Origin of the sequence: Psychrobacter sp. KCTC 72983, assembly GCF_014280455.1 — a bacterium.
In the GTDB taxonomy this organism is placed as follows: Bacteria; Pseudomonadota; Gammaproteobacteria; order Pseudomonadales; family Moraxellaceae; genus Psychrobacter; species Psychrobacter pacificensis.
Genome location: NZ_CP060390.1, coordinates 173,015 through 230,685, shown reverse-complemented (window position 1 = coordinate 230,685; position 57,671 = coordinate 173,015). Strand labels below are relative to the sequence as shown.

At 43.6% G+C, this 57,671-nt stretch carries 47 protein-coding genes and 3 tRNA genes (2 of these 50 running past the window's edge); 19 read left to right on the top strand and 31 right to left on the bottom strand.

The window, feature by feature from the left end; genetic code table 11:
• The 12 genes from PSBA01_RS00925 to PSBA01_RS00875 form a co-directional block, all read right to left on the bottom strand.
• Positions 1-395: the 5' portion of an alpha,alpha-trehalose-phosphate synthase (UDP-forming) gene (locus tag PSBA01_RS00925; protein WP_186474782.1), read on the bottom strand. It extends 1,168 nt beyond the left edge of the window; only the first 395 of its 1,563 coding nucleotides appear in the window; it begins with the start codon at positions 393-395; its stop codon lies off the left edge, out of view.
• A complete protein-coding gene (otsB, locus tag PSBA01_RS00920; protein ID WP_186474781.1) occupies positions 392-1,390 on the bottom strand; it encodes a trehalose-phosphatase in 999 nt (332 codons plus the stop codon). The genes PSBA01_RS00925 and otsB overlap by 4 nt, the downstream gene beginning before the upstream one ends.
• Positions 1,391-1,572: 182 nt before the next feature.
• Positions 1,573-1,659, bottom strand: a tRNA-Leu gene (locus tag PSBA01_RS00915).
• Positions 1,660-1,783: 124 nt separating this feature from the next.
• Positions 1,784-1,857 (bottom strand) — tRNA-Cys (locus PSBA01_RS00910).
• 177 nt (positions 1,858-2,034) lie between these two features.
• The gene (locus PSBA01_RS13195) at positions 2,035-2,169 is read right to left on the bottom strand and encodes a putative transporter small subunit (RefSeq protein ID WP_208855952.1); all 135 of its coding nucleotides are present in this window, start codon (positions 2,167-2,169) and stop codon (positions 2,035-2,037) included.
• A 94-nt stretch (positions 2,170-2,263) separates the two neighbouring features.
• Positions 2,264-3,931 (bottom strand): sodium:solute symporter family protein, encoded by a 1,668-nt coding sequence (locus tag PSBA01_RS00905; RefSeq protein WP_228724605.1) that lies wholly within the window; start codon positions 3,929-3,931, stop codon positions 2,264-2,266.
• A gap of 911 nt (positions 3,932-4,842) precedes the next feature.
• The gene (locus tag PSBA01_RS00900) at positions 4,843-5,805 is read right to left on the bottom strand and encodes a formate dehydrogenase accessory sulfurtransferase FdhD (protein WP_071003567.1); all 963 of its coding nucleotides are present in this window, start codon (positions 5,803-5,805) and stop codon (positions 4,843-4,845) included.
• A gap of 90 nt (positions 5,806-5,895) precedes the next feature.
• Complete coding sequence (locus PSBA01_RS00895) at positions 5,896-8,226, bottom strand: FdhF/YdeP family oxidoreductase (protein ID WP_186474780.1); 2,331 nt, start codon at positions 8,224-8,226, stop codon at positions 5,896-5,898.
• A 190-nt stretch (positions 8,227-8,416) separates the two neighbouring features.
• Complete coding sequence (locus PSBA01_RS00890) at positions 8,417-9,211, bottom strand: ABC transporter ATP-binding protein (protein WP_071001262.1); 795 nt, start codon at positions 9,209-9,211, stop codon at positions 8,417-8,419.
• 64 nt (positions 9,212-9,275) lie between these two features.
• Positions 9,276-10,175, bottom strand: coding sequence for an ABC transporter permease (locus PSBA01_RS00885; RefSeq protein ID WP_071001263.1), 900 nt, complete (start codon positions 10,173-10,175; stop codon positions 9,276-9,278).
• 442 nt (positions 10,176-10,617) lie between these two features.
• Positions 10,618-11,649 (bottom strand): ABC transporter substrate-binding protein, encoded by a 1,032-nt coding sequence (locus PSBA01_RS00880; protein ID WP_186474779.1) that lies wholly within the window; start codon positions 11,647-11,649, stop codon positions 10,618-10,620.
• Positions 11,650-11,782: 133 nt separating this feature from the next.
• Positions 11,783-12,847 (bottom strand): ABC transporter substrate-binding protein, encoded by a 1,065-nt coding sequence (locus tag PSBA01_RS00875; protein ID WP_186474778.1) that lies wholly within the window; start codon positions 12,845-12,847, stop codon positions 11,783-11,785.
• A 737-nt stretch (positions 12,848-13,584) separates the two neighbouring features.
• On the opposite strand from PSBA01_RS00875, the gene PSBA01_RS00870 reads away from it, so the two are divergent.
• Entirely contained in the window at positions 13,585-13,995 is a 411-nt protein-coding gene (locus tag PSBA01_RS00870) for a hypothetical protein (protein ID WP_071001267.1), read from the top strand.
• Positions 13,996-14,102: 107 nt separating this feature from the next.
• Here the strand turns inward: PSBA01_RS00870 and metG are convergent, their stop codons facing one another.
• Positions 14,103-16,202, bottom strand: a complete 2,100-nt coding sequence (metG, locus tag PSBA01_RS00865; RefSeq protein ID WP_167669380.1) for a methionine--tRNA ligase — start codon at positions 16,200-16,202, stop codon at positions 14,103-14,105.
• Positions 16,203-16,565: 363 nt separating this feature from the next.
• Positions 16,566-17,981 carry a GntP family permease gene (locus tag PSBA01_RS00860; RefSeq protein WP_186474777.1) on the bottom strand — a complete coding sequence of 472 codons (1,416 nt, stop codon included), beginning with the start codon at positions 17,979-17,981 and terminating at the stop codon, positions 16,566-16,568.
• 356 nt (positions 17,982-18,337) lie between these two features.
• Here PSBA01_RS00860 and PSBA01_RS00855 point away from each other — a divergent pair, with 356 nt between their 5' ends.
• From PSBA01_RS00855 to dcd, 7 genes are all read left to right on the top strand, one after another.
• Positions 18,338-19,051 carry a CoA transferase subunit A gene (locus PSBA01_RS00855; RefSeq protein ID WP_186474776.1) on the top strand — a complete coding sequence of 238 codons (714 nt, stop codon included), beginning with the start codon at positions 18,338-18,340 and terminating at the stop codon, positions 19,049-19,051.
• A 141-nt stretch (positions 19,052-19,192) separates the two neighbouring features.
• Positions 19,193-19,822: a 3-oxoacid CoA-transferase subunit B gene (locus PSBA01_RS00850; RefSeq protein ID WP_058024143.1), complete on the top strand. Its 630-nt coding sequence runs from the start codon at positions 19,193-19,195 to the stop codon at positions 19,820-19,822.
• A 42-nt stretch (positions 19,823-19,864) separates the two neighbouring features.
• A complete protein-coding gene (locus PSBA01_RS00845) occupies positions 19,865-20,665 on the top strand; it encodes a 3-hydroxybutyrate dehydrogenase (RefSeq protein ID WP_186474775.1) in 801 nt (266 codons plus the stop codon).
• Between the two features lie 209 nt (positions 20,666-20,874).
• On the top strand, positions 20,875-22,107 hold the full coding sequence (apbC, locus tag PSBA01_RS00840; RefSeq protein WP_186474774.1) for an iron-sulfur cluster carrier protein ApbC: 1,233 nt from the start codon (positions 20,875-20,877) through the stop codon (positions 22,105-22,107).
• A 93-nt stretch (positions 22,108-22,200) separates the two neighbouring features.
• Positions 22,201-22,626 carry a hypothetical protein gene (locus PSBA01_RS00835; RefSeq protein ID WP_058024140.1) on the top strand — a complete coding sequence of 142 codons (426 nt, stop codon included), beginning with the start codon at positions 22,201-22,203 and terminating at the stop codon, positions 22,624-22,626.
• 27 nt (positions 22,627-22,653) lie between these two features.
• Positions 22,654-23,775: a DUF2804 domain-containing protein gene (locus PSBA01_RS00830; protein ID WP_186474773.1), complete on the top strand. Its 1,122-nt coding sequence runs from the start codon at positions 22,654-22,656 to the stop codon at positions 23,773-23,775.
• Positions 23,776-23,887: 112 nt separating this feature from the next.
• On the top strand, positions 23,888-24,463 hold the full coding sequence (gene dcd / locus PSBA01_RS00825) for a dCTP deaminase (RefSeq protein ID WP_186474772.1): 576 nt from the start codon (positions 23,888-23,890) through the stop codon (positions 24,461-24,463).
• Between the two features lie 104 nt (positions 24,464-24,567).
• Here dcd and PSBA01_RS00820 read toward each other — a convergent pair whose 3' ends face one another.
• From PSBA01_RS00820 to PSBA01_RS00795, 6 genes are all read right to left on the bottom strand, one after another.
• The gene (locus PSBA01_RS00820) at positions 24,568-25,002 is read right to left on the bottom strand and encodes a ClpXP protease specificity-enhancing factor (protein WP_186474771.1); all 435 of its coding nucleotides are present in this window, start codon (positions 25,000-25,002) and stop codon (positions 24,568-24,570) included.
• A gap of 132 nt (positions 25,003-25,134) precedes the next feature.
• Entirely contained in the window at positions 25,135-25,749 is a 615-nt protein-coding gene (locus PSBA01_RS00815) for a glutathione S-transferase N-terminal domain-containing protein (protein ID WP_058024136.1), read from the bottom strand.
• Positions 25,750-25,946: 197 nt separating this feature from the next.
• Positions 25,947-26,663, bottom strand: a complete 717-nt coding sequence (locus PSBA01_RS00810; RefSeq protein WP_186474770.1) for a cytochrome c1 — start codon at positions 26,661-26,663, stop codon at positions 25,947-25,949.
• On the bottom strand, positions 26,663-27,883 hold the full coding sequence (locus tag PSBA01_RS00805; RefSeq protein WP_416383524.1) for a cytochrome b: 1,221 nt from the start codon (positions 27,881-27,883) through the stop codon (positions 26,663-26,665). The genes PSBA01_RS00810 and PSBA01_RS00805 overlap by 1 nt, the downstream gene beginning before the upstream one ends.
• Before the next feature lie 7 nt (positions 27,884-27,890).
• On the bottom strand, positions 27,891-28,475 hold the full coding sequence (gene petA / locus PSBA01_RS00800; protein WP_186474769.1) for a ubiquinol-cytochrome c reductase iron-sulfur subunit: 585 nt from the start codon (positions 28,473-28,475) through the stop codon (positions 27,891-27,893).
• Positions 28,476-29,000: 525 nt separating this feature from the next.
• On the bottom strand, positions 29,001-30,944 hold the full coding sequence (locus PSBA01_RS00795) for an ATP-binding cassette domain-containing protein (protein ID WP_186474768.1): 1,944 nt from the start codon (positions 30,942-30,944) through the stop codon (positions 29,001-29,003).
• Between the two features lie 239 nt (positions 30,945-31,183).
• Here PSBA01_RS00795 and PSBA01_RS00790 point away from each other — a divergent pair, with 239 nt between their 5' ends.
• The 3 genes from PSBA01_RS00790 (at position 31,184) to PSBA01_RS00780 (ending at position 34,599) form a co-directional block, all read left to right on the top strand.
• Positions 31,184-31,441 (top strand): SlyX family protein, encoded by a 258-nt coding sequence (locus PSBA01_RS00790; protein ID WP_186474767.1) that lies wholly within the window; start codon positions 31,184-31,186, stop codon positions 31,439-31,441.
• Positions 31,442-31,660: 219 nt separating this feature from the next.
• Entirely contained in the window at positions 31,661-32,872 is a 1,212-nt protein-coding gene (locus PSBA01_RS00785) for an OmpP1/FadL family transporter (protein WP_071001280.1), read from the top strand.
• A 371-nt stretch (positions 32,873-33,243) separates the two neighbouring features.
• A complete protein-coding gene (locus PSBA01_RS00780) occupies positions 33,244-34,599 on the top strand; it encodes an outer membrane protein transport protein (RefSeq protein ID WP_186474766.1) in 1,356 nt (451 codons plus the stop codon).
• Positions 34,600-35,063: 464 nt separating this feature from the next.
• On the opposite strand, the gene putP is transcribed toward PSBA01_RS00780, so the two are convergent.
• Together putP and PSBA01_RS00770 are read right to left on the bottom strand one after the other, a co-directional pair.
• A complete protein-coding gene (gene putP / locus PSBA01_RS00775) occupies positions 35,064-36,563 on the bottom strand; it encodes a sodium/proline symporter PutP (protein WP_186474765.1) in 1,500 nt (499 codons plus the stop codon).
• 475 nt (positions 36,564-37,038) lie between these two features.
• The gene (locus PSBA01_RS00770; protein ID WP_071001286.1) at positions 37,039-37,911 is read right to left on the bottom strand and encodes a LysR family transcriptional regulator; all 873 of its coding nucleotides are present in this window, start codon (positions 37,909-37,911) and stop codon (positions 37,039-37,041) included.
• A 472-nt stretch (positions 37,912-38,383) separates the two neighbouring features.
• On the opposite strand from PSBA01_RS00770, the gene leuC reads away from it, so the two are divergent.
• From leuC to PSBA01_RS00745, 5 genes are all read left to right on the top strand, one after another.
• A complete protein-coding gene (leuC, locus tag PSBA01_RS00765) occupies positions 38,384-39,802 on the top strand; it encodes a 3-isopropylmalate dehydratase large subunit (protein ID WP_186474764.1) in 1,419 nt (472 codons plus the stop codon).
• Positions 39,803-39,943: 141 nt separating this feature from the next.
• Positions 39,944-40,594 (top strand): 3-isopropylmalate dehydratase small subunit, encoded by a 651-nt coding sequence (leuD, locus tag PSBA01_RS00760; protein ID WP_186474763.1) that lies wholly within the window; start codon positions 39,944-39,946, stop codon positions 40,592-40,594.
• Positions 40,595-40,749: 155 nt separating this feature from the next.
• On the top strand, positions 40,750-41,469 hold the full coding sequence (locus PSBA01_RS00755) for a hypothetical protein (RefSeq protein WP_186474762.1): 720 nt from the start codon (positions 40,750-40,752) through the stop codon (positions 41,467-41,469).
• Between the two features lie 39 nt (positions 41,470-41,508).
• Positions 41,509-42,612 (top strand): 3-isopropylmalate dehydrogenase, encoded by a 1,104-nt coding sequence (gene leuB / locus PSBA01_RS00750; RefSeq protein ID WP_186474761.1) that lies wholly within the window; start codon positions 41,509-41,511, stop codon positions 42,610-42,612.
• 294 nt (positions 42,613-42,906) lie between these two features.
• A complete protein-coding gene (locus PSBA01_RS00745) occupies positions 42,907-44,172 on the top strand; it encodes a L,D-transpeptidase family protein (RefSeq protein WP_186474760.1) in 1,266 nt (421 codons plus the stop codon).
• 258 nt (positions 44,173-44,430) lie between these two features.
• Here the strand turns inward: PSBA01_RS00745 and infA are convergent, their stop codons facing one another.
• The 7 genes from infA to dinB all read right to left on the bottom strand — a co-directional run bounded on the left by infA (position 44,431) and on the right by dinB (position 53,106).
• Positions 44,431-44,652 carry a translation initiation factor IF-1 gene (gene infA, locus PSBA01_RS00740; protein WP_021814850.1) on the bottom strand — a complete coding sequence of 74 codons (222 nt, stop codon included), beginning with the start codon at positions 44,650-44,652 and terminating at the stop codon, positions 44,431-44,433.
• A gap of 121 nt (positions 44,653-44,773) precedes the next feature.
• On the bottom strand, positions 44,774-45,613 hold the full coding sequence (gene truA, locus PSBA01_RS00735; RefSeq protein WP_186474759.1) for a tRNA pseudouridine(38-40) synthase TruA: 840 nt from the start codon (positions 45,611-45,613) through the stop codon (positions 44,774-44,776).
• 43 nt (positions 45,614-45,656) lie between these two features.
• Positions 45,657-46,730, bottom strand: a complete 1,074-nt coding sequence (locus tag PSBA01_RS00730; protein ID WP_228724604.1) for an asparaginase — start codon at positions 46,728-46,730, stop codon at positions 45,657-45,659.
• 290 nt (positions 46,731-47,020) lie between these two features.
• Positions 47,021-48,688: a FimV/HubP family polar landmark protein gene (locus PSBA01_RS00725; RefSeq protein ID WP_186474757.1), complete on the bottom strand. Its 1,668-nt coding sequence runs from the start codon at positions 48,686-48,688 to the stop codon at positions 47,021-47,023.
• Between the two features lie 51 nt (positions 48,689-48,739).
• Entirely contained in the window at positions 48,740-50,527 is a 1,788-nt protein-coding gene (locus PSBA01_RS00720; RefSeq protein ID WP_186474756.1) for a FimV family protein, read from the bottom strand.
• A 113-nt stretch (positions 50,528-50,640) separates the two neighbouring features.
• Positions 50,641-51,843, bottom strand: a complete 1,203-nt coding sequence (queA, locus tag PSBA01_RS00715) for a tRNA preQ1(34) S-adenosylmethionine ribosyltransferase-isomerase QueA (RefSeq protein WP_186474755.1) — start codon at positions 51,841-51,843, stop codon at positions 50,641-50,643.
• 177 nt (positions 51,844-52,020) lie between these two features.
• On the bottom strand, positions 52,021-53,106 hold the full coding sequence (gene dinB / locus PSBA01_RS00710; protein ID WP_186474754.1) for a DNA polymerase IV: 1,086 nt from the start codon (positions 53,104-53,106) through the stop codon (positions 52,021-52,023).
• A 508-nt stretch (positions 53,107-53,614) separates the two neighbouring features.
• On the opposite strand from dinB, the gene PSBA01_RS00705 reads away from it, so the two are divergent.
• Entirely contained in the window at positions 53,615-53,860 is a 246-nt protein-coding gene (locus tag PSBA01_RS00705) for a hypothetical protein (protein WP_058023809.1), read from the top strand.
• 76 nt (positions 53,861-53,936) lie between these two features.
• Here PSBA01_RS00705 and PSBA01_RS00700 read toward each other — a convergent pair.
• A tRNA-Leu gene (locus PSBA01_RS00700) sits at positions 53,937-54,023 on the bottom strand.
• 138 nt (positions 54,024-54,161) lie between these two features.
• Positions 54,162-54,935 carry a ferredoxin--NADP reductase gene (locus PSBA01_RS00695; protein ID WP_186474753.1) on the bottom strand — a complete coding sequence of 258 codons (774 nt, stop codon included), beginning with the start codon at positions 54,933-54,935 and terminating at the stop codon, positions 54,162-54,164.
• 427 nt (positions 54,936-55,362) lie between these two features.
• Between PSBA01_RS00695 and tsaA the strand changes: the two genes are divergently transcribed.
• The gene (gene tsaA / locus PSBA01_RS00690) at positions 55,363-56,220 is read left to right on the top strand and encodes a tRNA (N6-threonylcarbamoyladenosine(37)-N6)-methyltransferase TrmO (protein ID WP_186474752.1); all 858 of its coding nucleotides are present in this window, start codon (positions 55,363-55,365) and stop codon (positions 56,218-56,220) included.
• 58 nt (positions 56,221-56,278) lie between these two features.
• A protein-coding gene (locus PSBA01_RS00685) for a GspE/PulE family protein (RefSeq protein ID WP_186474751.1) crosses the window boundary here: on the top strand, positions 56,279-57,671 show its 5' portion. 395 nt of this gene lie beyond the right edge of the window; the window shows 1,393 of its 1,788 coding nt (coding positions 1-1,393); its start codon is at positions 56,279-56,281; the stop codon falls past the right edge of the window.

The window sequence follows — 57,671 nt, the reverse complement described above, 5'->3', positions numbered from 1 at the left end:
ATCGCTTGTAACTGTTGAGCAAAAAGGCGGTTGACCGTTTGATAGTTGGCGTAGTCCTCTGGCGCTTGATGGATTAAATTTGGCTGTTCATGTAAGAGCAGCCATAGCACACTATTGGCAAACCCGCAGTAGTAATGTTGGTATTGCTTAGGCGTTAAGGCAGTGGTGACATAGGTGATTTGGCTACTGACTTTTTGTCCTTCGCTGTCAGTGCTCGTGACAGTCTGCTCTTGCTGATGGAAGGTATTAGGCGCGTCTTCGACTTCACCATTCCAGCCCATCCATACAACGGAGTGTCCCTTTAGCACTTCATGTAAAGCGACCGCCAGCCCACCTGCCATCGGGCCATTATCAGGCAGCTTTACGCGGTTGGATAAGGCGATTAAACGGCTCATGACATGCGTCTCACGGATTTTTGTATCGCAGTACGCTCTTTTATCAGAGCAGATCGACCAGCACGGCGCTGTTGGCAAAACACCAAAAAGCTGTTTAAAACAGCGACGACTTCTTCAATAGTATTGACGTAGTAATGGGCGCACGTAGACGCGCTACCGACTTTGATACCTATGCCTGTTATTGATGGAGAAGGGCGATCTATTAGGTGGTTTTTGATGGATGGGCTAGGGGTGACGCTGCCTTTTAGAGACGGTTGAGACCTAAAGCCTCCTTGTACCGCAGCGAATCCCACTTCATCGGTGATATCATCTCCGATAAATATCGAAAAAATCGGCTTGTCGGTTTGGAAGTGCTGTAACAGCGTGAGGATGGCCGAGCCTTTATCTGCCCCTCTTGGCATGACCTCCCACACATATTTGCCCTGTCTCAATGTCCAATTTGGATATGGCGCTGCTATCGTTGACATAATGTGATAAGCAGTCTGAGCCAAAGTAGGGTTTTGCCGATAATGCAGAGCAGCAGAGTGTGATTTATCTTCTAGTATAAAATCAGGGTATGACCGACATGCTCGACGAATGGCGTGTTTTATCTCAATCAGCGCAGCGTTATCTACTGGTACCGCACTAATCACGTCATTAGCGCCACTTTGGTGAGTATTATTAAGGCTGCTCATTGCTATTTGTAAGCCGTGTGAAGCAGCAATCGGCAGATCTAGGGGCGCTAGCATTTGTTTTGCTTGTGAAAGGCTGCGTCCGGTCACGGCCGCCACTTTGATACCGTGGTTATTCAGGCTTTGTAAAATCTCAAGAGTGGCCGAGGTGATAAAGCTGTCGGTAGGATTGAGGGTAAAAGGAGCCAGCGTGCCATCTATATCCACAAACAAACAATAGTCAATGGCATCAGGGTTTGACCGATGAGCTAAATAGTTAACAAAGCGCTCTGGCTGAATATAGGCAGCTGATTGGTTTAAGCTATGATTTCTTCCTGAAGTCACGACGCTTTCCTTTTAAAAGTGTGCTTTGCTCAATAAATACCAGCAGTCAGTGTGCCATAAACTGAAGTTTGCTCCGATAGTAAGTCTGCTCGATTTGTTATCAATTCTGTAACTTATGTATTTGACATAAACGCAAAAAAAAACGCAAATCGTTATGATTTGCGGTTTTCGTACTACTATAATGGTACCCGGAGCCGGACTTGAACCGGCACGCTATTGCTAGCGAGGGATTTTAAATCCCTTGTGTCTACCAATTTCACCACCCGGGCAAAACTTGTGTTATCTAACATGTAAACTAGCTGATAGACTGTCTAGTTACTAGATAAGTGGTCGCTATTATAATCAGTTGAGATAATAATGCAAGCCAAAATTAACGTAAAGTTAATAAATAATTGGAGGCTGGAGTCGGAATCGAACCGGCGTTAACGGAGTTGCAGTCCGCTGCATGACCACTCTGCCATCCAGCCAATCAAGGTGGACTATATTAGCAAAAATATGCCAAATTACAAGTCATTTTTTGGCTAAAAATAGCTTATTTTCTCACTTGTGCTGATTTTAGTGCTTTTTTATGAGTTTTTTGCGTATTCAGGCTCATCAGCGAGCCGGACTCACTGATGAGAGTAATGATCATTGAGTGTGTACTTTTATAATATCTCTTCGTTATTACGTTTGGCTCGTTTGATATCGCGATAAGTCGCGGTACAAATCAATACCAGCACGCCGAGCGTAATGGCTGGCCAAATTAAAATATATAAGCCGTAGATAAAGACGTTGTCCATGATATCTCCTTATAGTATTTATGAAGGGTTGCCTGTGCAGCGGGTCACATATTGACCAACTGCTAAACCCGCAAGCGGTGCTCGCTACCTGTGTTTATGAAAGCTCAGAGGTCGATGCCTTGGCTTTTTTATCATAATCGCCGACACGTTGATTGATTAAAGCAAAATCAAAGTGTTCATCACCCATGAGGCTAACGATGATACAAACAATGGTGCTGGCACCATAGGCTGTTAGTGAGGCCAGTAGTACCATGTACTGACGTAAGAAGCCTGTGGCAAAAATGAGCATCAGTACCAGCGTTATCGCTGCCGCTACCATGCCGATTTTACGACCCAAAAAGCCAAAGACCATCAGCCCAATCACGACTGCGGCGCCCACACTGGCCAGTATTTCAAAGAAAAGCGCAGTAAAGCCTGTCATCGGTAGCAGCTCAAAGCGTACCACACAGAATAGCAGTAGGCCGATGATGACCGCCGAGGTAAAGGCGGCATTGGTCACGCGGTTCCAAAACACACTGGCGATGACCGGAAAAACAATCGCGCCCCATAATGCACCGACGAATACGAGCATCACCAAGATATCTAGCTTAAAGCTGGCAAAGATCAGTCCGGCAGCGGTGGCGATAATCATCGTGCTACGACCAACGAGCATCATGGTTTTAGGTTTGACGCGGCCTTTGGCAATGTTTTTGCCATACACATCCGCCATCATAATGGTCGATAAGGCCGACAAATCTGAGTCGGCTGTCGATGACAATGAGCCAATGACCAAGATAAAGAATAAGGCGATAAATACAGGGTGCAAGTAAGTGCTGACCATCTGTGGTATGAGGTTGTTCATATTGCCATCTAGTGGCTCGATACCGATGGTCAAAGCCATCAATCCGATCATACCAAGACCGATGACGATACCAGCATAGCCGACCGTGGCGGTAATAAAGGTCTGTTTAATCTTAGTCTTATCGATCGCAAACAAGCGCTGCGTGATGGTTTGGTTACCAATCGCATAAGCAAGTACAGCGACAAAATAGGGCGCTCCTTGCTGAAAAAACGCTTCGGATGAAAAGAAATCCTGCTGTTCAAGCGTGAGGTTAGCGAGGCCATCGACCATGACTTGTGGCCCACCCATCGCAAACAGTACCGCTGGAATAATGACAATACCGATGGCCATCAAAGCGACCAATTGCGCAAAGTCTGTAAAGACGGAAGCACGAAACCCTGAGGTTAGGGTGTAGCTTAGCACCCCGATACCTGCAATCATGACCCCCGTCTGAAACGATAATGGCGATAATACCGATACCAACGCCCCAGCTGCAGTAAAGTTGACCATCAAGCTAATTAAGCTGCCCATAAGGTTGGATATGGCTAAAATTAATTGGCTTGATGAGCCATGGCGGGCGTGGATAAGCTCACCTAAGGTATGACCATCGGGTGCAAGCTCACGAAAGCGCATACCAAAAGGATAAATGAATAAGATCATCAGCGCGCCCCAAAAGCCGTAATGTATCGGTCCTGATACGCCATACTTGTAGCCAGAGGTCGCCGCCGCATAAAACGATGCCGCCCAAATCCAAGTAGCGGTCATACTAGCAGCACCCATGCCAAAGCCGACGCCATGGCCTGCCACCATAAATCCTGAAGTGGTTTCTTTGTCTTTTTTGATCAGCAATGACAACAAATACGTGCCGCCATAAAACGCTAACAACAATAAAATAATGGTTAACGATGAAAATTGGAACAGTGACTCAGTTTTCAAATTCATACCTCGCGATTATTTTACATAAATAAAAGTTTAATAGTATAACTTTATCCAAAACTGTTAAGAATACAATAAAGCCCATAAAAGTTTTATGTAGAGGCATCACACAGTGCTAACAGTTAGCCGTCATAAAAAGCAGTCAGCGCCGACCCAAATGCCGCGCGCTGGCGCACTTGGTGTTTTAAGGGTAGATCCTGCAACCTGTAAATGACAACTGCCCATTGACATCATGCCGGTTACTCACTGTTGTACGTCATTTGAAAAAATCACATGCAACAGTGAGCCACATTTCACAAAAATCGCAGGGAGTCATCAGCATGCGTCTGTTGATGGATAGTCCATCACGCTGTCAAGTGGTCATACTTGATAATAGCTGGCTGCTATAGAGCGCTGACAAGGCAGGTATCTACAGCAAAATTATGAATAAGCACTCAGCCATCTGCTGATGACGGTGCTAAGTGTAGACAGCTTTATCGGCTAATATTATGTATAGCCGGCTGAAATACACCCAAGCATGAGCGAATTTTTGCCCATGATTAGGTAATTGACGCATTACCTGTAGTTAAGTATCAAACACGCTACAGCCCTGATGCGTTGCACCATAGGCTAAGTATTTATAAATAAAACTACAGCTATGTTAACTATGTGTAACATACTCGTGCGCTAAGAGTACCCTATTCTGCCGTGAAGCTCAAATCTATCGGTCAGTTATCTGTCATAAATGACCAAAAGTCAGAGGCAGACCTCAAGAAAAATAGCATTGACAAATGGGGTTTATGGAAAGGTGTTTGTGAGGGTATCAATAAGGCTAACATATTGAATGGTGGCAGTATTAAATGATCAATGTGAGGGTATCAAAGTAAACGAATCGATGATAACGACAGGATTTAGAAAATGTGGTTAGGCAATACTCATCAAATGCCAGTGTAGTAGGTGACTCTATTGTCACGCAAAAACCCAGCCAGTCCCAAACCATAGCGCTGGGCGACCCGTACGGCCGTACTGGTGGGCGCAGACATGCCAACGAGCCAAGGGATACGCCCCCGAATCGATTTTTGTACCAACTCAATCGATAATCGTGAGGTCATGAGTACGCAATCAACCTCTACTTTTTGTCGCAGTTGCCAACCGATTAATTTGTCGAGTGCATTGTGACGGCCTACGTCCTCAAACAAGTACAACTGCTGATTGTATATCGTCGCTGCTGCATGCACAGCTCCTGTCAGTTGGTGTGTATGCTGTGTGGCATCTACTTGCTGACGTAGTACTAATAGATACTCAAGGCTTGGCACGGTTGCCTTAGAACCATGTATGTTTGCTTGTGAGTAGTGGCTCAAGTCGGGCAATGCCTGTGTCAGCCCCGTGATGCCGCACATACCGCAGCCTGTACGCCCTGCCAGTTGGCGCTTTTGGGCTTGGATGCGCTGATGGCAGCGTTGGTTTAGCACCAGCTCTACGATATAGATATCATAATCTTGAAATTGCTCTAAGCGTTGCTCAATGGAGGCGAATTCAAGATCCCCATCGTTTAAGGATTGAGCAAACTTTTGGTAGCTGGCAATATCTGTAAGATGTGTCACTTCCCAATCAAGTAACTCATGACTGTGCTGAATCAAGCCCTCGCTAAATAAGAACCCAACAGCCAAATACTCTAGTTGGTAAGGGCTGGCCATCAGTACCGCATAATGAATCCCATTAATAACGATTGATACCGCTGCCTCTACTGCCAAACTGGTGGTTTGAGACTCAATACAGCTTTGAGGTATATCGGCTCCATGAGCCTTGTCCGATGGATAATGATGCTTCTGCGCTAAATGTTTGCGAGCGAGCATTGTCTCGGCTGCGCTATTATCATTATCCTCAGATATCTCAGTCATAATCACTCTAGTTTCAGTTGTCTCTGCCATCATAGCCATTTTGCTAGAGGACTCACTTTGCTCAAAATTACTTTCAGTGATCATTACCACTTATACAGGTTCGGCTGTCTGAACACTTGTATTCACACGCTCTAAGATCACGGTCGTCGATTTGTATGCTGGGATATGAGAGTCTGGCGCATGGGTATCCAAATCAAACAGGTCGTTACATTCAGGATAATAGGCGGCGACGGCATTGGCGGCGATATCCATCTCAGTCAATATGAGAGGCCCTAGTACGCGCGGCTTGTTTTTATGCGCTGTGTGGCTTGAGCTGCTGGCGTGCCGCGATACCATCACCTGATCTCCTTTTTGCCAGCCTAGGCGGCTGATTTCATCTGGATGCATGAATAGCACATCTCGGCGGTTGGTCTGGCGATAGCGGTCTTTGAATCCAAATATCATCGTATTGAACTGGTCATGACTACGAACGCTGGTCAGTTGCCAAACCTTTTGCGTTGTGTCCTCATGATCAATGTCATGTGTGTCCGCCATTTGGGCTGCAACGTACGTAATGGGGTAATGCGGTACTTCAAACTGAGCTTTGCCACTCTCGGTATTCCATACACGATGGCGCGCTGCATGATACAAATGAAACCCGCGCTCATTGGTACGAATGCGCTGATTGAAGTTTTCAAAACCGTTAATAGCTTGGGCGATATAGTCTCGAATGAGATCAAAATCTTCGCTCATTGCAAGCCAAGGAATAGAGGAGTCAGCACCAAGTACATGTGTCGCAAGCTCCGCTATAATCTTTGCCTCAGACTTTAAGTTATCACTCACAGGTTTAAGCTTACCTTGGGTTGGAACTATCTGACACATTGAATCTTCAATCGTTGCAAACTGCTCACCTTTTGTTGTCAGGATACGCTCAGTACGACCCAGACAAGGCAGAATGACGTTGTTTGCTCCTGGGTATAGCATGGTTTCATTGAGCTTGGTACCGACAAATACATTGAGCTGAGTGGTGGTTAATGCTTGTTGAATAGCGCTCGTATCAGGGGCTGCCACAGCATAATTACCGCCCATACCCATAAACACTTTTAAGTCACCTTCGATAAGCGCTTTGGCGCCTGTGACGACATCATAGCCATGCTCTTTTGGCATAGGACGCTCAAAGACGCGCTCTAGACTGTCCAGTAAGGTTTTACTCGGGCGTTCATGGATACCCATGGTACGATCGCCCTGAACATTGGAGTGACCACGAACAGGGGAGGCGCCCGCACCATCAATACCAATCATACCCATCAATAATAATAGATTGGTAATCATCGCAACATTGTCATCGCCTTGCACATGCTGGGTGATACCCATGCCCCAAGTACAAATGGTCGCTGAACTATCAGCAACTAGCTTAGCGAGATTGACAATATCTATTTGAGGAATACCGCAGCCAAGCGTGATGTCTTCCCAAGTTTGCGCTGTTAGCCATTGTTTTAGCGGTTCAAAACCTGCGGTATGAGTAGTGATAAAGTCATGGTTGATTCTATCATTTTCAATCAGCCATTTAGCAATGCCCGTCAATAGCGCGGTATCACCGCCGATTTGAATTTGAATGACATCATCGACCATATCATCACTTTGACCTGCGGCCATATGCATTGGTTTTTGCGGATTTCTAAATCTACTCAAGCCTTGCTCGCGCATCGGATTAATCGAGATGATTCGGCATCCTTGCTCATGTGCATGGGCAAGCATCTCCAGCATTCGTGGATGGTTAGTCGCTGGGTTTTGCCCAAACATCAATATCAGTTTGGCTTGCTCAAAATCCTCTAGCATGACTGTCGCTTTGCCGACGCCTAGCTGTTTACCGAGCATCACTGAGGTCGGCTCATGGCACATGTTCGAGCAGTCAGGCAGGTTGTTGGTGCCAAAGCTGCGAACAAACAGCTGATACATAAAGGCCGGCTCGTTGGTCACGCGCCCTGAAGTATAAAATAGTGCTTCATTGGGTGAATCAAGCTTTCCAAGCTGCTCAGTGATTAAGCCATAAGCCGCTTCCCAAGGAATAGGGACGTAGCGATCTTGCGCGGCATCATAGTACATCGGTTCTGACAAACGCCCGCTATGCTCAAGTTCGTAGCCAGACCATCTTTGTAACTCGGTCACGGTATGCCTTGCAAAAAATTGTGCATCTGCCTTTTTCGTCATGGTTTCGCTGGCGATGACTTTGATGCCGTTTTCGCAGACGTCGATGCGCTTATGTGACTTATGGTCTGGCCACGCGCAGCCTGGGCAGTCAAATCCGCCTTGAGGTTGATTGCTTTTTAGGACGCTGACACTACCGCGTAAAAAGGTTTGATAATCCATCAGTTTGCGTGTCGAGGAGATCAGCGCAGGCCAACCTGCAGCAGGGTGGGAGTAAACAGGAATTTTGCGCATGACAGACCTCATCGATAAATGGCGGCATAATGGTGGTATCTCATCACTATATAATGCCCGCTGTACCGTGTGTAGCAGTAGTAACCATAGATAACAAAAAACCTTCAAGAAACATCAATTTTCTTGAAGGTTTTAGAAGCAATTAGAAACAGTAATGTCTGCTTTTTGAGAGTCAATAAGTTGAGACAGTCTAGCTCAAAATTAAGCTATCGTCTTCAACCTTTTCGCCGCGTGTTTGCTCGAACATATCTAACAAATCGTGTACGGTCATGCCGCGACGAATGTCTCCAGACACGTCCAAGACCACTTGCCCTTGGTGTAGCATCACGGTGCGCGTACCATGTGCCAATGCTTGTTGCATAGAGTGGGTCACCATCATGGTGGTGAGCTTATTGTCTGTGACAATTTTATCTGTCAATTCTAAAACAAAGGCGGCAGTTTTTGGATCAAGGGCAGCAGTATGCTCATCGAGCAATAAAATCTTAGAGGGCTGTAGCGATGCCATCAGCAGGCTCACCGCTTGACGTTGACCACCAGAGAGTAGACCCATACGGTCTGTCAGGCGATTTTCTAGTCCCAGTTTTAACACAGACAGTTTTTCACGGAACAAGTCACGGTTGTTTTGATTTAGTGCAAACTTCAAACCGCGCTTGCCGCCACGTTTATAGGCCAAGGCCATGTTTTCTTCAATGGTCAGCGCTTCACAAGTACCTGCCATCGGATCCTGAAAAACACGCGCGACCCAGTGTGCACGTTGATGGGCGGATTTTTTGGTGACATCAATGCCATTTAGCAGGATTGAACCACTATCGACGCGCGTGGTACCGCTGACTGCGTTCAAAAAAGTCGATTTACCTGCACCATTGGTACCAATAACAGTGACGAACTCACCATCAGCGATATTCAAACTAATACCACGTAGGGCAGGGTTTTCGATAGGTGTGCCTGGATTAAAGGTCAACTGTAAATCGGTGGCTTGCATCATAATCGTTATTCCTTATTATCTCTTCGGGCAAAGCAAGTGCTGTTGGTACTTGCTTAAACTGTCATTAGGCGCGAACTTTGCGTGATAAAAACTTCGTTTTCGCTTTTGGTAAGACCAACGCCAATACCACGAGTAATGCTGTGATTAAGTTCAAATCTTGCGGGCCAAAGCCGATACTACGCAGCGTATCGCTCGATAGTGCGACCTGAATAAACAGCTTGTACAATACTGCACCGACCACAACCGCAAAGGTAATTAACCAAATACGCTTGGCAGGAATGATGGTCTCACCAATGATGACTGCTGCTAGACCGATGACGATGGTGCCGATACCAATAGAAATATCAGCGCCGCCTTGGGTCTGGACAAATAGCGCACCTGCCAAGGCAATCAAGCCGTTAGAGATCGCCATACCGATGATGGTCATCCATGAGGTATTAATACCTTGCGCTTGTGCCATTCTCAAGTTTGAGCCAGTAGCACGCATTGATAAACCAGTTTCGGTACTATAAAACCAGTTTAAAAATAACATGGCAATCGCCACGACCACACCGATAATCAGACAGCGCATCCAATAACCATTGCCATTAGTCACTAAGGTACTAAATACCGTCGTTTCACCAAGTAGCGGTAGGTTTGGGGCGCCCATGATGCGTAGGTTGACAGAATATAGGGCAACCATCACTAAGATACTGGCAAGCAATTGTAGGATGCCAAGTTTGACATGCAGCCATGCAGTAACGATACCAGCGATTGAGCCTGCTAGCATACCAAAAGCACAGGCGAGCCACGGATTGACACCCGCAACGATAGAGATGCCAGCGACCGCGCCGCCCAGCGGAAAGCTACCGTCAGCCGTCAAGTCAGGAAAGTCAAGCGTACGAAATGAGATCAGCACACCAAGTGCGACGAGGCCATAGATCAGACCACTTTCAAGCGCACCAAAAAAAGCAATTAAAGACATAAGAGATCAGTAAGTCATAACTCAGTGTCTAGCGTATGGAACCAAGATAAGTGAGTGGCAAGCGCCAAAACCCTCTAAATGCTAAACAGCTAAGCGGTGAATTTAACAGATTAAGCAATCTGCGGTTAGGGTAAACCAAAACAGGTCACGATTAACAACGTTCATAAGTTACCTTGGTTTAAAGCGCTGATTCAAGCAACGGCAATATCCAATACAGCAAAAATGTATTTTACTTAACAAGTATCAGATAAGCCATAAGCTAACTACAGCAATATATGAAACAAGCTATTTAAACAGGTTCTGCTGAAACAAGAAGCCCAGCCTACTGACTCATAGCTGGGTTTCTTGTCAAACATTTAGCATGACAGCACAAAAGCGCAATCACTGATTCATATTATGATTTTGCTCATGGCTGCTATGGTAAGCCAAATACAAAGGTGCGTTATTCTACCACTTCTTTTGCTTTATCGATAACTGCTTGTGACAAAGTAATACCTTCTTCTTCAGCATGTTTTGGGCTGACATACAGGTTAAGCGCTTGTGGGGTATAAACAGGAATAGCGCCTGCTTTTTCACCGTTCAAGATACGAACAACGATCTTACCCGTTTCACGGCCAAGCTCATAATAATCTACGCCTAATGCTGCAACCGCACCGCGCTCAACTGAGCTGGTATCTGAGGCGATCAGTGGAATCTTGCTTTCTTTGGCGATTTGATAGAGTGACTCGTAAGCGGATACCACGTTATTGTCTGTTGAGGTGTAGATCATATCGACCTTACCTTCTAGGCTGCGTGCTGCCATTGCGATGTCATTACTGCGCTGTGCTGGTGCTTCAAGCACGTTAATGCCTTGAGGGGTCAGTTTTTCTTTGAGGTTTTGTAAGATAATCGTTGAGTTGACTTCACCTGGACTATAGACATAACCGACATTTTTTAGTTCAGGAATGACTTGGCGCATCAATTCAATTTGCGGCTCATATGGTAGGGCATCTGATGCGCCTGTCACGTTGGTGCCAGAACCATCTAGCTTAGGTACCAGTTTGGCTGCTACTGGATCGGTAACCGCAGAGAATACCAGTGGAATGCTACTCGTTGAGGCGGCCACAGACTGTGCAGATGGGGTAGCAATCGCTACGATCACATCTGGATCATCAGCGACGAACTGTTTGGCAATCTGTCCGGCTGTCGCAGTGTTACCTTGTGCGCTTTGGAAGTTGACGGTTAGGTTTTCACCGTCTTTGAATCCTGCTTCGTTTAACTCATCGATCACGCCTTTGCGTACATCATCAAGTGCTGGATGCTCAACGATAGCAGTGATAGCAACAGTTTTCATTTCGGTGGCAGTATCGCCAGTAGCCGTAGTATCAGTCGTGCTAGTATCTTGGGCTGATTGATTACAACCCGTTAAGATAGCAGTGCATACACCGCCTAGTAGTAACGCTTTGCCAAAATTAAAACGATTTTGATACAACATGGTTCTGACTCCTAAAAGTAATAATGTGTCCGTACATTATTTAATAGATGGGTAAAAGGGTAAAACGAGCCACTTATGATGGCTACAGGGTATTTTTCAGTATTACTATTCAGCACTATTTATTTTATTCGTGCTATTTGTTATCAGTGCTTTGCGCTTGTTCATCAACATTGATGCCATTTTTTAGCAACTCTGCTGGCAAACTAACACCTTGCGTTTTGGCATGCTTAGGGCTGATATATAAGGTTAGATCGTTCATGACGGCAGGTTCAATGGTATTGATCGCCTCGCCATTTAATACGCGATATACCATTTTGCCAGTGGTACGACCAAAGTCATAATCATTAACGCCAAGAGCAGCTGCCGCGCCGCGCTTCACACTAAACTCATCAGACGCGACAATAGGGAGTTTCAACTCGTTTGCTGCTTGAGTCATGGCCTCAAAAGCAGAAGCAACATTATTGTCAAATGAGGTATAAATGATATCTGCGCGTCCTTGCAAGCTACGCGTTGCCATGCCGATATCGGTTGGACGATTGGCAGGGATGTCTAACAATGTCAGACCTCGTGCTGGTAGCGCTTGTTTTAGGCTATCACGCAATGACACTGAGTTTGCTTCGCCTGGGCTGTAAACGTAGCCGATCGTTTTCATCTCAGGCTTTATTTGTTGTAGTAAATCTAACTGCGGCTCTAGAGGTAGCTGACTCGATAATCCTGTCAAATTGCTTTGAAAAGGCTTGCCATCTTCATTGATAAGCTTAGCGCCTAGTGGGTCTGATACGGCCGTATAAATGATAGGAATAGTAGTGGTAGCCGCGACAATCGACTGGGCCGATGGCGTCGAGATAGCGACGATGGCGTCCGGATTGTCTCCTGCAAACTGCTTAGCAATCTGTCCTGCTGTCGCTGTATTGCCCTGTGCACTTTGGAAGTTGACCGTTAGGTTTTGGCCTTCGACATAACCATTGTCTGCCAGCTCATCAATAATACCGCGGCGCATGTCATCCAATGATGGATGCTCAACGATTTGGGTAATCGCAATAGATTTGGCAGGTTTTTCTGCATCTGCAGCAGAGCTATTTTCAGTAGTGGCGGCTGTGTCAGTAGAGGAGTTCGAGCAGCCTATCAGGCCAAGTGTGCTAATGGCACTAAGAGCAACGCCATATAGGCTTAAGCGTAGAGTAGAAGCAATAGTCATTATTAGGATAACTCATAGGTTATATCAATCATAAAAACCAAGCGAGGACTGTCAGATTGATCAAGCCTACTAATAGCAATGCTCAAAGAATCTGTTTGGTTCTCTTTGGTTCTAAAAAAGATATTGGAGAATGCAGATTAGCCGAGTCAATACTACGTCTACGTCAACATAGCAGGCTAACCATTAAATAAAGTAATCGTTCCGTCGATTATTATGTTCATATTATGACAGCAATGTAAGTTATCGCAATAAAAAATTAAAGCGCATTCGTCATAGGCGTACTTAGTAAGACTATTAGGCATTGTCGTAACCACTGTCATAAGTGTGGTTTTGAGTATTTAACCATAAGAATTAGCCTCTTAAGGCATTGTCTTATCCAATAAACTGATAGTCAAAAAGCATACAAGCTAGCAACGCATCTATTACCAATCCACTTCATAATTAACGTAAGCTAATGTTTATATAAAAATTTTTTATATGAGAAGTAGGGTGCGTCCAAAATCCATATCATTATTATGTTGACGTGTTGAATATATAGTAAAGCCCAAATAAAACTGATATATCATCATAAACACACTCGATTAAATACTATTTTCCTTGCTTGCTGTGACTTCGTCTCCAGAGGCTGCGAAAAATAGCCTTTAATCTCGTTGTGTCATTTTTAAATTGACTTGACTATACAACGCATTCAAATATCTCATTACTATTATTCAAACGCATATTTTAAGGATAACATTATGAATACAGCTAATTTAAAGTTATTGACCATCGCTGGCATTACGGCAAGCTCATTGATTTGCCTGCCTGCTATGGCAAAAGACAATCATGGTAATGGGCACGGTCATGGAAATGGCAAGGGTAACTCTGCTCACATTAGTAAAGATTACAACCATAACAATTATCAAAATAATGGCAATGCCCACCCTAATATTAATGCGTATCGCAATGCTAGCCCTAACGCGTCATTCAAGCGTGACCTTGATAAATACGGTTATAGAGTAGTCGGCAAGATTGATAGAAGGGATTATGATCGTTCTGTTATTTTAGATCGTTATGATGACCGTTACGTACGTATCCGTACGCCAGACAATAAGATTGTGACAGTAATTAATAACACGTTGGAAATTATTGATGTTTTGAGTAGATAACAGCGCACTTTAATCTTTTAAGTCAGCCATAAAAAAACGGTCTATTTAGACCGTTTTTTTCGTTCTTTCTTTAATTATCACTTACACCACTACTTAAGTTAATATTTTTATGCGAGTACATCACCAATGACACAGTTATCAGGTAGCGTAACGACCGTTAGCTGAGTTTTTGGATCGCCTGATGACAAAATCATGCCCTCAGAGATACCAAATTTCATCTTTCGCGGGGCAAGGTTGGTCACGCAAATGACTTTCTTACCCGTCAGTTGCTCAGGCTCATAGAACTTACGAATGCCGCTAAACACGTTACGTGGCTTTTCTTCACCAACATCTAGTGTGAACTGTAGCAGCTTGTCCGCGCCTTCTACGTGATTGCACTCAAGCACTTTAGCGACTTTCATCTCAACCTTAGCAAAGTCTTCAATACCAATATAATCCGTTTGCTCGGCAACAGTATTAGCGTCTATTGCAGGTGATTTGTCTTTTGCGGCAGGCTTGTTATTTTCGGTCACAGCAGGCGCATCAGCTTGAGCTAATGATGCTTTAGAATCTTCTACCATGGCTTCAATATCTTTTTCTTCGATACGTTGCATCAGTGGCTTGAATTTATTGATTTTATGGCCTAATAACCACTCATTACGACTGGCAAAGCTTAAATCGTCAATATTCAAAAACTCTTTCGCATTTGCTGTCAGCTCAGGCAATACTGGTGCCAGATAGACCATCAACTGACGGAAAATGTTGATAGCGACCGAGCAGACGTCTTGAACTTCTTGCTCAGTGCCTTCCAATTTCGCGAGCGACCATGGTTTTTTGGCATCGATATATTCGTTGGCTTTATCCGCACACTGCATGATGAGGCGCATAGCACGTGAGAATTCACGATTCTCGTAAGCAGCAGCAATCTCATCGCCCGTTTTGGTAATGTCTTCTAATAGGCGCGGTTCAGCGCAAGTCTCAGACAGTATACCGTCGTACTTTTTAACCAAGAATCCTGCACTACGACTAGCGATATTGACCACTTTACCCACCAAGTCAGAGTTGACCTTTTGCATAAAGTCTTCTAAATCAAGGTTGATATCTTCGACTTTGTCAGACAGTTTGCTGGCGAAGTAATAACGTAAGTATTCAGGGTGTAAATGCTCAGCATACGTCTCGGCCTTGATGAAAGTGCCGCGTGACTTACTCATTTTTTCGCCATTGACCATCAAGAAGCCATGGGCAAAGACGCCCGTTGGCGTGCGCAATTCGCTACCGGCTAGCATGGCTGGCCAAAACAGTGCATGGAAATACACGATGTCTTTACCGATGAAGTGATAAACTTCGGTTTTGTGCTCGTTTTCTTGTGCCCAGTAGCGGTCAAAATCAAGCGCTTGCTCTGTTCCCGCACGCTTATCACATAGGTTTTTAAAGCTTGCCATGTAGCCAACTGGCGCATCAAGCCAGACATAAAAATATTTGTCTGGCTCATCGCTTGGGGTGTCTGGAATTTGAAAACCGAAGTAGGGCGCATCGCGCGAGATATCCCAGCTAGTAAGTCCTGCCTCAAACCATTCTTGCAATTTATTAGCCACTGAGGTTTGCAAGCGATTGTCACTGCGCGTCCAGTCCTGTAAGAACTGCTCAAACTCTGGCAAGTCAAAGAAATAATGCTTAGAAGTTTTAAGCACAGGCGTGGCATCCGATAACGTTGAGCGCGGGTTTTTCAGCTCAGTGGCATCATAAGTGGTGCCGCATACTTCGCAGTTATCACCATATTGATCTGGTGAATCGCACTCAGGGCAAGTGCCTTTGACAAAACGATCGGCTAAAAACAATTGCTTTTCAGGATCAAATAGCTGCTCGACATCTTTTGTGCTGATATGACCAGCCTCATTGAGACGACGATAAATCAGCTCAGAGAACTGTTTGTTTTCTTCTGAATGAGTGCTGTGGTAGTTATCAAAATTGATCAGGAACTTTGAAAAATCTGCTTCGTGTGAGGCTTTGACTGAGGCAATTTGCTCCTCTGGCGTGACGCCATTGGCTTCTGCTTTGAGCATGATGGCTGTACCGTGCGCGTCATCGGCACAGACATAAGTGACCTGATGGCCTTGCGCCTTCATCGCACGTACCCAGATGTCTGTCTGAATATATTCTACAAGATGCCCCAAATGGATGTCGCCATTGGCGTAGGGCAGCGCACTGGTTACTAAAATCTCACGCACTTTTATCACCTATATTTTTGTATAAATGGGTTAGTTATCGAACATCTTAAGCGGCTCATCGCTCATCGATGCGACATCGTTAATGCTAAAAACTTCTAAAAATAATAAAAAATCAAAAAGTGTGCCTATGATACCGTAATTCAGATAATTTTGTGATATTCCTTGGTAATTACTTCTCATTTGGCAAGCATTTATTAGCCATGAACGATAGGTTCACACCGCATGTTGATGGTCATAAACCAGCCATAAAAAACCCACCAAGCAGTGTGCTAAGTGGGTTTTTTATTTATCCATTATTCACTTAGATACCAGTAGTCAATAATAAATGGCTAAGTGACTAAATGATTAAATGACTAAGCTAGCTTAGAATGAACCAAACATCGTCCCTAAGATAATCACAGCAACCACAGCGACCAATGGAATGACCATCGTCACCATCGCCAAGTTCAAATAAGACTGTTTATGGGTCAAACCACAAATCGCTAGCAAGGTAATGACAGCGCCACTGTGTGGAAGCGTATCAAGACCACCTGCCGCCATAACGGCTACGCGGTGCATTAACTCAGGGTCGATACCCGCATTGACGGCCATTCTTAGATAGTCTTCACCCAAGGTCGACAGCGCAATACTCAAACCACCAGACGATGAGCCTGTGATACCAGCAAGCGTGGTCATCGCGACGGCTTCTGAGATCAGAGGGTTGTCAGGGGTAAGGTTTAAAATGCTATCACGAATGATAAGGAAGCCTGCTAATGATGCGATAACTGCGCCATAACCCACTTCTGATGCAGTATTAAAAATCGGCAGCATCGAGTCATAAGTACCACGGTTGATGGTTTTTTGTAGGTTATTCCAATGTCCGATGCGGAGCAGAATTAACACCACACAAGCGACGACCAACGAGATAATAATTGACCATAACCCGAGCGATCCATCTATATTTAAATCGGGAAACTGAGTTTTTAGGCTACTGAAATCTATCGATGGGAAAACCACATAGGTCAATATAGCGTTCAAGCCAATGACCAATATCAGCGGAATCATGGCAACGGTGAATGAAGTGTGATGAGTGTTTAATATATCAGCTTTTTTTGCAGCCGCTCCAACGCCGCCTACATCCTCTTCATCATGCTGACCATAACCTTCCCCCGCTGCATTTGCTTTGTTGGCACGTGACTGAAGCCACAACCAACCACCAATAAACATGATCGTACCGCCAATGATACCCAAAATAGGCGCGGCAAATACGTTGGTGTTGTAGTAAGGAATTGGAATAGCGTTTTGGATGGCTGGCGTGCCTGGCAGTGCAGTCATTGTAAAGGTAAATGACCCTAGGGAAATCGCTGCTGGAATCAAACGTTTTGGAATATCGGCTGCTCTGAACAAGTCCTTGGCGATTGGATAAATAGCAAAAGCCACCACAAACAGTGATACCCCGCCATAGGTCAAAATAGCACAGACCAAAATCACCGCAAGAATGGCCTTGCTGGCACCGAGCTTTTCGACGACGGTATTGGCAATCGCGGTTGCCGCACCAGAGTCGGCCATCAAACGCCCAAACAATGCCCCTAGCAAGAATATAGGGAAGAATTTGAGTAAGAACCCACTTAACGCGCCCATAAAGACATCGGTATAAGCGGGGATGGTGTTTAAAAAATCACCTGATAGTAAGACTGCTAGCGTCGCCATAATCGGTGCTAAGATCAGCACAGAATAACCGCGATAAGCAAAAAACATGAGTAATAATAGGGTGATGACAATCGCAAATGTACTAAACATGATAGCCCTCCTTGGCAAAATTAAGACAGCGTGTATGTCGCGCTTATCGATGTAGGTCAATAAAATTAATCAAAATATGTAATTTTTGATTTCTTATCAAATATTAATCTTGGAATAATATGATATTGACTTGCCTCATACCTCGCTACTGTATTGTCTCATTCGTTCTTAGTGTTATTGTCTTCTCGCTGCGAGAATTATATGTTAAGTTAGCATAAGTATTTGATATATGATATATCGATATAAAATGTATTGATTTAAATTTAAACAGTCAATGCGCTATTGATTGGCACAATAAATAAATCATGATAGATAATGGACGTTAATAACAAAAACAGACTTGCAAGGAGATAAGTATGAGTCGCTCAAAAGTATACAACAGCGCCGAAGACGCACTAAATGGTGTTGTTAGTGATGGGCAAACACTCGCTATCGGTGGTTTTGGTCTATGCGGCATTCCAGAAGCATTGATCGAAGCACTACGTGATAGTGGCGTTAAAGAGTTGACCTGTATCAGCAACAACGCTGGCGTCGATGATTTTGGACTTGGTCTGCTACTACAGACCCGCCAAATCAAGAAAATGATTTCATCATATGTTGGTGAAAACAAAGAGTTCGAACGCCAGTACTTGGCAGGCGAGCTTGAGGTTGAGCTAACCCCGCAAGGTACATTGGCCGAAAAGCTACGCTCAGGTGGTGCGGGTATTCCTGCATTCTATACAGCGACTGGTGTGGGCACATTAGTTGCCGAAGGTAAAGAAACGCGTGATTTTGATGGTCGTACTTATGTGTTAGAGCATTCACTGCGTGCGGATGTGGCACTCATCAAAGCACAAAAGGCCGATAAAGCCGGTAACTTGATATTTAATAAGACCGCTCGCAACTTCAACCCAGACTGCGCAATGGCGGGAAAAATCACCATCGTCGAAGTCGAAGAAATCGTCGAGGCAGGCACGTTTGATCCAGATGAAGTGCATCTACCAGGTATTTTTGTGCAACGTATTGTATTGAATGCTAGCCCTGAAAAACGTATCGAAAAAACCACGACTAAAGCGGTAGAAGGCGCTTAGATAAAATCATGGTTGAGACTTATCGTCAGTTTTTAGATTGATAATAACTTAGATAGCTAATTGTTTAGATAGCTAATTGTTTAGATAACTAACGATTTAGATGAATAGCAATAGAATATCGTAAAAAATAAGGAAATCAGCATGGCATGGACAAGAGAACAAATGGCGCAGCGCGCGGCAAAAGAGCTACAAGACGGCTATTATGTCAACTTAGGCATTGGTCTACCAACGCTAGTCGCTAACTATATTCCTGAAGGCGTAGACGTATGGCTACAATCAGAGAACGGCTTGCTGGGTATTGGTGAGTTCCCAACCGAAGACGCCGTCGATGCAGACTTGATTAATGCGGGCAAGCAAACCGTGACCGCAGAAGCAGGGGCCAGTTATTTTAGTAGTTCTGAATCTTTTTCGATGATTCGTGGTGGTCATGTCAACTTGGCGATATTAGGCGCCATGGAAGTCTCAGAACAAGGTGACCTTGCTAACTGGATGATTCCTAAAAAAATGGTCAAAGGCATGGGCGGTGCGATGGATTTGGTCGCAGGCGTACAGCGTGTGATTGTATTGATGGAACAGGTCAATAAGCATGGCGATCCAAAAATCTTAGCCAACTGTGAGCTACCATTGACGGGTAAGGGCGTGGTTGATCGTATCATCACTGAGCTTGCCGTATTAGACGTTACTGACAGTGGCCTAAAATTGGTTGAATTAGCAGATGGTGTTAGCTTTGACGAGCTACAAGAAAAAACGCCAGTTAGCATTGCTCAATAGGATTTATCTCCTAATATTTATAGATCATAATAAGGAACCTATATGTCCACCCAATTACAGCAGGATTTGACAGGTAAAGTGGCATTAATCACTGGCTCTGCAAGTGGTATCGGTCGTGATATCGCTGAGACTTATGCAAAAGCAGGCGCTATGGTTGGTATTGCCGATATCAATCTGGCCGCCGCCCAGCAAACGGTTGATGCCATTGAAGCAGGTGGCGGGCGTGCTCTTGCGATTGCGATGGATGTGACCTCTGAAGATGCGGTAAACGAAGGTGTACAGAAATTGGTTGATACCTTTGGCGCTATTGATATTTTGGTGTCTAATGCTGGTATCCAGATTATCAATCCTATCCATAAAATGACGTTTGATGACTGGAAAAAAATGCTCGCTATTCACTTAGATGGCGCTTTTTTGACCACTAAAGCCGCGATTAAGCATATGTATAAAGGCAATAAGGGCGGCACGGTCATCTACATGGGCTCAGTACACTCGCATGAAGCGTCACTTTATAAAGCCCCTTACGTCACTGCCAAGCACGGCCTGCTAGGACTGTGCCGCGTATTAGCCAAAGAAGGCGCTGAGCATAATGTGCGCGCACATGTGATTTGTCCAGGATTTGTCAAAACGCCTTTGGTCGAAAAACAAATACCGCAGCAAGCAAGCGAGAAAGGTATTAGTGAAGAATCTGTCGTTAATGACATTATGCTAGTAAATACTGTCGATAAAGAGTTTACAACGGTAGAGGATATTGCTCAGTTGGCACTATTCTTAGCGGCGTTTCCCAGTAATGTGTTTACAGGACAATCTATCGTTGCCAGTCATGGCTGGTTTATGAATTAATAGACAGATATTGCGCCTATTATAATAGAACAAACCACAATGTCAGACCTACTAGCGTTGTGGTTTTTTTATGCGTCCAATTCAGCTACACTGTCACGATAAAAGGTTTGGCTAAAATGGTCACTGGTTTTATCGTTTGCTCAATAGGAGACGATATGAATTAAGCCATGTACCAAACTCATCCACTTGTATAGGCAATAATAATAGCTATGTTCAACTTTATGAAGAAAAAAACCACCAAAACCGAAACACCGCAGCAGCAGGCAGAACGTGATAGTGCCGTTGATAAAGTATTGCTTGGGTATGAGATAGGAACAGTCAGTATTGCGACGATGGTCACAGGACTTGAGCGTGACGGCGAGGCGCTGACGCTAGACTTGCGCCTGCCACAAGACAGCAACCCTGAAGCTGTCCAACAAGAGCTTGGCCAGTTGCTGCATCCGCATGGCATTACCACGATTCATATGAATGTGCGCCTGCCTGCTCCAGAAAAAGGGTCAGGTTCAAGCTTACCAAAGCAGATGCCAAAGACAACCAATGCGATGGAGTCCCAGCCTTCATCTGGCGTTAATAACAACGTGAGTAATGCCAATAACGCTAACGCTGAGCCGCCAATTACCAAAGCAGCACCTACGCAAGCTTCATTAGCCGCGCATCCTCGTATCCGCCATATTATTGTTGTGGCATCAGGTAAGGGCGGCGTTGGCAAATCAACGACGACTGTGAACATCGCACTGGCATTACAAAAGCTGGGTAACCGCGTGGGCGTGCTTGATGCGGATATATATGGCCCTAGTATGCCGACAATGCTAGGTGTTGCCGATGTGAAGCCGCAATTAGAAAACGAGCAGTTCGTTCCGGTTGATGCGCATGGAATAGCGATGCTCTCTATCGGCAGCTTGCTCGATGGCGATAATACGCCAGTGGCTTGGCGTGGTCCCAAAGCGACAGGTGCGCTGATGCAGCTTTATAATCAAACCAACTGGCCACAGCTAGATTACTTGGTGATTGACATGCCGCCAGGTACGGGCGATATACAGCTGACCTTAGCACAGCGTATCCCAGTGACAGGCGCTATCATCGTCACGACGCCGCAGCACGTTGCACTACTTGATGCGCAGAAAGGTATTGAGATGTTTAACAAAACCAGTATTCCTGTGCTTGGTGTTGTTGAAAACATGGCGCTGCACACTTGTAGTAACTGCAACCATACCGAAGCGATTTTTGGTACTGGCGGTGGTGAGATTATCGCTGAGCAGTATCAGGTGCCGCTATTAGGGCAACTACCACTTGCCAGTGGTATCCGCGCCCAAGTCGATAAAGGGGAGCCAAGTGTATTGGCTGATGATGAGTTTGCGAATTACTATATCAATATAGCCAAAAACATCGAGACTAATATTGATAAATTTGCTAAGCCTGTCGATGATAAACGTATATTTTAATCGTTTATGATGATTGTTTATCAATAACAAATTAGCCTAAGCAAATATAAAGTTAAAAGCATTTTTATTCTAACAAAGAAGCAAGGAAGCTTTGTGAGTGTATCTATTTATCAAAGTCATTTAGAGGCTGCGCCCAAGCAGTACACGTTACTAAAAATGCTGCGTCCGCCCGTGTATGAAATTGAGCTATCAAATAACCAACTGATTGGCGTTTGCTACTATAAAGATGGTAGTAGCAAGCGCTATCAAGTCAATGCAACCTTTAGTAATAGGCGAATGGTGATTGCCGATTTTTTGTCAGCAGTAGAGGCGATGGCGGCTTTATTGTTAAAGTTTCCTAAGCATCCTTTTGGGACAAATGGTTTTGCCGTAGCAAATGTGACGCAGGAGCTGGCCGATGGACTCACTGCAATAGAGGTCAAAGCCATTACAGAAGCCATTTGGGCCGCATCAAGGCAAGCAAAAAGAACAGTGATAAGTACCGAAGTAAGCTATCAAGGACAAGTGATTAGTCAGTAATAAATGCAAGACAAGGATGTCATAGCAATGCATGGACCTATTAAAAGCGACAAGGTAGATAATGTAGCTTACGCAAATATCATTTCTACCGATATAAAGCCACAAGCTATCGAACAGCTCATCCAAAATGGTCAGCCACAATTTGGGGTGTTCTCGCAAGTTAAACAAATCAATTATCTCGATTATTACAGTCCGTTAATCTCGCAAAAACCATTATCAAACTGGCGTAAAGACTTCAAGGCCAATCAATTCTGTTTTGTCCAAATCATCGAGCCGCCTTTTAGAGTATGTCTCGCACTGGCAACGATTAAGATTGCCACTAGTGCTTTTGTTTATGTTTACAATGAAAAGACTGCACAATTAGAGATTGGGGAAGCCTTGCAGCCAGTTACGCGCCGCAGTGAATTTAAAGGCGATCACTATCAAGGGCAGATGTCTTTTACCCATAGCAAGCTTAGCCTAACGCTAGGTTTTACCCCAGAGCAGGTAAGTTTAGAGCTTGATAGCCAATATCTAGCAGTCCATGCAAAATTAGAGCGTCAGCAGCAGCCGCTTGCGATATGTACGCCAACAGGCAGACGCGGTTGGACGTTTACCCAAAAAGAGCCGTTGAGCGCTGCTAGCGGCGAGATAATTATCAAAGCGGGTGCACAGATAACCGCTGATAGTCAGCAGCAAAAACTTGAATTGAGCAAGACAACAAAAGCCAATCTAGATTGGACACTGGGTTATATGCGTCATGAGACCAATTGGTTTTGGACTTGTATCAACAGCTACCTAGCAGATGGTCGACATTTTTTATTGAATCTCTCTATGGGTGTCAATGATACAGGTCTAAGTGAGAATGCTTGTTGGCTCGATGGCGATATTTTTTATCTGCCGCCTGTATTATTTGAGCGTAAAAATACGAATGACTCCTCTGCCAATACTTGGCACATTTATCATCGAAGCTTAGGCTGGAGTAGTGTCGATATCGATTTAACTTTCACGCCGATTAGAGTCTACAAAAAAACAGATAATTTCGGCGTTGTCGCCAGCATCTTTGAGCAGTGGCTAGGGGAATACAGCGGCGAGATACGCTTAGCTGGGCAAGTGCTACGCTTGGATAAGGTAATGGGACTAGCGGAAGATCACTTTGCAAAATGGTAATATCTGACTCAAGCTGAATAGCGAGTGGATACTTTTATCTCGCGTAAAACCTATAAATTGATGCCTCAACTGCGTATAATCATCGCTATTAAAAATTTGCTAAGGAATAACAATGTCTATTAAGTCTGACCGCTGGATTCGTAAAATGGCCGAAGAGCACGGCATGATCGAGCCATACGAGCCAGGTCAAGTGCGCTTCAATGATGCAGGCGAGCGTTTGGTGAGCTACGGTACCTCAAGCTACGGTTACGATGTACGCTGTGCGCCTGAATTCAAAGTCTTTACCAACGTCCATTCAGTCGTTGTTGATCCTAAAAACTTCGATGATAAAAGCTTTATCGATATCGTCGGTGATGAGTGTATCATTCCGCCAAACTCGTTTGCCTTAGCACGTACGATGGAATATTTCCGTATTCCACGCGACGTACTGACCATTTGCCTAGGCAAGTCGACTTACGCACGTTGCGGTATTATCGTCAACGTAACGCCGCTTGAGCCTGAATGGGAAGGTCATGTGACACTTGAATTTAGTAACACTACCAATCTACCAGCTCGTATTTATGCAGGTGAAGGCGTCGCGCAAATGCTGTTTTTCCAAAGCGATAGCGACGATGTCTGCGAGACCAGCTACAAGGATCGCGGCGGTAAATACCAAGGTCAGCGCGGCGTGACCTTGCCGAGAACCTAGTTAAAGATAAAGTCTCAAGTCTTTGAGCAGCCAACAAAAAAGCCAGTTATATCAAGTATGACTGGCTTTTTATTATGTGAAAAATAATCAGTTTGAATGGCTGATTACTTCAGCACTTTCAACCCTGCTTTGTTATCGCGTTTAGGTCTAGTCGCAGCTTTTGGTTTATTCGCTACCGCGCTAGCCTCTTCTTCAGGCTCATAGTTATCGTACTCGTTAGGATCAAAAAACATCCCTTGCGAGTTTTCTTTAGCATAGATGCCAAGTACCGCTTGCAAGGGTACCCAAATTTCTTGTGAGACGCCGCCGAAGCGCGCACTAAAATGAATATAGTCATTTTCCATACTCATATTGCCTGTAGCACGGCTGGCGATGTTTAATACGATACGACCATCTTGCACATGCTCGGTTGGTATCTGTACGTTATCAGCAGTAGCATCGACCATCAGATAAGGCGTCAAGGCGTTGTCTTCTATCCATTGATATAGTGCACGTACCATATAAGGACGGGTAGGTGTAATAGAGGTGGTTTCGCTCATCTAATGATTTCCTATACTAATAATGTTCAATAATGAAAAGATATTTTATTTAGCAAATTATCACACAATAAGTGCAAGTCAATTTCTGTTATATTGGTACTTATTCTAAGGCAGCTTCTTATACTTGTCTAATCAACGTACGCTTTTTTGGAAGCTACTACGCTCAAACACTCTCGTTTGATATTCAAATAGCGGACGGCTAATCGCGCGTGGTAGCTCAATCCCCATTTCATCCAATCGCCATAATAGGGGTGCTAATAACACGTCACACCAACCAAACTCATCAGCCATAAAATAAGGCTTATGAGCGAACAGCGGCGACAGAGTAATCAATGAATCACTGAGTTGTTTTTTGGCAACGGCAGCCTGTGCTTTGTTAAAACTATCTGGATGCGTGAGGAGGCGCTTGCCAAGTACGAGCCAATCACGCTGAATGCGCCAAGCCAATTGGCGAAACTGTGCACGTTCCTGCGGTGTCTCAGGGAGCAGTTTGTTTGTGTGATAACGCTCTTCAAGATATTCAAAAATAACATTAATCTCATAAAGCGCAATCTCACGCTGCTGCAATACAGGTAAGGTATGATAGGGATTAAGCTCAGTCAAATCTTCAGGGCGCTCGGAATGCAGACGAGACAAATAGTAAGCAAGCTTTTTTTCTTCAAGTAATAGGCGTACCACATGACTGTCGTAGCCGTCATCAGCATATAAAATTAGCTGACTACTTGGAATGTCATTCGCATCAATCATGAAAGCCTAATGTTAAGAGTGAAGGTTGTCATCGTAAACAAACTCGCAACGTTTATCAAGGCAGTGTACGTAAACATTAGCGCTGAGTGGCTTATTTTCCGGCTTATCTGGTATTTCAGCTTAATGTCAAAGCACAAAAAAAGGCACTACCGAAGTAGTGCCTTTTTTAATTATCAGAACTGTCTGCTAATTATTACTTATTTGACGTCTTTCCAGAATTCTTTGTTCAACAAGTAAACTGGGATGAGTAGTACTAACAAGAATAAAATAACAAAGAAACCAATGACTTGACGGTCGTGACGAGCAGGCTCACCCATCCAAGCCATAAAGTTGACTAAGTCACCAACTTCAGATTCAAATTCTTCTTGGCTTAGCTCTTCTTGCATATTATGCAATACGTGGGGCATAGCAGCATTGGCCAGTACTAAGTTGTTAGCGCCCCAAGGACGACTTGGATCTTCATAGAATGATAATAGGTATGTGTATACCCAGTCATCACCGCGCAGTCTCGTCTCAAGTGACAGATCAGGAGGTGCAGCACCAAACCAAGACGCTTGAACCTCAGGGTCTATCTCAGCAGTAATGTGGTCACCGATTTGATCGGTGGTAACCATCAAATACTTTTCAACCAACTCAGGCGGTATCTCTAAATCTTGTGCAATACGCGAGTGACGAACATACTTGGCTGAGTGGCACCCAGCACAGTAGTTCATAAAGATTTTCGCGCCGTTCTGTAGTGAGCCTTTATTGGTAAAATCAATTGGGGCTGTACTACAGGCCAAATGCTCATCAACACCTTCAGCATTGGTAAAAGTGCCACATCCGTGACCGCCAGCTGCCATTGCACTACCAGCGGTTAAGGTCAATGCCGCGCCTAAGCCTAGACCCGCTAGGGATTTGATTAGCGTGCTCATTAGTGACCTCCGGTAACGCGTTCTGGTGGCTGTTTACACTTCTCGATGGCAGTGTAAAACGGCATCAGTAAGAAGAATAAGAAATATAGAATCGTGAATACACGAGCCATAATAGTCGCAGTTGGCGTTGCAGGTGTCGCACCTAAATAGCCAAGTACGATAAAGCTAATAGCAAAGACAGTTAGTGCAATCTTAGACAAGATACCTTTGTAGCGTATTGAGCGTACAGGTGATCTGTCGAGCCACGGTATCAAGAATAGTACAGCGATGGCCGCACCCATAGCGATGACCCCGCCCAGCTTACTTGGAACCGCACGCAAGATTGCGTAGAACGGTGTGTAGTACCATACTGGCGCAATGTGTGCTGGTGTTTTCAGTGAGTTCGCTGCTTCAAAGTTAGGTGGCTCAAGGAAGAAGCCGCCGCCTTCAGGGAAGAAGAACACCACCGCAAAGAAACAGATAAAGAATACTACAATACCTACCATATCATGCACAGTGTAGTATGGATGGAATTCGATACCGTCTAATGGTACGCCATTTTTGTCTTTTAGCTTCTTAATATCGATACCATCAGGGTTGTTAGAACCTACATGGTGCAATGCGACAATGTGCATGAAGACCAAGCCCACAAGGACCAATGGAATAGCGACAACGTGTAGCGCAAAGAAGCGGTTTAGGGTGATACCTGAGATGATATAGTCACCACGTACCCACTCAGCAAGACCGTCACCGATTACCGGCAGCGCCGCAGGAAGGTTTAAGATAACCTGAGCACCCCAAAATGACATGTTGCCCCAAGGGAGTAGGTATCCAAAGAAACCTTCGGCCATAAGAGCCAAATAGATGCCCATACCGATGAGCCAAATAAGCTCACGAGGTTTTTGATATGAGCCGTAGAGCAGTGCTCTAAACATATGCAAATACACCACGACAAAGAACGCTGAGGCGCCAGTCGAGTGCATATAACGGATGAGCCAACCGCCTTTGACATCACGCATGATGTATTCTACAGACGCAAATGCGCCCTCGGCACTAGGATTGTACATCATCGTCAGCCAAATACCAGTCACCAACTGGTTGACCAATACGACCATTGACAATACGCCAAAGAAGTACCAAAAGTTAAAGTTCTTTGGTGCGTAGTACTTTGACATGTGGTATTCGTAGGTTTCAGTCGCTGGGAAACGCGCGTCCACCCAATGCATTAACTTTTTACCCATACTCATATTAAGCCTCCCCAACCGTCAAAATGGTACCATCCATACCATATTCTGGAACGGGTAAATTAAGCGGTGCAGGAACGCCACTATATACGCGGCCTGCTAAGTCATATTTTGACCCGTGGCACGGACAGAAAAACCCGCCGTACCAATCATTGCCACCTAAATCCACCGCGCCCACATCAGGACGGTAGTTTGGTGCACAGCCCAAGTGCGTACATACGCCCTCAACCACCAAGATCGATGGATCGATAGAGCGGTTGGTATTTTTGCAGTATTCAGGTTGTACCGATGCTGCAGATTCAGGATCTGACAGTAATGGTGTTACAGATTCCAACCCTGCGACCATGTCTTCTGTGCGTTTAACGACATAAATAGGTTTGCCACGGTATTTGACAACAATCATTTGTCCATCTTCGATAGCACTAATATCTTGGGTTACTGCAGCCCCTGCAGCCTCAGCTTTAGCGCTTGGGTACCAAGAACGGACAAAAGGTGTAGCCACGGCAGCTACCCCAGCTGCACCAATCGCGGCAGTTGAGGCAATAAGAACTCTACGGCGTTGTACATTAACGCCTTCGGCTTGGCTCATTAATACTTCCTCCAGGTGAATGAAATGGGATTATCCCACACTGGGTTTGTGGCTTAGAAAATATACAATATCAAGCCACTTTAGCTGTGCCTAATTTTGCTAATTGTTACTATTCTAAGCTATTTCGGTGATAAAATAAATTATTGCGTTAAAAATAAAGCAACCTTAATAGGGCATATTAGGGGGTTGAATATGACAACCATATTAAAACAGTCGGATTATCAATGTTTAACGCCAACTTTGCTTTTATAGGGATTGTAATTGTCATGACCTTATAATTAATAAGGATTTCTCAGCAATAGCGAATGATACTTGAAATTACGAAAATGTTCACTAACTTTCACCATCTCACTACTGGATAAAACGTCATAAAACGAATATCACCACTCTATATATAATAAAGTGGTGATGCTTTCAGAATAATTAATAATGCTTTATCAGACTATCAGAAACTTGTTTATCGAAATACGCAATGCAAAGTACATATGCGATATTCTAATAAATGTGGCTAGAGAAGTGCCATTATTAGCCTTCAAGCTCGCTCCAACGCTCAAGCTTACTCATCATTTCATCTTCGATTGTCAATAAACGCTCACTTGCGGCTGTCGCTGCATCAAAGTCGGTATTAAACCAAGAGCCATCAGCCAATTTTTCTTGTAGTTGAGTTTGTTCGGCTTCGAGTGCAGCGATTTCTTTTGGTAAGTTATCCAATTCACGCTGCTCATTATAATTCAGCTTTTTGGCTGCTTTTTTAGGCTTGGTATCTGCGCCAGATTTATTTGCCGCTTTTTTGCTGACCGCATTATTGGCAGGTGTTTTTGCGGCACGTGCTGCCTCTTCTCGGGTTTTTTGCACCAAATACTCTTGGTAGCCGCCGACATACTCTTTGACGATGCCATTGCCATTTTCATCCTTGTCAAATACCCAAGTGGAGGTGACCACGTTGTCCATAAATGAGCGGTCATGACTGATCAGCAAGATGGTACCGTTAAAGCTGCTGACCGACTCTTCTAATAGCTCAAGTGTCGCCATGTCCAAATCGTTGGTCGGCTCATCGAGTACCAAAATATTAGCAGGTTTCAATAACTGCTTGGCCAGCAATACACGGTTACGCTCACCACCAGACAGTGCTTTGACAGGGGTACGTGCACGCTCTGGTGCAAATAAGAAGTCTTGTAAATAGCTCATGATATGTGTCTTGCGGCCGCCAACTTCGACAAAGTCAGAACCTTCTGAGACGTTTTGCGCGACGCTGGCTTCAAGATCTAGCTGATCACGCAGCTGATCAAAAAACGCGATTTTTAGATTGGTGCCAAGCGTGACGCTGCCGGTCTTGGTAACCTCGTCATCCGACATATCGAGTAGGGCTTTGATAAGGGTGGTTTTACCAGCACCGTTAGGGCCGACAATACCGATTTTGTCGCCGCGCATAATAGTGGTCGTAAAGTTGTCAACCAGTACATTACCCTCATATTCAAGGTGCAGGTTTTTGACTTTACAGACCAGCTTGCCGCTTTTTTCGCCTTCACCCATGGTGATATTGACGTTGCCGACTTGCTCGCGGCGGTTTTTTCGCTCTTCGCGCAGGGCTTTTAGTTCACGGACGCGGCCTTCGTTACGGGTACGACGGGCTTTGATGCCTTGACGAATCCACACTTCTTCTTGCGCCAGTTTTTTATCAAAATTGGCATTGTTTTTTTCCTCAGCAAGTAGCTGCTGCTCTTTTAGCTCTTGATAACGAGCGTAGCCTTTGGCGCCTTGGGTGACGTCATAGCTGGTCAATTGACCACGGTCAAGCTCTACAATACGAGTCGCAAGCTTATCAACGAATGCTCTATCGTGGGTGACAAACAGTAGAGTTAGACCTTGCCAATCGAGCAAGAAGCGCTCTAACCACTCAATACTATCAACGTCTAGATGGTTGGTTGGCTCATCAAGTAAGAGTACATCAGGTTTGGTGACCAGCGCACGCGCGAGCAAAACGCGGCGCTTACGACCACCAGAGAGTGATGACAAATCATCTTCCGGATCAAGTCCCATTGTTGTGATCAGACGCATGGCATCACGTTCTAAGTCCCAGCCATGGACGGCGTCGATATCATGCTGCAAGGTCGCCATGTGCTCGCAAGCGTCCATGTCGCCATTGGCGCACATCTCCACTTGCTTATTATAGTTAATGAGCAAGTCAGCTGTGCGGCGGCTACCGCCCATGACGATATCAAGTATGCGTCCGCTCGACTCGGGGACGTCTTGCTCAAGCATCGCAACACGCATACTGCTGTTGGTGATGATCTCGCCACTGTCAGGCTGCAATGAGCCATTAATCAGTTTGAATAAGGTGGATTTACCTTCGCCATTGCGGCCAATCAAACACACACGCTCGCCTGAATTGATAGAAAAATCAATACCATCAAGAACAGGCGCGACGCCAAACGCTAAGTGAATGTCTTTTAAATGAATCAGTGCCATAGAGTATCTTAAGCTTATATAATAGTGAGGTAGGGGTTGTTGCAAAATTGCCAGCAGTATAACATGCCACCGCGCAACTGTAGTGCGAGTAAATCGTTTTATCAGTACTATTTATAGCTTTTATTCATAGTGGCTATTTTTGATTAGTATGATGGGTTTAATGATGCCACTTAGGTTTTGCCACCTATTTTACTTGCTAAACCTTTCCACCTTATATTTACGATACTTTAGAGAAAAATATGAATCAATCTAATAACAAAGATGCTGCTGCGAGCATACAAGACGACTTGCAAACCCAAGTAATTGATCTGCAAATGAATGTAGCGCACCTTGAGATTACAGTAGAGAGACTTGATGAGGTGATTGCACGTCAAGATAAAGATATTCAAACATTACAGCGTCAGCTACAACTGATTTATAAGCAAATAGAAAATCAAGACCCAGAGAGTGGTATTGCCCCATTTGATGTGATGGCGGATAAACCACCACATTACTGAAAAATAATAGCAAGTAAGATAACCAATAGTAAATAGTCGCAATATGTATATTTTTAGATAAAGGTACCCTTTGGTGACTTAATAGTCATAATATGGAAATAATGTATTTTGGCAGTTGTTTTAGTGTTAAAAAATCTTTACTATCTTCCACCTCGGATGCTGCTTACTTAAGAGAATTAAGTAAAGCAGTAAAACAATGCGGATGTTTGGAGATGTAAAATGCGCGCCACCTTTCACTTAAAAACTCTTGCAGTAGCTGTTGCTGCTCTATCTGTCGCTAGCGCTGCTAGTGCTGCTGGTCTTGACCGTTCAGGCCAAGATGTCACCGCATTCCTACAAGATGGTACTTATGCTGAAGCTGTCTATACCTATATCGATGCGGACGTGACGGGTAAAGATACTTCAGGTAATAAGATTGATGATATCGCAGAGTCTTATGACTTTTTCCGTTATGGCGTAAAAGCAGACATCAACGACACGTTTAGTGTTGGCGTCTTATATGATGAGCCTTTTGGCGCAGCCGCTGACTATACTGGTGATAATAACTTTGTAAATGCAAACGGTGAGGGTACTAACGTAGAAGTACGTACAGAGAGTATTACTGGTATCCTTGGTGCGAAGTTTGGTCAAAATAAAAACTTCCAAGTATACGGTGGCCCAGTTGCTCAGCGCGTAAAGGCAGATGTAAAGCTACGCGGTCCTGCTTATGAAGCTGCGAACGGTTACACTACGAATATTAATGCTGATCAAGATTACGGTTATATCGCAGGCGTAGCTTATAGCAAGCCTGAAATTGCGTTAAAAGCATCATTAACATACCGATCGGAAATCGAACATAACGCTCAAGCATCTGAAATTTATCCTGTTGTAGGTTCTGGTCTTATACCAGCTCCTGTGGTTTCTGCACTTGGTCTGTCAACAAACAGAGTTGATAGTATTGAAATAACTACGCCTGAATCAGTGAACTTTGATTTTCAAACTGGCATCAACCCTACAACCCTAGCGACTGCCAAAGTACGTTGGGTACCATGGAGTGATTTTGCTATCGTACCATCACTATATAACGATGTTAGCAAGATTTCGACTCAGGATGATAAGGGGTTAGCGTTAGTTAGCTATGATGACGACCAATGGCAAGTAGAGCTAGGATTGGCTAAGCGTGTCGCGCCAGCACTTGCTATCAGTGGTACTGTTGGTTGGGATAGTGGTGCAGGTGACCCAGTCACCTCATTAGGTCCTATCGAAGGCTATTATAGTGCTGGTCTTGGCGCGAAATATAATGTGACCGAAAACTGGGCGATATCTGCTGGCGGTAAATACTTATGGTTCGGTGATGCCAAAGGTCAAATCCCAACTAAGACGATCGTTAGTGATTTCGAAAGTAACGATGGTTTTGTATTGGGTGTAAAGGTATCTTACCAAGCTCAGTAAATCACAAATAAATTATGTGATATTGTTTGCTACTAATATAAAAAAGCGATCCTTTAAGGGTCGCTTTTTTATTATGTGTTTTTAAAAATCACATTTAACAGACTATAGGTAAAAATATTTATTTTCTGACTATAGACCTTACCGTAAAAATCACATTAAAGACAAAAAGTAAACCACAGTATTTTATTTATATCTTATATGTACTGTTCAGTCATAATTGAGAAATAAAGCACTTTTAATGTTGTTTTAGTGTCAAAAAGACATTAGTATTCAACTTAGGACAAAACTTTAGTAATATCAATATCGAGCATAGCAATGCTACATAATGGTTATTAAAGTATTAATACAACAAGGATCGTTGGAGATACACAATGCGCACTACCTTTCATTTGAAAACCCTTGCAGTAGCTATTGCTACTCTTTCTTTCGCTAGCGTAACCAACGCTGCTGGTCTTGATCGTTCAGGTCAAGATGTCACTGCTTTTTTTCAAGATGGCACTTACGCTGAAGCGGTCTATACTTATATTGATGCTGATGTAAGCGGCTACGATAGTGCGAATGTCAACCCTGGTCAAAATGACTATGAGCGCGGCAATAAAACGGGCGACATTGCTGAATCTTATGACTTCTTCCGCTATGGCGTAAAAACTGATATCAACGACACGTTCAGTGTGGGTGTACTATATGATGAGCCTTTTGGTGCTGCTGCTGAATACACGCAAAGTAATTTTGTGGCAAGTGAAGACAGGAATGCTTCAGGAGGGGCTTTGGTAGGTGATGGTGTAGACCCACAGACTGCAGGTGCTATAGCATTAGCTGAGTCAGCCACTGCAGGCGAGAATACTAACGTTGAAGTTCGTAGCCAGAGCTTGACTGGACTACTTGGAATGAAATTCGGCGCGAATAAAAACTTCCAAATTTATGGTGGTCCAGTTGCTCAGCGTATCCAATCTGAAACTAAACTGCGTGGCTTAGCTTATGGACCTGCTACTGGCTATACGTCAAACAGCAATCCTGATATGGATTATGGTTATATCGCAGGTATTGCCTATAGCAAGCCTGAAATTGCTCTAAAAGCAGCGTTGACTTATCGTTCTGAGATTGATCATGATATAGATATCTCTGAGAATTATCCTATAGCAGGTATTTTGGCTCAAGGAGCTGCTTTGCAGCAAGGAGCGACTCCAGCACAGGCAGCGGCTATAGGGGCTGCGGCTGCTAACCGCAACAGTAATTATGAGATTACAACCCCTAAATCAGTCAACTTTGATTTCCAAACAGGTATCAATCCGACTACTTTAGCAACGGCAAAAGTGCGTTGGGTACCATGGAGCGATTTTGTCATCACACCACCATTATATAATGACGTTAGTAAACGTAATTACGGCCCTGATGGTTTGGACTTGGTTGAATACGATGATGACCAATGGCAAGTGGAGCTTGGTCTTGCCAAGCGTGTTGCACCAGCACTTGCTATCAGTGGTACTGTGGGTTGGGATAGTGGTGCCGGTGATCCAACAACGTCGTTAGGTCCTGTCGATGGCTATTACAGCGTCGGTCTTGGTGCCAAATACAACGTGACGGAAAACTGGGCCGTGTCGGCTGGTGGTAAATACTTATGGTTCGGTGATGCAAAAGGTCGTCTACCTAGTGGAAAAATCGTTGGTGACTTCCAAGATAATGATGGTTATATTGCTGGTTTGAAGATTTCTTATCAAGGAAAGTAGCTTCCTTATATAACTGTTGGATAATAAAAAGCGGCCTATCATAGGTCGCTTTTTTATTGATTCCAATATTTTGAAGTGAATAAAAACTCTTAGATATGGAAAGATATTTAGAGTGTTTTACAGAGAGTAAATTAATAACTGATAGCTACAACCTACTTACTACTCATATGTTGTTATACGTGTGATATCTGCCTTCCAGTTGATTGAATGATAAGCAATGTATCCATTGTCGCTACCTATATGATAGTTAGCTATCCATATAGGTAGGGGCATGTTTAGACAGATTCATTTGGCAATAGTACATAGCTATTCTATTAAGAGTAGATACTCATAATAGAAGGTTAGAGCAGCCTTCCTACTTATAATAGTAGCTACTTACATCATAATTAATAGCTACCAATAAAAAAACTCGCCATTAGTAGCGAGGTTTTTTTATAGTGATAAGGTCAAGTTACTGTATAAACCTACTTGTTCAGGTTCAATTCCATCTCTTTGTATTTAGCGGCGACTGGTTCTCTTGGACCGCCCGTCATGATACTGACTACAAAAATAGCGATGGTACTTAAGATAAAGCCTGGAACAATAGCATATAACCAGCTATTTAGTGCCATACCATCTATTTGGAAAGGACCATAGATCCATAAGATAACCGTCAATGCACCCACAACCATACCAGCTACGGCGCCATTACGGTTCATGCGGCGCCATGTGAGACTGAAAATAACCAACGGCCCAAACGCTGCACCAAATCCTGCCCATGCGTTTGATACTAGGTTCAATACTGAGCTGTCTGGATCAGAAGCTAACAAGATAGCAACAATAGCGACTACGACAACTGAGATACGTCCAACCAATACTTGACGAGCTTCTGGTGCATCTCTGTCAAAGAATAGTTTATAAACGTCTTTGGTTAGTGAGCTTGATACTACCAATAACTGCGATGAGATGGTACTCATGATGGCCGCTAAAATCGCTGCTAATAGGAAACCTGAAACCAACGGGTGGAATAGGAACTGAGTGAATACTAAAAAGATAGTCTCAGGATCATCTAACGTCATAGCTGTCTTTTGTACATAAGCACGACCAGCAAAACCAGTCATGAGCGCACCAATAAGACTGACAATCATCCAGCTCATACCGATATTACGTGCAGTAGGCACATCTCGTACTGAGCGGATTGCCATAAAACGCACAATAATATGCGGCTGACCAAAATATCCTAAACCCCATGCCATAAGTGAAATGATACCGATGATACTCATACCGCTAGTAACATTTAGTAGGCTTGGATCAATGTTTCTAACGGCTTCAGTCGTGGCTGAAACACCGCCAAGATCTGTAAAGGCAACGAGAGGTACAATGACCATCGCAAACAGCATGATGATACCCTGAACAAAGTCAGTCATCGATACTGCTAAGAAACCACCGAATAGCGTGTAACCGACAACGACGCCAGCAGTCACCCAAAGTCCTGTGGTGTAAGATAGGTTAAGTGAGCTTTCAAAAAGCTTACCACCGCCTACGAGACTTGCCGCTGTGTAAACAGTAAAGAATAAAATGATAACCAAAGCGGAGATTACACGCAGCATATGCGATTTATCTTCGAAGCGGTTGGCAAAATAGTCAGGTAAAGTAATCGCATTATCAGCGACTTCGGTATAAACACGAAGACGCGGTGCTACGATGATATAGTTTAAGAAGGCACCAAGGGTCAAACCAAGTGCGATCCAAATACTCACCACACCATCTGCATACATATAGCCTGGTAGTCCGAGTAGCAACCAACCTGACATGTCCGATGCGCCTGCTGAAAGTGCAGTAACTGCTGGACCTAGATTACGTCCTCCTAAAAGATAACCCTCGGTATCATTGGCTTGCTTAAAATAAGCATAAACACCAATTCCAATCATCACTAAAAAATAGGCGCCAAGTGATATAAGCACGCCACTAGAAACTCCGTTCATATAAGTTATCCTTAACCAACATCGTTGGCTTTAATTATTTTTTAACTATAAAAGTTCTGTCTTAAAAGACGATGCCTCAAACAAAATATCTCAAACAATGTCTAAAGACAAAAAAAGCCATTAATTAAGACATAATGGCTTTTTTCAGTATCTTTTGTAGTTTTATATGATTGATGTCGTTATATGGCTAGCACTCATATAGAGATAGAGAACAATGGGAACCTCGCATTCCACTTATCTGCTGTTATTGCTCGCATCTGCTATTTATATATGAGTATTAGCAACCTACATAACCAATCAGCGAAACCATTAAACCTACTGTTAACCATCATATCTTACTAGAAGTATTCAATATATGACTATCAGTGTCCTTGTGGTAAATTTTTGTTATTAAAACAACGTCAAGCATATTATAACGTATGAGAGTCACGAATGCGAATAGCTTAAATACCTAAATTGTTGTATTGGGATGTTTTTACTCAATTGGCGCCAGCAAATCTAGTAGTGCGGTTACGCTACTAGATTGTGTTAGCTTCGGATTGATAACCACACCTAAATAGCGTTGTAACTCAATGTTGTCTGCCATATCGATACGTTCCAAATCTTGACTGACCATAGTTTGCGGAAGGACTGACCAACCCAGTCCAACAGAAACCAGCATCCGAATAGATTCAAGCGGATTGGTACTCATCGTGGCATAAGGTTTTAGGTTATGCTTAGCAAACTCAGCCAAAGTAATCTGACTGGTAAAGGTATTGGCAGACGGTAGAATAGCAGGATAGCGTGCTAACTGCTCTAAAGTGACATTAGATTTGGTCGCTAGAGGTGACAAAGTACCCGTCATAAAATACAGGGGATCTGACCAAAGCGTGTGATAGGTCAAGCGTTTATCGTATACAGGCGGTAGCGTGACAAACGCCAATGACAGATCGCCGTCCAGTACTGCTTTGTGGGCCTTTTCTGAGTCAACAAAATGAACTTCTAACTGAACAGCAGGATAAGTCTGAATAAAATGCTTAAGCACGGGTGCTAGATGATGTAAACCAATATGATGGCTTGTGCCAATTACAAGCTTGCCAGAGACGATATGCTGAGAGTGTTGTAAGTTAATCTTGAAGTTCTCATAATCTTCCAACCAGCGTTTTGCATGTGGCAGCATCTCAATAGCAGCCTGCGTAGGTACAATCCCGCGGCCTACAGTATCAAATAAAGTAATGTTAAACTCATCTTCTAAGTTTTTGATGCGCTTACTGACGGCAGGCTGAGTGATGAACAGCTTTTCTGCGGCACCTGAAATACTGCCAGTGTGCATAACGGTAACGAATGTCGTCAAGTTTGTGGTGTTCAAACGGATTTCCTTAGCTACTTTATGAGCTATAAATAAAAGTGGGCTGAGCCAATGATAACGTATTAAAAATAAAAGTTTGCATCTGGTTAAAAATCATCAATTATTATTATAGGATTTGCCTGCTATAATCACAAGATATCAAGGCGTATTGTCACATATTTATTCTTTTAAGTTGATTATTTGCAGTCTCAAGCGTGTTTAGGCGCTGCTTATAGCCACAAATCTAAAATTATTAATGAATAATATTTATACTACACAAAATATAGCAATTCTAGAATATATATTTCAATATCATTGATTAGGTAGAAGTTATTGCAAAATGATGCTCTCACACAAATCATAAAGAGCTATCATGCAGTTAAATACGACATTATAGATAAATCTAATCGTTAATTGAACAAACAGAACCTTAGCTTACCAACAGGTGAGCAAGCGAAAATCAAGTCAGTAGTAATTAATAAAGGATAGCATCATGGCCGGTCAAACTTTATATGACAAACTTTGGAATGCTCATGAAGTCACCAAGCGTGACGACGGTTCGAGCTTAATTTATATCGATCGCCATCTGTTGCATGAAGTGACGAGTCCACAAGCGTTTGAAGGGTTGGAGCTTGCCAATAGAGCACCATGGCGTTTGTCTGCCAATATCGCCAGTCCTGACCACAATGTGCCAACAGTCACCAAAGAGCGCTCAGCAGGTGTCCCTGGTATTAAAGACAAGGTATCACGTCTGCAGGTTGTCACATTGGATGAGAACTGCACCAAATTTGATATCGCAGAATTTACAATCAACGATGCGCGTCAAGGAATTTTGCATGTCGTTGGTCCTGAGCAAGGTCTTGTATTGCCAGGTATGACCGTTGTTTGCGGTGATTCGCATACAGCGACACATGGCGCACTTGGTTGCTTGGCACATGGTATCGGCACTTCTGAAGTTGAGCACGTATTGGCAACGCAGTGCTTGATCCAAAAGAAATCAAAAAATATGCAAATCCGCGTCACTGGTCAACTTGGTGCGGGCGTGACCTCAAAAGACGTCGTGCTGGCCATTATTGCGAAGATCGGTACGGCAGGCGGAACTGGACATGCGATTGAATTTGCAGGTCAAGTGTTTGAAGACATGAGTATGGAAGGTCGTATGACTGTCTGTAACATGGCAATTGAGGCTGGTGCTCGCGTGGGTATGGTGGCTGTTGATGATACGACGATAGACTATGTTAAAGGTCGCCCGTACGCGCCAAACGAGTCACAGTGGCCACAAGCTGAAGCCTACTGGCGTACATTATATTCAGATGATGACGCAGTATTTGATACCGTGGTTGAGATCGATGGTAGCCAAATAGCACCGCAAGTATCTTGGGGTACCTCGCCTGAGATGGTCGTTGATATCACCCAATCGGTACCGACACCTGACCAAGCCATTGATGAAGCCCAAGAAGAGGGTTGGTTACGCGCTTATACCTATATGGGTTTAGAAGCTGGTCAGAAAATCACGGACATTCAGCTTGATCGTATATTTATTGGCTCATGTACCAATTCGCGTATCGAAGATTTGCGAGACGCTGCAGCAGTGATCAAAGGACGTAAAGTGGCTGATAATATCAAAGAAGCCATCGTTGTTGCAGGTTCTGGACAAGTAAAACTACAAGCAGAGGCTGAAGGTTTAGATGCTTTGTTTACCGAAGCGGGTTTTGAATGGCGCGAGCCGGGTTGTTCAATGTGTCTTGCCATGAATGCTGATAAACTTGAGCCGCAAGAGCATTGTGCATCGACGTCTAATCGTAATTTCGAAGGTCGTCAGGGTAATGGTGGTCGTACGCATTTGGTCAGTCCAGCAATGGCCGCTGCAGCAGCGTTGGCAGGTCATTTTGTAGACGTTCGTACGTTTTAAGACTGATAATAAGTAGCTGACATCATGCTTATATCAACGATAAATATATGAGCATGGTGTCAAAACGGTAAAAATTTATTTACTGTTTAATACGCTTATCAAGATCGTCAGCCAGCAAAAATATAATTGATAGGAAATTTTATGCAAGCTTATAACACCCAAACCGGTATCGTTTGCCCACTTGATCGCGCAAACGTCGATACCGATCAAATTATCGCAAAACAGTTTTTGAAGTCTATTAAACGTACAGGCTTTGGCGTGAATTTATTTGATGATTGGCGCTATCTTGATGAAGGATATCCAGGCCAAGACCCCAGCACACGTGTTATCAATCCAGACTTTGTATTGAATAAACCCCGCTATCAAGGCGCTACTATATTGCTAGCACGCAGAAACTTTGGCTGTGGCTCTAGTCGTGAGCATGCACCTTGGGCACTTTCTGAGTATGGCTTTCGTACGGTTATCGCACCAAGCTTTGCTGATATCTTTTACAATAACTGCTTTAAAAATGGCATGTTACCGATTGTACTAGATGAAGCAATTGTGGATACTTTAATGAAGGCGACTGTTGCCAATGAAGGCTATGAGCTGACGGCAGATCTTGAGCGTCAGTTAGTCATCACGCCAACAGGCGAAGAGTATGCCTTTGAAGTGGATGCTTTTCGCAAACATTGCTTGTTAAATGGGCTAGATGATATCGGTTTAACCTTGCAGCAAAGCGATGCTATCAAAGACTACGAGCATAAAATGATGCAAAAAACGCCGTGGATCTTTAACGACGTACGCGCTTAGGTAAGGATTTTATGATGCCTTGCTCACAAAACTGCTGGCCAGTCGCAACGCATCGTTGAGTTATGGCGGTGAACTAGCTAAAATGAAGGGTAGTTTTTGACACATTTTATTATCTTCCTTATAAATTATCTTTCTGATAAACAGTAGCCGCCATTATGAATAAAAAACGTTATGCTCTATCGACAAGTACGATTGTTGCTGCAAGCTTATTTTTGTCAGGCTGCCAGCTATTGACGGGCTATCAAAAAATAGATGAGGCAGAAAGTGCGAAAGCGTGGGTAGGTAAGATCCAACCCGTTGCTGGCGAAGTAAATATCGCGTGCGTCGGTACTTACCACTGTGAAATCGTGCAAATAGATAAGACACTGGTTATTTCTCCTGATAATCATGAGCCAGTTAATCCTCAGATTGTAGAGGCTTTACCAAGTTATAAAGGTACTGCAACGCCCCAAATGAGCATAGAGATGACACCGCTCATGAGTAAAAACTCTATAAAGATAGTGCCATTAGCCGCATCTAGCATGCCAGGGTTGACCAACTATTATGCACGGGTGATGCCTGCAAAACGTGAAGTCCATGTCAATTTTTATCCAGAGAATAACATGGGATACGTTGAGCGTTTTGCGATGATTCATGATTTTGCGGACGCAGGTACTTACGAGTTACGTGCTTATCAAAAGAAAAGTAGTGAAAAATCTGGCAGTTTGTTGGATACAGCGTCGCCTGAGCCTTTATGTATTGATCTATTACAAGGTAATAAGGTGCAGCGCCGATTCTGTAAACAGTTAGAGTCTGAGCACCAAGGTGAGTTTGTAGAGACAGGCATGGTCAAAGCAGTGACGTCAGCATCTAAACCTAAAACGACCACAGCGTAATAAAAATTAATTGATAAAAATATATCCAAAAGGATTAGTATGGCAACAATTTTAACATTAGCGGGCGATGGTATTGGCCCTGAAATCATGACTCAAGCCATCAACGTGCTCAAAGCCGTCAATGAGAAGTTTTCACTTGATTTGACATTAGAGTCTGGATTGATTGGTGGTGTGGCTATTGATGCCACAGGTGAGCCTTTACCTGATGAAACATTAGCGCGTGCACGTGCAGCAGATGCTGTATTATTAGGCGCTGTCGGCGGCCCTAAATGGGATACGATTGAACGTAGTAAGCGCCCTGAGCGCGGTCTGCTTAAAATCCGTGGTGAGCTGGGTTTGTTTGCCAATTTACGTGTGGCAAAGCTTTATCCGCAGCTAGCCAATGCGTCAAGTATCAAGCCTGAAATTATATCTGGTTTAGATTTGCTGATTGTTCGCGAACTGACGGGTGGCATTTATTTTGGCGAGCCACGTGGTATTCGCACATTAGAAAATGGTGAGCAGCAAGGCTATAACACGATGGTGTATAGCACCAGTGAGATTCAGCGTATCGGTAAAGTTGCTTTTGAGTTAGCAAAAACCCGTGCCCAAGCCGCAGGTACAGCTGCCAAAGTATGTTCAGTAGACAAAGCCAACGTCTTAGAAGTGACTGAGCTGTGGAAACAAACAATGATTCAGATGCAGCAAGCAGAGTATAGCGATGTGGCGTTATCCCACATGTATGCTGACAATGCTTGTATGCAGTTGATTAAAGATCCTAAGCAGTTTGATGTCATGGTAACAGGCAATATGTTTGGTGACATTTTATCTGATGAAGCGGCAATGTTGACCGGTTCTATTGGTATGCTGCCATCAGCGAGCTTGGATGAGAATGGCAAAGGTATGTATGAGCCATGTCATGGTTCTGCGCCTGATATCGCTGGGCAAGATAAAGCCAATCCATTGGCGACTATTTTGTCTGTCGCTATGATGCTGCGTTATACCTTTAAGCAAGAGGAAGCCGCACAAGCGATCGAGCAAGCAGTCAGTGATGTGCTTGATGATGGTCTGCGTACGCTTGATATTTTAGACAGCAGTGAAGCTGGACTCAAGCAAGTGGGCTGTCAAGAGATGGGGCAAGCGGTATTGGCTAAACTGGTATAAGTCAGCTAATCTAATGTAGACCATTTTAAGGTAGTTTTTACAGTTTAATCTCGTTCATTTTATACCCATAAGTTGCTGAGCAATTTATGGGTTTTTTCTGTTATATGGTATTGAGTCATGCCTTATTGTAAACGGATCAGTGCGTTTGTTCACCCTCTTAACAAATGCACAGTAGGAAGAGTCAGTTATTAACATAAAGCTGTTAGGGAATAGTGGCAAGACTATGGCAATATATTTCTATAATAAATTTTTCGATATTTTTTGATATATGGTAACTATTTAGGGAGTTTTTTTATGTCTCAATTACTTAAGGTTAGCAGCCTTGTTATAGCGATGGGTACAGCGTCCGCATTATTAGTAAGTTGTAGTAGCAATGCTAATAATAGCGCACAAACGGCTAATGACAGCAAGTCGTCTAATAGTGGTATGACAGGCACTACAACAGATAATAATAACCATGCAGGAACCGAAGCAAAGATGAGTACTAGTAGCAACCAATCTACTAGTAACCAAACTAATAGCAACAGTATCAATGCTGATACGATGGACAGCACGATGGCTGATAGTAACGATATTAGTCCAGTAACCAACGGTGTTAGTCAGCAAATAAATGGTAATAGCAAAGCCGCAAATTCGCTAAATGAATTACTAACCAAAATTGAATACAGTACAGAAAATCTATCAGAAACTGCTAAAAAGGTAAATGAAGCAACATGGAAAGCTGATACCAAAATTGATCGTAATGTTGCTACCAAATTACAAGCGCTACTGAACTGGAATCATAGTGGTGTGGGTGCAGTGGATGGCTATTGGGGCAAAAACACGCGTAAAGCCATGCAAGCTTTTCAAAAGGCTCAAGGATTACCAGTAACTGAAGCGGTCAATGAAGAGACGTGGCAAGCATTAACTAAGAACTCTACGCTTACTTCACAGCCTGTATTGGTCAGTTATCAGCTGACAGATGCTGATGTGAATGTCAAAACTACCCAAATTCCTGCTAGTGCTGAAGCCAAAGCCAAGCTAGATGGTATGTATTATGAAAGCGTCCTTGAAGCCTTGGGCGAAAAATTTCATATCAGTCGTGATTATCTCAAATCGCTTAACCCAAATGCCAATTTCAAAAGTGGCGAAACCATCATTGTCTATAACCCAGGAAACCCTAATACAACACCAGTGAGCCGAGTGGTCGCTGATAAAGACACGCAAACCCTATATGCATACGATGACAGTGACAATCTGGTTGCCAGCTATCCAACCACAGTAGGCAGCACAGCAACACCTTCACCAACGGGTACGCATAAAGTCAAAGTCAAAATTCACGAGCCAAATTACACCTATACTAGCGATAATGGCAAAAAATCTATTATCCCGCCAGGCCCTAACAATCCCGTTGGTGTGGTATGGATTGGCCTTAGCAAACCATCGTATGGCATTCATGGATCACCCGATCCTGAACGTATCAGTCGTCAGGCATCAGCAGGTTGTGTTCGCCTCACTAACTGGGATGCACTGAGCCTATTAGGTGTTATCAAGAACGATGCCACTGTCGAGTTCAAATAACTCATCGTTTAATTATTTCATAAAACGCAGACAAAAAAAATACCGCTGAAATTTAGCGGTATTTTTTTATGGTAAAACAAACAGCAAACACGAAATAGCTAAAAAAGTGATAGGCAATAATGAGCAGGTTAGCGTTTTCATTATTATTATCAGTCAAACCACTCAAGCGTCTATATCAGCTATCAGCGATAAAGTAGCTATTTGGTTATTGGCTGTATTTTTATAAATACTTTTATAACCATATGAGTTGGCGAGTATTTAGTTTTTACCACGGTAAGTAATACGACCTTTAGATAGGTCATAAGGGGTCATTTCAACCTTAACTTTATCACCTGTTAAGATACGAATATAGTGCTTACGCATCTTACCTGAGATGTGTGCAATGATTTCGTGTCCGTTTTCTAAACGAACTTTGAACAAAGTGTTAGGAAGGGTATCAATGACTTCGCCTTCAAATTCGATAATATCGTCTTTTGCCATAATTTGTATCAATCAATTAAAAATAAGCCCATATTATACGTAAGTTAGCGGATTAAAGCAATACAGAACCTGGTTTTGACTTGACAGCATGTAAGTGATATGTATGCTAATTTACACTGATTTAGTCAGGTAAGTTTAACCAAATCGGTGTGAGGGGTGCTTGCGGCAATAGGCGCTGGAAATGCTCAGGATAATAGGCATTGATGAAATACAAGCCATCCCCTGAGGCCGTAGGCGGCGCAATTGTCCGATCCTCTTTGCTCAAAATGTTTAAAAAGTCTGCTGGCTCTAACTCATGTCTGCCAATCGCGTATAGCGTACCCATCAAGTTACGAACCATGTGATGCAAAAATCCATCTGCCTGTATATCGAACACTATAAACTGACCATGAGCGAAAAGGTCGGCATGACTGACGGTACGTACTGGCTGATTGGATTGACAGGCTGCCGCACGGTAGCTGCTAAAATTGTGAGTACCAACGATATCGGCAGCTGCCTTTTGCATCGCTGCTAGGTCTAAAGGCTCATAGATATGGGTAACCTGATGATTGAGTATCGCAGAGCGCTGCGCTTGATTAAGGGTGATATAACGATAACGACGAGCAATCGCACCAAAACGCGCATGGAAATCAGCTGGCATCGGCTGAATCCAGCGCAAAGCAATATCGTCAGGCAGTAGGCTATTGACACCGCGTAACCAGTTATGAGTAGGGCGATACGCATGCGTGGTAAAATGAGCAATCATATTGCTGGCATGAACACTGGCATCAGTACGTCCAGCGGCGATGACTTCGACGGATTCATTGGCGACCTTGCCGATAGCGGTTTCTAGTGCTTCTTGTACACCCAGCACTTCTCGTTGTCGCTGCCAACCATGATAGTGCGTACCCAAAAACTCAATCGCAATCGCCAAAGTATAGGTTGGTGAACGTTCAGGTTCGATAGTTTCAATCTTAGACATTTTGGTTTCTAAGCTTATAAAGTTGGAATTAATTAAGGAGCATTTATCGCTTTTTGATGCTTGTGCCAGGCTGACTGACATTATTCAACCAGCGCTGTCGACGTCTTGCTGGACTGTCATAGCGCAGTAGCAACCATAACAACCGTGCATAAATAGCAGGGATGGTTAAGCGTCCACCAGCAATAACGTGGTAGTCATATTGCCAACTGCCTGCCGCGTAGCTGTCGCTCACACCGCCAAACGGACATTGACTGGCAGATATCACCATGTGTCCATGCTCGTGAACCAAATCAAGCGTCTTTGCTAGTGCAGCTGAATAGGGAATATTCCCCGCGCCAAATCCTAATAGGATAATGCCACAAGGCGGCTGTGATAATAACGCTTGTAGTTGATTATTGAGCACCTGAACATCATTAGGTAAGCAGTATAAAGCATGGATCTTGGCCTGCTCAGCACTTGCTTTGATATTGGGTAGTAAGTCTTGCTGATCATCAAGCCAATGCTGCCTACGGGTATCTGAGAGATTTTTTATATAACTGTTGGCTGGATACGCTGCTCGAGAATGCCCAGTAAATGCCATAAGGTCATGGCTGTGAATTTTTTGCACCGTTTGTGCAGGCCACGATTCGCCGCCAAAGCTAATCTTGACACCTGATTCACCAGCCGCAGCTAGCTTCAATGAGTCGTTAAGGTTGCCCCAAGCGTCGCTATGAGCATCGATATCGTAGGAGTGAATCACTTCACTATCTAATAACGGCCGCATACTTCCAGTAACCACAATACAAATATCGCTACCGGCAAAAGCTTCTGCTAAAAATGCACCTAAATAACTCAACGTGTCAGTGCCACTAATCAGGACAAAGCGTTTATCACCTTGATTATAAGCATTCAGTAATAGCTGATAAAAATGTACAAAATCAACTGGCGTAAGCTGGCTACTGTCTTTGATCAGCGTGTTGTCTAGCCATGAAATCGTGAGTGAACCAGTCGTATTGCCTTGCTCAGCCAATAGCTTTTGTAGCGTAGGTAAAAAGATGTCTGCCGATAGCGGCGCTAGAGGTTTGCCATAGCTACCAAAGGTACCACCAGCATAGATTAATTGAATGGAGTCAGACATAGTTTTGGTCATAAAAGAAGATGGCATAGTATCAACACAGTAAACAATTATGAAAAAAGAAGCGCCAGAGCGTTTATTAGTGACAGGTTGAGAGGTCAGTAATAGATAGTATAGTCGAACCACTATTAAAGTGTTACAGCGTTAGACTCGTTTAGCCTACTACTGTAGTACTTGCACTCGTCTGCCTTGTACCACTTTTAATATTGATTGACTATATTAGAATTAAATGCAAAAAATCAGCAAGCCTCCGATAATAAGAGATACTTGCTGATAGGCATCTAAACGACTGATTATACTGTGCGCTCAAGTAATAGTTGTGCTTGTTGTTTCTGCTCACTATTACCCTGAGCGATCACTTCATTAAGCAAACGTTTGGCACTGTCATATTCGCCTAATTGTAAATACTGATTGGCTAAATCTAGCGTCACTTGATTGCTATCTAATGATTTTACAAAGTCAAAATCTGCGGCAAAGCGCGATGAAAAATCTTCTGCTGATTCAACCGCTTCATGACTGATAGCTGTTTCAAGTTCTGCTGGTGCAACGGTAGAGGCCGGGGGAGTCGCTACAGAAGGGTCTAATGAAGAGTCAGTTTCTATGATATCGAAGTCATCAGCTATAGGCGTGTCATCATCAAATCTTAACGACGTAACTGGCGTGGTATCTGACGCTTCAAAAGCATCAATGTCGGTGTCATCATTGATCAGTTGTTCTTCAAAACTTAAGTTTGCAACGCTATCATCTTCGAGAGTACTACTATCAGAATCAGCGTTTTCAAAGTCAATATCTTCCAAAACAAAGCCATCAATATCGTTACTTACGTCAGTAGTAGATGGCTCATTAATCGCGAAAGTGTTAACGGCATCAATGTCGTCTGATTCGTCCAGATCGTCTAAAGATAAAGTAAAGTCATCTTCAATGTTTTGGACAGCATTGCTATAAGCTTTTTCTTCATTTTTATTAACAGAAGCATCTTTATCTGCATCGGCTGCTAAATCATCAAAATCTAAGATGAAGTCGTCTTCTAACACTAATGCTTCGCTTTCACTGTCTTGAACATCTGATACGTCAGAATTTTTAATTAAAGTGTTTTCTGCAGGTGATTCAAAATCGAACTCAAAGTCACTAAGGTCGTTGTCTTCTATGACCTCATTATTTTTGATGGTATCAGTATGGTCGCTTGTAGAAATATAAAGGCTATCATCATCTGTGGCCAATGATGTAACAGGAGTCTCATCAGTAGCATTTGACTCATTGAAATCATCTTCTAAGTCACTGAGCGTCAGATCAAAGCTATCGTCTACGTTTTCAGTAGGCTCACTTGAAAACACTGGGCTATCAATAGGTTTGTCTATTACTAAATCGTTATTATCTTCAATAACAGGACGATCAAATATGTCAGCTGTATCATCGGCTTGATTGGTAGTAGATAAAACGAAATCTAGACTATCAAAACCATCGTGATTGTTTTCTGTTGTTGCCTCGTCTGTTACCACTTCTGGTGCGGCTACTGGGCTTTGCTCTCCAATGTATAAATCTTTTAATTCATCAGCAAGCGTAATGGTTTTTGCGTCGTTATGAGTTTTAATGCTGTTATAGACATCATGAAAGTTTTCTGGCTGATCTAGCGTAGCGTATATGCTCAATAGCTTAATAGATAACTGACTGTCATTAGGCTTTTCGTTTAGTCCACGATTGATCGTTTCAATGGCTTTGTCGTAGCGCTGTTGATCCATGAAACGCTGGGCAATCGTAATATGATCGAACTTATTGCTATCATTTTGATTGGTTTGGGCAGCAGGGCCATAATCCGTTTTTGATGCTGGTGCAGCGGTATTTTTTACTGAGCTTACAGGTGGTTGTGCACTTTGTTTTTGTGCTTTATTTTTGCGCAATAAAAAACCAGCGACTAACAGGATAAGCACCAATCCGGCGATGATATATAGCATATTGTCCATAGTTATTTCTACTCCTAAGATCACAGCATATTGCGTTGATCCGTTAGGCAATTATTGATTGCGTAGTTTTTTGAGACGAGCTTGTAGCTCAGCCAGTTTTTGATTTTGTAATTGAAGCTTTTTTGTATAGTTGTCCAGCGCGCTGCTGGTTTTTGACAAGCGCTGAGCTTGTGAGGCAGTCTCTTGTCTTGATGCTTTTAGCGTTGCTAATATATCGGTGCTTAGACCATTGCTTTTATCTGCCGCTGATTTCGCCTGAGTGCCATCTGCATTACCATCATGACCAGGGGCAAGGACAGAAAACTGTGCTTGTGGCAGTTTCTGTGTTTTAGTGGTAGTCGGTTTCTTAGGTACGCTGGCCGCCTGTACTGTCTCAGACGACTTTTTGGGTGCTGTTTGCGCTGACTTTTTTGCCACAGGCGTATTTGCTCTACGACTGTATTGTCTTCGGGCATTAATGGCATCCTCTAAATGTTGCTGTGACGGTATAACATCGTAGCTAGGTAAGCGAAGCTTAGCATCTGCTTTTAGTTGGTCAGCATCTTGATTAATAAAAGCATCAGGGTTCTGTGACTGAATTTGTTTCATTACAGTCGACGTGTCTAGGTTGTTTTCACGTGCGATCTGCTGCGCGATCATCCACAAACTATCATTGCGTTGCACCTGATACTGAGTTGTTGCATTCCTCGTTACTTTATTGCTAGCTGTACTTGGATTATTCATAGTTTTGGATGGTACAGGTGATGCTATATTAGCAGGTATATTACTGCCTTGAGCTGCGGCGATAACACGATTGTCTGAGTCGATTGCACTTTTTGAGTCATCTCTCGCTTTAGGGGTTGTTGCTTTGACAGGTGAGCTTGCCATGAGGTCAGAGTCTGCTTTACTGCTTGGTTGTATTTGGCGCGTCACTTGTATGTTTAGGATATCAAGCTGCTTGTCAGTACTTGGCTTATCTGCCGCAACTACGTTGTTATGAGTGCGCGCCTCAGTACCGCCTTTATCATCAGGTGTCATGGTACCGCTACTACTTGCTACACTTAATCCACTGTTATCCGAAGTGTTCACCGAGCTTTGGCTGTTACCAATAGCAGTTGAATGACCGGTATTATTTTTTATGTCAGCATTGCTGTTTAAGCGACCATTATTGAGACGGCTAGGTGTATAGGTAAGACTGTTGACCTGTGAGATAGCCGTCACTGTTGGCGCCTGAATATTAGGTGCTGGTGATGTAGAAGCCAACAATTCAGTCGCTGATTTGCTTGGTTTTGATAACTTGGGCGAGGATATAGCAGGGGCCGACATCAGTGGCGGCGGCGCGCCTTTTCTGACCGTCAAAGGCATGGCATTACTTACAGAAACGCTAGGCAAATTTGGCTTCTTGGCACCTGTGGCGATATTCTTACCAGTATTGATAGGTACACTATCTTTTAATGGCATCAGTAGCGTTTTTGGTACCATATTTTGCCGACCATTATCATTAATCGCTAAAACGACATCAGCAAAAGGCTTAGACACAGGCTGTGATGTGGTAATAAAAACTTGACCGCTGGTCGCCGAAGTAGGCTGAAAGCGTACCCTCATAGAGTCAGTCGAGGTCAACCCCATTTGCTGGTAAATGGTCGAGTTTGCCAAACTGGCAGAAAAGTCAGCTGATTGAATGTTACTGACGACGATGCTCGCTACTAAAGGCTCATGCTGGGCCGAAGTGACCACCGTCTTACCAATGGTTGCTGCTTGTACGCTCGGCACTAACACGGCGGACCCTACAGAACAAAATAGTGCCATCGATACCGCGCGATGTACAGTAGTCAAGCGACGAGATAGATGACAAGACATGAGCAGCCCTTTAGTATAAATAAGTTGTCTTTGCTGTTATAACAAAATACCGTTTAGTTTACCAGTTTATTTCACAACTGTTGTGTCCAATGCACAAAGTGTCTTTGTAGTGTTCACTGAGCTTTTTTATCTAGTAGCATGGCATCGCCATAACTAAAGAATCGATACTGTTTTTCGATAGCATGTTGATAGGCGTGTTCAATAGATGCCTTACCTGCGAATGCTGATACTAGCATTAGTAGTGTCGATTTAGGTAAGTGGAAATTGGTCAATAACCGATCGATAACGCCGAATTTGAACCCAGGGTAAATAAATATATCTGTATCGCCTGACCAACTAGAAAGTGCCTGACCGTCAATGGCAGTCTGTTGATATGCTGTCTCAAGAACCCGTGTCACTGTGGTACCAATCGCAATAACCTTTTTACCATTCGCGTGCGTTTGATTGATGAGGTCTGCCGTGGCCTGCGGCAAATGCGCGTATTCACTATGCATGGTGTGATTGAGCAGATTGTCTGTTTTGACGGGAGCAAAAGTACCCGCCCCAACGTGCAATGTGACAAAAGCGGTGTTGATACCTTTCTCGTCAAGCTTGCTCAGTACGGATTCATCGAAGTGTAAGCTTGCCGTTGGTGCAGCCACGCTAGCGAGCTTGGCAGGATCATGAAAAACGGTTTGATAACGAGTGTTGTCAGTGTCATCAGCATGGCGCTCAAAGTAGGGCGGGATAGGCAGTTCACCATAAAGCTCTAGATGCGGCAATATCGGCGCATCAAACGCCAAAATGAATAAGTTGTCTTGGCGACCAATCATCGTAGCGCTCATATGACCATCGGCAAGTTGTAAGCGTTGACCAAGCTTGAGCGCTTTGCTGGCTTTTACATGGCAAAGGGCAATATGCTCTTGATTAACTGCTTCATCATTGGTGTCTTTTAGATGCAGTGGCACTTCATCCAAGTCCGAGATACCAACTAGGCGTTCAATCAGTACTTCAAGTTTACCGCCAGTATCCTTTTGACCAAATAAGCGTGCTTTCATCACCTTGGTATCATTAAAGACAATCAGATCTCCAGCCTCTAATAAGTGAGGCAACTCAGAAAACAAACGATCTTCTACACGAGTGTCATTTATTTGAGTACGAGCTGGCAAGTATAGAAGTTTTGAAGCAGAGCGCTGCGCTAATGGGTAGCGTGCAATCAGACTGTCTGGCAGCTCATAGTCATAATCTTCAACGCTCAGATAATCTAAGACGTCGTTGTTTTTGTCGGTATCAGTTGGCGCGTCAGTATCAGCAGAGTCAATGTGAAAGTCGGTCATAATCAGTCTTTAAATGGATAGGGATTTCGGCATAATTGTAGCAGAAATACCTTTGTGAGAGGATACTTTGCTCAGCAGTAATCATGTATAAGATATGCTTCAAACCTATAAATAGCCTAAGTAAATATTATAGGCTATGTCAACTTACAGAGAAGTTTTTATCAGTTGTAGACTAATTTATTCGAATAGATTTAGTTGAGGCAGTAACTGAGCGGCAGGTGCTAACGAAGAAAAAGTCACGCCAACTAGCCGAATAGGCAGCTGGCGTGGAATATCCAAGAATAGCTTGTCTAGCCAATAATGTGCAGACTCAGCGCTATCAAACGTCGTAGAAAGCGTGTGTGAGCGAGTGATTTGAGTAAAGTCTGAATATTTGATTTTTAGAGTAATGGTATGAGCGACTAACTGCTTTTGGTGCATTTGATTAAAGGCATCGGCGTTTTGCTCATATATTTGGGTGAGTAGCGCGTCATCATCATTTAGATTATTTTTGAATGTGGTCTCTGAACCAACAGACTTGTGCGTGCGTTCAGACTTTACAGGGCGCGCATCGCGGCCATGAGCAATATCATGATAAAACTGACCACGTTTACCAAATTCTTGTACCAATACGGCAGCTGGTGTACGCCGAAGATCAGCGCCATTACTCACACCCATCGCATGTAAGCGCTTTGCCGTTGCTTTGCCTATGCCATGAAACCGCTCAATGGGTAGCGTGCTAATAAAGTGATCTGCCTCTTTTGGCGTGATGATGGCTGTACCGTTAGGCTTATTGATGTCAGAGGCAATCTTGGCGAGCATTTTATTAAATGACACGCCAGCAGAAGCAGTCAATCCTGTATATTCCAATATCTGCGCACGTAACCAATTGGCCATCAATGTCGCTGAGCCTTTGTGTACAGATAACCCTGTGACATCAAGATACGCTTCATCTAATGATAGCGGCTCCACATGGGGCGTTAAACTATGCATAATGCGGCGAATATCACTACTGACCGCTCGATAAACCTCGAAACGCGGTCTTACAAATATCACTTCTGGGCAACGTTTGCGAGCTTCATAGCATGACATTGCAGAGCGTACACCGAATTGACGCACCTCATAACTGGCAGCGGCAACCACACCTCGACCATTAGGATCGCCACCAACCACCAATGGCTTACCACGTAGTTCAGGAAAGTCACGTTGCTCCACACTGGCATAAAAAGCATCCATATCGATATGAATGATTTTACGGGAGTTCAATTGAGTAGAGTCTGTCATATTCAGTATTTTACCTGAATTAATGGCTTTTTCTATTATCAATTGTTAGAGACCAAAGTAGCTTTTCCGTAAATTTTTGACTAAACCGCAATAATATTTAACTATTGATATATATTGGTAATTAAATATATTGTAATGTTATGTACAGCAAACAAGACAACTTTATAAACCTTATGCTAATGTTAGCGAACAGTTGTTTTCTATCAGCATCTTTTATTAAGAGGTTTGGTAAGTTATTTTATTTTAATAAACCGTCTATCTTAATAGAGCTGCCATTCATCGTAAATTTGATGGACATCTATTATAGTTGGCAGATTAAAGTTTTAAACTATAAGTATTCACAGTAATAGGCACGGTAACAAGAGTAGTTAACGCCTCATATATTTTTAGTACTGTAAAAAGACGTTGTTTGTAGCGCTCATACCAAACTTGTGCATTGAGTACTGGTAGATTAGCTCTTTAAAAAAATATCGTTGCTAGAGAGTTCAGAACGACCAAGGAGCAGAAAATGAATAACGAATTGAAAGGGAGTGATTTAACACGGGCAATGCTAGCACGCGGCGAAAAACGAATATGGTGTGCAGTTTGCGATGACAGCGACGAGCAAGCTATGATGGATCATTGTGGTAATGACTTTACCGCGTATATTGTGTCGTTTCGTAATGGGTCTTTTTATTGCAGTGCTGGCATGCCATGGAGCTATGCCGTACCGATTAAGATAAGTGTTGTTAGAGAATCTGAAGTAGCGATGTAAACAAAGAATATCACAGATATAAAAGTAACAGACACAAAAAAACCTCCGAAAAGGGAGGTTAGATTGTACTGCTATATGGTACCAGTGGTCGGACTCGAACCGACACGCTTTTAAAGGCAACGGATTTTGAATCCGTCATGTCTACCAATTCCATCACACTGGCATGTTAGAAGATAATGTCTATTAAATAAATACTATCGAATTGGGTTACAGGGTTAACTCTGTATAGGCTGCGTATTATAGCAGCCTATTTTTGATCGTCAAGACTTATTTAAAATAATTTTCGATCAATTCAACATTTTTAACCTACAAAAGCCCGTTCAACTGCGTAATCTGCTTGCACACCCATGCGCGGTGAAACGGTTAGGCCAAAATCATCCAAAATGGCTGACACTTCGGCGTTGAATGGCATGCTGCCACATAACATGACGCGGTCGTCGTCTTTATTCATTGGAGGCAAACCGATGTCTTCGAATAATTTACCTGATTTCATCAAGTCTGTGACTCGGCCTTGGTTTCTAAACTCTTCACGAGTGACAGTCGGGTAGTAGATGAACTTTTCGCGGAACCATTCACCAAAGATTTCATCATTAGGCAGCTCATTTTCGAACATATCGCGATAAGCCAAATCATCAACGTGGCGGACACCATGAACCAAAATAACTTTGTCAAAACGCTCATATACTTCAGGGTCACGTGCCAATGCCAAGAAAGGGGCAAGTCCGGTACCTGTTGAGAGCATGTATAAATGTTTGCCAGGTAATAAATCATCTAATACCAACGTACCTGTTGGTTTTTTGCTGACCAATAGCTCATCGCCGACTTTGATGTGCTGCAAACGTGAGGTTAAAGGGCCGTCTTGAACTTTGATGGAGAAAAACTCTAAATGCTCTTCGTAGTTAGGACTAGCAATCGAGTAAGCACGTAGCAGTGGTCTACCATCGACAACAAGACCAATCATCGCAAATTCGCCATTACGAAAGCGTAGGCCATCGTCACGAGTGGTTTTGATACTAAATAGAGAGTCATTCCAATGATGAACCTCTGTGACCGTTTCGGTGCGAAGTTTTGACATAAAGTCCTCGTTAATTAATAAGTGGTTATCGCTGTCGTTAGGCTTAAATACGTATTAAATCAAAATTTTCAATGATAGATTAAAAAATATAAAAACCTATCAGTATTCTAATAGTTATCGAAAAAGCTGAATGTTAAAACGTACCTACCGTAAAATTCAATAATCAGGTTTATCTATCAGCCGATAGGGCTGTAGACTATTTTTTGTGCATGTTAAATCATCAGTATTGATAAGAGGAGTTACAGATAAGCCAAATGTAAAAGACTCTCATCAAAAAATTTCTTGCACATGATATCAAACTTTAAAGTAAAAATCCGTCTAGCTGCTACCCACCAGCATGATAAAATGGAATATCGTTAGTGAGTAATTTTGTATCATTTGGCCAAATTGTCTAAAAAGAACCGTTTTTTATTACTGGAGCCGCGCTATGTCTGATGACAATATGTCTTTAGATAACTCTCACCACGCCCCAATCATTGGCTACCATCGTGCGCCGCTTTCACAAAAATTTGGGGCGCCGCGTCAGCCGAATTTGGTCGCGCTGATCAGTGCCATTGAAATGCTAGCGCCCTACGATACGCCAGCCGCGTTTGAGGGTTTAGAAGACTTTAGCCATATATGGATCAGTTGGCAGTTTCATCATAATTATCGAGATAAAGACAATCAACAAGCCAATAATGGCTTTCGAGCGCAAGTGCGGCCACCAAGATTGGGTGGCAACCAAAAGATAGGCGTATTTGCCAGTCGCAGTATGTATCGTCCATCAGAGCTGGGACTGTCCGTTGTCAAACTTGAGCGTATTGAGATAGTACAAGGTCGCGTACTACTTATCATCAAGGGTGCTGATATGATAGATGGCACGCCAATTATCGATATAAAGCCGTACGTAGCTTATAGCGACGTGCTTCTAGATGCAAAAAGTGGATTTGCACCGATTGCGCCAATATTGCTAGATGTGGTCATAACAGAGGCGGCTTACGAACAATTTATGCTGCTAGCAAGCGTAGCAGAGCCTGCTGAAGTCAGTAATAATGATGCAAGCCATAGCTCTATAAAGAGTGTGCCGAAAAGTGCTACAGTTGCTTCGATGGTCGAGCACATACAAAGTCAATTGCTAATCTCTGATATCGATGCTATCAAAGCGCTAATTGCGCAAGATCCAAGGCCTGCATACCGCCGCAGAGAGAAAAAAACCTCATTTATCATGCGCTATAAGTCTGTTGATGTGAGCTTTTGGCTGATAGACTCAGGACAGTTGCAAATAACAGCGGTAGTGGCAATATAAGTGATATGAATCGATAGCATGTTTGTCAACGTACCCCAAACAATAAAAGAAGAAAAATATGGCTGCTCAGAATTATTCGATAGTGATTGATTTACGCTGGTGCCTAGATGAATTATTGGCAGATAAAGTCATCGATCAACGTGGCTATAATTTGGTAATCACCAGCCGCCGAAACAAAGCGCAGCATCCATTGCTGACGATTAGTGAGTTTGGCTTGCCCAATGGCCATGCCCTAGATGGTAACTCTGATAATAAGTTGACGCTGGCATGGCTAAATCAGTGGCTAGCGGCCAAAGCAGACATGCCACTCGTTCGTATTGATCCATTAAAAGTTGACGTCCCGGCAGTGACGCAGCTGATGTCTTTTGAATATGCACGCTCACAGTATATTTTGCCCATTGAGGTCACTTTAGATGAAGTGGTCATCGGGACAGATCAACCTTTTCATACTGATTGGCACTCAAATATCGAAAAGCTAATCAAGTCAAAAAGCTATCGCACGGTCTATATCAATCCTGAGCAAATCAATCGCTACCGCCAAGAGTTCTATCAAGTCACGCAAGCAATAGCAGGGGCAAATAGTGTTCACAAACGTGCTGCGGCTGATGTTACTAATGTCGAAGCATTGCTGCAATTGGGTGACAACACCAACCCTGATGCCAATGACCAGCATATCGTCAGAGTCGTTGATTGGCTCTTACAATATGCTTTTGAGCAGCGTGCCAGTGATATCCATTTGGAGCCGCGCCGTGAGACGGGCAAAGTGCGCTTTCGTATTGATGGCGTGCTGCATACTGTGTACGAGATGCCACTCGCGATTATCGTGGCAGTGACGGCACGTATCAAAATCTTAGGGCGTCTGAACGTTGCAGAAAAACGTAAGCCGCAAGATGGTCGACTAAAAACGCGTACGCCGAAAGGGCTAGAGACTGAGCTACGTCTCTCTACCATGCCCACTGCCTTTGGTGAAAAGCTGGTCATGCGAGTCTTTGACCCTGAAGTGCTCGTTCGCTCGTTCGCGCAGCTTGGTCTGTCGGGTAAGCAGCTTGAGACGTGGCATGAGCTGACCGCAAATCCCAACGGCATTATTTTGGTCACGGGCCCAACCGGATCAGGTAAAACCACCACCCTTTATAGCACGCTCAAGCAGCTAGCCACTGAGCAAGTAAATGTTTGTACGATTGAAGACCCCATTGAGATGATCGAGCCTGCCTTTAACCAAATGCAGGTCAATCCAGGTGTCGATTTGTACTTTGCGGATGGTATTCGCTCCCTGATGCGTCAAGATCCTGACATCATTATGGTTGGGGAGATACGGGATGCAGAAACAGCAAATATGGCAGTACAAGCCTCACTGACGGGGCATTTGGTGCTCTCGACCTTGCATACCAATGACGCACCAAGTTCTATTACGCGCTTGCACGATCTGGGCATTCAGCCTTTTTTGACCT

Bases quoted from the DNA above. Each gene is read 5' to 3' on its own strand.
- PSBA01_RS00815 (WP_058024136.1), bottom strand. From the start codon at position 25,749: ATGATTGATGCGAATGACATTCCAAGTAGTCAGCTAATTTTATATGCT.
- putP (WP_186474765.1), bottom strand. From the start codon at position 36,563: ATGAACGGAGTTTCTAGTGGCGTGCTTATATCACTTGGCGCCTATTTT.
- PSBA01_RS00870 (WP_071001267.1), top strand. From the start codon at position 13,585: ATGAATACAGCTAATTTAAAGTTATTGACCATCGCTGGCATTACGGCA.
- dcd (WP_186474772.1), top strand. From the start codon at position 23,888: ATGTCTATTAAGTCTGACCGCTGGATTCGTAAAATGGCCGAAGAGCAC.
- PSBA01_RS00725 (WP_186474757.1), bottom strand. From the start codon at position 48,688: ATGGACAATATGCTATATATCATCGCCGGATTGGTGCTTATCCTGTTA.
- truA (WP_186474759.1), bottom strand. From the start codon at position 45,613: ATGTCTAAGATTGAAACTATCGAACCTGAACGTTCACCAACCTATACT.
- PSBA01_RS00795 (WP_186474768.1), bottom strand. From the start codon at position 30,944: ATGGCACTGATTCATTTAAAAGACATTCACTTAGCGTTTGGCGTCGCG.
- PSBA01_RS00880 (WP_186474779.1), bottom strand. From the start codon at position 11,649: ATGTTGTATCAAAATCGTTTTAATTTTGGCAAAGCGTTACTACTAGGC.
- infA (WP_021814850.1), bottom strand. From the start codon at position 44,652: ATGGCAAAAGACGATATTATCGAATTTGAAGGCGAAGTCATTGATACC.
- PSBA01_RS00855 (WP_186474776.1), top strand. From the start codon at position 18,338: ATGAGTCGCTCAAAAGTATACAACAGCGCCGAAGACGCACTAAATGGT.
- PSBA01_RS00810 (WP_186474770.1), bottom strand. From the start codon at position 26,663: ATGAGCACGCTAATCAAATCCCTAGCGGGTCTAGGCTTAGGCGCGGCA.
- PSBA01_RS00720 (WP_186474756.1), bottom strand. From the start codon at position 50,527: ATGTCTTGTCATCTATCTCGTCGCTTGACTACTGTACATCGCGCGGTA.
- PSBA01_RS00695 (WP_186474753.1), bottom strand. From the start codon at position 54,935: ATGTCAAAACTTCGCACCGAAACGGTCACAGAGGTTCATCATTGGAAT.
- tsaA (WP_186474752.1), top strand. From the start codon at position 55,363: ATGTCTGATGACAATATGTCTTTAGATAACTCTCACCACGCCCCAATC.
- PSBA01_RS00820 (WP_186474771.1), bottom strand. From the start codon at position 25,002: ATGAGCGAAACCACCTCTATTACACCTACCCGTCCTTATATGGTACGT.
- PSBA01_RS00790 (WP_186474767.1), top strand. From the start codon at position 31,184: ATGAATCAATCTAATAACAAAGATGCTGCTGCGAGCATACAAGACGAC.
- PSBA01_RS00905 (WP_228724605.1), bottom strand. From the start codon at position 3,931: ATGAATTTGAAAACTGAGTCACTGTTCCAATTTTCATCGTTAACCATT.
- leuB (WP_186474761.1), top strand. From the start codon at position 41,509: ATGGCAACAATTTTAACATTAGCGGGCGATGGTATTGGCCCTGAAATC.
- PSBA01_RS00830 (WP_186474773.1), top strand. From the start codon at position 22,654: ATGCATGGACCTATTAAAAGCGACAAGGTAGATAATGTAGCTTACGCA.
- PSBA01_RS00705 (WP_058023809.1), top strand. From the start codon at position 53,615: ATGAATAACGAATTGAAAGGGAGTGATTTAACACGGGCAATGCTAGCA.
- PSBA01_RS00805 (WP_416383524.1), bottom strand. From the start codon at position 27,883: ATGGGTAAAAAGTTAATGCATTGGGTGGACGCGCGTTTCCCAGCGACT.
- leuC (WP_186474764.1), top strand. From the start codon at position 38,384: ATGGCCGGTCAAACTTTATATGACAAACTTTGGAATGCTCATGAAGTC.
- apbC (WP_186474774.1), top strand. From the start codon at position 20,875: ATGTTCAACTTTATGAAGAAAAAAACCACCAAAACCGAAACACCGCAG.
- PSBA01_RS00745 (WP_186474760.1), top strand. From the start codon at position 42,907: ATGTCTCAATTACTTAAGGTTAGCAGCCTTGTTATAGCGATGGGTACA.
- PSBA01_RS00885 (WP_071001263.1), bottom strand. From the start codon at position 10,175: ATGTCTTTAATTGCTTTTTTTGGTGCGCTTGAAAGTGGTCTGATCTAT.
- PSBA01_RS00900 (WP_071003567.1), bottom strand. From the start codon at position 5,805: ATGACTGAGATATCTGAGGATAATGATAATAGCGCAGCCGAGACAATG.
- queA (WP_186474755.1), bottom strand. From the start codon at position 51,843: ATGACCGACTTTCACATTGACTCTGCTGATACTGACGCGCCAACTGAT.
- PSBA01_RS00850 (WP_058024143.1), top strand. From the start codon at position 19,193: ATGGCATGGACAAGAGAACAAATGGCGCAGCGCGCGGCAAAAGAGCTA.
- PSBA01_RS13195 (WP_208855952.1), bottom strand. From the start codon at position 2,169: ATGGACAACGTCTTTATCTACGGCTTATATATTTTAATTTGGCCAGCC.
- dinB (WP_186474754.1), bottom strand. From the start codon at position 53,106: ATGACAGACTCTACTCAATTGAACTCCCGTAAAATCATTCATATCGAT.
- petA (WP_186474769.1), bottom strand. From the start codon at position 28,475: ATGAGCCAAGCCGAAGGCGTTAATGTACAACGCCGTAGAGTTCTTATT.
- PSBA01_RS00890 (WP_071001262.1), bottom strand. From the start codon at position 9,211: ATGATGCAAGCCACCGATTTACAGTTGACCTTTAATCCAGGCACACCT.
- PSBA01_RS00785 (WP_071001280.1), top strand. From the start codon at position 31,661: ATGCGCGCCACCTTTCACTTAAAAACTCTTGCAGTAGCTGTTGCTGCT.
- PSBA01_RS00730 (WP_228724604.1), bottom strand. From the start codon at position 46,730: ATGTCTGACTCCATTCAATTAATCTATGCTGGTGGTACCTTTGGTAGC.
- PSBA01_RS00845 (WP_186474775.1), top strand. From the start codon at position 19,865: ATGTCCACCCAATTACAGCAGGATTTGACAGGTAAAGTGGCATTAATC.
- PSBA01_RS00895 (WP_186474780.1), bottom strand. From the start codon at position 8,226: ATGCGCAAAATTCCTGTTTACTCCCACCCTGCTGCAGGTTGGCCTGCG.
- leuD (WP_186474763.1), top strand. From the start codon at position 39,944: ATGCAAGCTTATAACACCCAAACCGGTATCGTTTGCCCACTTGATCGC.
- PSBA01_RS00875 (WP_186474778.1), bottom strand. From the start codon at position 12,847: ATGACTATTGCTTCTACTCTACGCTTAAGCCTATATGGCGTTGCTCTT.
- PSBA01_RS00860 (WP_186474777.1), bottom strand. From the start codon at position 17,981: ATGTTTAGTACATTTGCGATTGTCATCACCCTATTATTACTCATGTTT.
- PSBA01_RS00780 (WP_186474766.1), top strand. From the start codon at position 33,244: ATGCGCACTACCTTTCATTTGAAAACCCTTGCAGTAGCTATTGCTACT.
- PSBA01_RS00755 (WP_186474762.1), top strand. From the start codon at position 40,750: ATGAATAAAAAACGTTATGCTCTATCGACAAGTACGATTGTTGCTGCA.